The following is a 41,667-nucleotide window of genomic DNA, read 5'->3' as shown; positions in this document are numbered from 1 at the left end:
CTCCATTCGGTTGCTGAAGTGAAAATGGCTCCGTAAAAAATATATACAACTCACATCTTCGAACCCCGCCGGGCCGTTCGTCCGGCGGGGTTTTTTTGTAAGGGTGTCAGGGGGATGATACCGGGGAGGGAGGATGGGAGAGAAGGAATAATGCGGACGGTTCCATACCGTGACAGTGAAGCTTTTGGTTTCCGAGATGCAAGGGGAAGCACAGAGGCCAAAGAGAGGTGATCAAAATTTTTTACCAATGTATATATTATGTTTCGTGAATTGACAAGGTGTCTCCATTCACAGGGACATGATTAATAACGGTTCAATTATTCAGTTCATGCTAAATAATATAATAAAAGAAATTTCTCACAGAGCCCACGAAGCGCACAGAGTGGATGGTAAAGCCGGGGCGATTTAAAGCGAATTAAAAATTTTTCTCTGTGTGCCTATGTCAATATTAAGATTCTTTTGGGTTTTTATCTCTTTTATAAAAAAAAACAAAGCAGCACGTACTTTTTAAGCGTTATAAAATGTATGACCGAAATAGAAAAGGAGTGTTACATGAAAAAAGCAGCCCCGCATGAATTCCATTTTGTAATGACGGATATAATGAGAGAGAAGCTGACTAATCTGACCTTGTGCGGTTCGAGGGGTTCGTTATCCGGTGTCATTGTCGGGATTGTGTCCATTGTCGATCCTTTGATTATAATGGAACATCAATGGGGAAAACAGCGAATGAGCCGGTATCGGGCGATCTCGGATGATCCCGATGAATGCCGGGAACATGTGCACGTTTATTTTCCTGAAGATGTGTACCGGAAGATAAAGCTGCTGCATGCGGATTTGAATTGTTATAGTATCGCGCAGCTTTTGAGGGGGTTGCTGGAGTTGTTTTTGGCAATGGTGGAGAGATATGGTAATAGAGTCTTTGAAGAATTTGAGAAAATATTTAAGCGATGGAGTGTTGAGGAGAAGAAATTACAACAAACCCCTCGAATGAAATTACGACAATTGTTTATGATAATCCGGCATCTACCGGGTCGAAATCAATTAATCTCTCTCCATACTACCCATTATTCACCATTCTGGATACTTCGGCTTTAAAAACACATCGCCCCCCCTGCTTCCCCCATTTACATCCCCACACATCCGGCGTTCATCCGTAGTTTTTCTCTACAGCCCTCCATGTCGCGTTTACCCGCCGCCCCGTTATGTAGTTGTCGATGGCAGCATATTCGCTTTCATCACGGTTAAATAATAAAATTTTAATTAATCACAACCGGATTTGCATGTATTATAATCAAGGTGGTTTTAGAATTTTTTTGGATGTCTTTAAATTTTAATGGAGGATAAAATGAAAAAGAATGCGATTAAAACGATATTGACCGTCCTGGTTCCTGTGTGTATCCTTATCATGGTCACCATTTTCGCGTGCGTGACCCAATCAGGGAAGGGAAAGGAACCGGTTCAGGATACGAAACGCTCCGTCACGAATGAAAATATGAAAGGTATTGATCTGGATTACGACCCGAACAGGCTCGTTTTCCTGCTTATCGGTCAGTCGAATATGGAAGGGGTCCCGAAACCGGAAGCCGTGGATATGGAAGAAAATCCGCGGATCTTTGTCCTCGCCTATCAGAACTCACCGCGGCAGAAACGCCTGTACGATCAGTGGTATATCGCAACCCCGCCCCTGCACAGTTCTTCACTCGGTGTCGGAATCGGAGATTATTTTGCGAAAACACTTATCAAAGGGCTTTCGGAGAAATATTCGATCGCTCTTGTCCCCTGCGGAATCTCCGGGGTGGATATCGATTTTTTTCGAAAGGGCGTGGTTTCCAAACGACGGAAGGAATTCAGGATTCCGCCGGATAATCACTGGGACGGCGCCTATGAATGGGTGATCGAGCGCGCGCGGCTCGCGCAGAAGGCAGGGCGGATCGCCGGCATCGTCTTCCACCAGGGGGAATCGGACGCGGGACAATCGGTCTGGCTGGACAAGGTGGATGAAATGGTGACGAACCTGCGGAACGATCTCGAAACCGGCGACATTCCTTTCGTTGCGGGCGAACTCTATTACAAAGGTCCGTGCGCGGGCCATAACCGGATCATCCAGCGGGTGCCCGACCGGATAAGCAATTCGAGGGTTGTTTCGGCGGAAGGGCTCAACGGGGTGGACCAGTTTCATTTCGATCTCGAAGGCCAGCGTGAAATCGGAAAGCGCTACGGGGAGGCGATGCTGGAACTCCTCGACCTCGGCAAATAACGGCCATTCTGCGCGCGGAAAGGCCGCCCGATAAAAAAGCCGCCCGCTTGAGCGGGCGGCTTTACACTTCGGCTTTTACTTATACCGATCAGGTCAATCCAGTTCTCCGACAGACGGCAGAAGCGGGGGAATGAACCAGATGCGCCTGCAGTTTTCGATTTCGGATAACAACTCGATACCGGTATTCAATTGGCTTTCCAACAGGAAATTCTCGAGACAGACCGTATCGTCTTCATTCGTGAAGCCGTCGCCGTTTACGTCGGCAAGTACCTGTTCGACGGTTAAGGGTGGATACGAGACGGCGCCTGGGGTCTCAAGGAGTGTCTGCAGCGCGGCAAGATCGTCTTCGTTTATTATCATGTTATTGTCGAGATCGCCCACTATGTATTTTCCGGCTTTGTTCCCGTTCATGTCGCACGCGATCGAGTTTTCCAGAATCGCGATATCGTGGACGGAAAGATACCCGTCATTGTTGGCGTCGGCCCGCAGCAGTTGCATGGCGGTGAAATCCGAACCGGGCGCTTCATCGATATAATCCCGGATCGCTTCTATGTCAAAAGCGGTGAGGATACCGTCAGGATTGTCCGGCGGGTAGACGTCGCCGTCGCCGATATGCCCGCCGAGGGTGTCAAGTTCGGTCAATGATACGTATTTCAAAAGGAAATTGGCACATTGAGGTGATATAGAAGCATGGTCGTTGTTATCGGGTTCCCATCTGATGTCGTAGAAAGCGGTTTTGTTAAGGATGTTGGGGATTTCTGAGAGGTTACCGTTGACATTCCAGGGGGTTCCATCCATGTGCCTGATATCGAGTGCGCTTACCGTGGGCATGTAGGTGACGCCGGGGAAGGTGTATGCGGCATAAGCAAATATACCTGCACATCCGTCGACATCATTGATCGCGTCGGCAAACATTTTTATAAAGGGCGTGGTCGATCCGGGACAGCTGTCAATGGGAATCAGGTCATCGAGATGAGTTTTATCATAATGGACGGTCTTGTGTAAAAATAAGTCGGTAATCAAAAGAGGTGGAAACAGAATTTCAGGAACATTGGCAGCGTCGGTCACAATCAGCGGCAGTGATTCTCCCAGAGAATAACCCAAATAAACCAAATCGCCGATAACGGTTCCGAAAAGTAATGTATGCTCCCCCATGGTCAAGCCGTCGATATGCTGTGATCTTCCGTATCCGCTTCCATTGGCCATCGCGACGCTTCTGCAATCCCGCGGATATACGCTTGATCCGTCTTCCTCTGTGCGAAGGGCTTCGAGATCGTTCAAAAACCAATCGCGATATGCATGCGGATACGAGGGATACTCCGCTTTGTAGTTATCGTCGATCAATCCCTTGACATGGTTTATCAGCATCGATTTAGGGGCGTATGCGTGCATTGTTGCCCGGAAATCGGCAAGGTCTTCGTGTGGAATACAGTTGTTTATTTCTTCAATGGCAAGCTGAAGGCATAGCGGAAGATTGGCGCCCTGCTGCGGTGCATCGAAGGAGACGAAGAGTTCCGTATCATGGCCGACGATACCGCCGGTTCCGACTGTCTGCTGTTCATCGATGTACGCTTCTGATTCCATTACTTTCAGCGCGTAGCGGCAGACGAGTCCGCCCATACTTCCGCCGATGACAATGTTTTTATGGATTCCCCGGGAGTCCGGGACCTTTTCCGCATTGATTTTTTCAATGACATCGATGACGCATTCGGCACTGAATTGAAGGGACTTGAGAGAATCCGTGTAATTGAGAAAGATGATGTCGTATCCCTGTTCAAGGCAGGTCCGCCAGAGGCCGTAACGTCCCAGCAGCTTGTAGAGGTAAAACCTCCATGACAGGTTGTTCTCGAAATCGATTCCTTCGGAAAATAATATGGGTTTGGTTATGGCCGTTTTTTTTGTTCCCGTCTCACTCGATCCGAAAAAGACGAATGCGGAATAATCGCAGGGGCTGGATGTCAGGGGATCGTCCTCTGTCATTATATCGGCATACCATGTCTCGTCCGGAATATATGAGGCGAGTAAGCTTTCATCGCAGTTAAAACCAACATATTCCAGCCAGCTTTTCCATAAATACCACTGTTCCAGTTCGCTGTCCGCCGGATACTTTTTCAACTCCCCGTCGTCGTCGATCTGATAGCAGTTGTCGAGCTGCCGTTCGTTTCCTTCGTCGCCGATAATCCCGCCTGCAATCAAACCGGGGATGGTGTCCTCGACGATGATGTCATACCAGGTATATATCGGGGAGCCGGGCACATCGGTATAGACCACCTTCAAGGTGAAGACGGTCCCGCCTGTTTCGGTGGTTTGCGGTTCGAAATCCGGTTCGGACAGCGGAGATGCCCATTCCATATGGCTGATTGCGCCGCCGCTGTTGAACACCTGGACCGGATTTGCCGGATTCTGCAGCAGGGCGGATGCTTCGGTGATTTTTTTATAGGCGGCGCCCGGATATTTTCCGTATATCTTGACGGTTCCGGCATTGAGCGATACGCGAAGCCCTATGTTCCCGTAGAGGACGATACGGCCCGAGGAATCGACGGTTTTTTTCAGGACCTTGTCGAACCAGACATATCCTCCGACCGTGACATTATCGGGTGCTTTAAGGGGATCGGTGACGATCGAAAGCGTCGAGCCGTTAAAGGCGATCTTTTTTTGCTCGGCGGAAAGATAAGGAACGAGGACGAGCAACAGAAGAAACATAAGACAGACGCGTGTGATTTTTCTCCTCGGGCGTATTCGGTGACTGAAAAACCGGGGATTTTTTGAATCGGTTTTCATTATTGATACCTCCATTGTAAATAAATTTATGTAAAATACTGTTATTTATAATATGCATGAGGCGGACCTGTTTTTATATCCCCGATAATCGTCATTTATTATCGCCGATACAGGTGATGCCGGTCCGGCCCTGTTTCGGACCGGATACGTTATCGTTCGATGTTGCCGTTATGAATGATATCAAAACGGCGGGAAGTTTTTGATGGAAGGGTGCAACACCATTGTAAAAAGAAGGCGCTGTGGGAAGCGGTGGGCTGACGTATCAGTCTTGCTCACCCGTATGTGAGGGTATGGTAATCGGGATGGGTTTTACCTTCCAGATATCCTCCGTGTATTCCCTGATCGTCCTGTCCGTTGAAAATCTCCCCATGTTTCCCACATTGCGGACGGCCATTTGTATCCATCGTTTACGGTCCCTGTAGGCGGCGCTGACTTTTTTCTGGCATTCGACGTAATCCGGATAATCGGCAAGCAGCATGTATCGGTCGCCGTTGTCGAGCAGGGATTCGATAATGGGACGGAACAGGTAAACCTTTGTTTTTGAAAAATACCCGGAATTGATCATATCGATCGCCTTTTTCAATTCCGCGTTCGCGTGATAGCAATCCCAGGGATTATAACCTTCAGCCCGGCGTTTTTCCACTTCTTCCGATGTCATACCGAAAATGAACATATTTTCGCGCCCGACAGCCTCGCTGATTTCAACATTGGCGCCGTCGAGGGTACCGATGGTAAGCGCTCCGTTCAAGGCGAACTTCATGTTTCCTGTTCCCGACGCTTCGGTGCCCGCTGTCGAAATCTGTTCCGAAAGGTCGGCCGCGGGAATGATTTTTTGCGCGAGGGTCACCGAATAATTTTCAAGGAACACGATTTTGAGTTTGTCGCCGATACGGGGATCGTTGTTCACCGCTTCGGCTATCGCGTTTATGAGTTTGATAATGAGTTTCGCCATGTAATAGCCCGGGGCCGCCTTTCCCGCGAAGATCATCGTTCTGGGGACCACATCTGCGTCGCCGTGCTCGATCAGCCAGTTGGCGAAGGTGATGATGTGCAGGGCATTAAGCAGCTGGCGTTTATATTCGTGAATGCGCTTGATGTGGACGTCGAAAAGGGAATCGGGGTTGACCACGATCCCATTGTGACGTTCAATGTAAGCGGCAAGTTCTTCCTTGTTCCGTTTTTTGACCGCCTGAAAGACTTTCCTGAAGGCGGGATCGTCTGAGTACGGGAGGATTTTTTTAAGGTCATAGAGATCGGTTATCCAGCGGTCGCCGATTTTTTCAGTGATGAGCCCTGAAAGCCCCGGATTGCAGAGTCTGAGCCACCGGCGCTGAGTGATACCGTTGGTCTTGTTGTTGAACCGTTCGGGCCATTCTTCGTAAAAATCTCTGAAGATCTGCTTTTTGAGAATATCGGTGTGGAGTTCGGCGACGCCATTGACGGAATGGCTCCCCATGATCGAAAGATTCGCCATACGAACCCTTTTTTCCTGTCCTTCTTCGATTATGGACATCCGGCGCATCTTTTCGAGATTGTTCGGATTTTTTTTGCTGATCTGCTGCAACAAACGGTAGTTGATTTCATAGATGATCTGCAGGTGGCGGGGAAGCAGCTGTTCGAGGAGAAAGACAGGCCATTTTTCAAGGGCTTCGGGCAGAATCGTATGGTTGGTATAGGCAAAGGTGGCGACCGTGATTTCCCACGCACGACCCCACTCGATGTCCTCGATATCGATCAAGATGCGCATGAGTTCGGCGATTGCGAGGGCGGGGTGGGTGTCATTGAGTTGGATCGCGACCTTGTCCGGGAAATTGCCGAAATCCTTTGTGTTTGTTTTTTTATACCGTCTGATAATGTCCTGAAGCGTCGCCGAGACAAAGAAGTATTCCTGTTTGAGCCGGAGCATTTTCCCCAGATTGACATTGTCGTTGGGATAGAGGACTTTGGAGATGGTTTCGGACTGCACCTTTTCCGAAACCGCCTTTTCATAATCCCCGTGATTGAAATATTCGAAATGAAAGTCGCGGGTCGCCTTTGCGGACCAGAGCCGCATGTTGTTCACCGTGTTGTTGCGGTAACCGGGTACGGGAATGTCGTTCGCGATTGCCATGATTTGCTGTGTATCGATCCATTCGGTTTTCAGGTTGTTGTCCTTGTCGTAATATTGATTGATGCGGCCGTAAAAATGAACCGGATAGAGGTATTCGGGCCGCTCGATCTCCCAGATATTCCCGTAACGCAGCCAGTGGTCAGGTTTTTCAATCTGGTAACCGTCCTTTATCTGCTGGGAAAAGATCCCGAACTCATACCGGATGCCGTACCCGTAGGCGGGAAGCTCGAGGGTCGCCATGGAATCCATGAAGCAGGCGGCAAGCCTCCCGAGTCCTCCGTTTCCCAATCCCGCATCGGATTCCATGTGACGGAGTTCTTCAAGGTCGTACCCGAGTTCTTTCATGGCTTTTTGCACGACATCGTAAAGACCGAGGTTGATGAGGCTGTTTCCCAATGTCCTGCCGATGAGGTATTCCATGGACAGGTAGTAGATACGTTTTACGTCCTTGCGGTAGTAGGTCTGTTGAGTTTCGATCCAGCGTTCGATAAGCCTGTCCCTGACGGTCAGGGCGATCGCTTTGTAACAATCGAGTTGTGTCGCGGAATACTCGTCCTTGGCCAGTGAATACTCGAGGTGGTTGACAAACGAACGCTGTATCGAGGCAATGTCGGTCCCCTGAAACTCGTTAGTCGAAGGTGACAACTTTACCTTTGTTTTTCCTTTTTTTACGGGCATGTGCATATCCTTTCTGTGGTCATTCAATCGGGATATACTATAACATCATAAGAGGACAGCTTTCATAAGTCAAGCATGAAAATAAGGGGGAACGGAGAAGTGGAGGGCCTTCCGTATTAGATAATATCTTTCAGATCTTCGATCCGTTTGAAATGGCGAAGCTTGGCAATCGCTTTTTCCTGTATCTGGCGCACGCGTTCACGTGTTATTCCCAGCATTCTGCCGGTTTCTTCGAGGGTAAAGGGTCCTTCGCCTTCGAGCCCGAACCGAAGTTTTATGATCTTCATTTCACGTTCCGTAAGGTGTTTGAGTACCCTGTCCAGGGTGTCCTGAAGCGCCATATTGAAGACCTTTTCAAACGGCGCGTCGGAGGTGATATCTTCGATCAGGTCCGAAAGTTTCGTGATATGTTCTTCGTCGACCGATGTGTCGAGTGACGCGGTTTCCTGCGAAAGCTGCATGATTTCCTTTATTTTCGTGATGGGAAGATTCATGTATTCGGCGAGTTCTCCCGCACTCGGGTCCCTGCCTAGTTCCTGTGTCAAATGTTTTGCGACAAAATAGCATTTTTTGATCGTATTGAGCATATGGATGGGAATTCGTATGACGCGGCCTTTGTCGGCGAGCGATTTGATGATCGCCTGCCGAATCCACCACGTGCCGTACGTCGAAAAACGGCACCCCTTTTTATAGTCGAATCGTTCGACCGCTTCGATAAGGCCGATATTGCCTTCATCGATGAGGTCGAGAAACGATAGGCCCCTGTGCTGGTACTTCTTTGCTATTGAAACTACAAGCCTGAGATTGGAATTAATCATCCTGTTTTTCAGGTCGATCAGGCTTTTTTCCATAATTATGCGGTTTTTCGCGAGCTGTGATTCTTCCAGTTGATTGCTGCCTTTTCTGGCTTTTAATTCCTTCAACTTTTCCCGTGTTTTGTCGATCTGTTTACCGATCTGTTTTTCCTGCTGTTCGGTGAGAAGAGGGTATTGTGAGATTTGCTTGAGATAAAGAACAAGCGGATCGCTTTCCCTGTAACTGTTCTGTCCGTCTTCGACAAACTTAAGTGAATGGGATGGTTTATAATCATTGTTGAAGGAAGGTGAATGTCTAATATCCTTCATATTCAATAATATAGCCCCACTTCCATTTTAACATAGTACTTTTACTCAAAAAAGTCAAGGTAAATGACTTGGAAATGCCAAAAAAATCAATTCCTCGGCGCTTTTGACGGATCTATCGGCCACCGGTTTTTGTACACACAGAAAAAAACACGGGCCATTCCGTCATGGGAGTTTCTTCCCAGGATGCCGAGCGGGGTGGAAGGATGCACCGAATCACCGACTTCCACAAGTATTTTTTCGTTACCCGCATAGACATAAACATAATCCCTGCCCGTTTTTATAAAAACGATACTGCCGTATCCCCGGTAAAGGCCCGCCCAGACCACCGTCCCCGTCGATACCGAAACAATGGTGTCTCCGGGTTCGCCGTAAATCGCCACCCCGGTCAATTTTCCCTGCAACGCCTCCCTTTTCCCCGAATGGGGCCAGAGGAGACTGTCGTCGCGTTCGTCGTCATGCCCGTGTCCGTTTTCAATCGTTGAGGAGACAGGAATAATGATTTTACTTCCGATCGCAAGGGGTGTATCGATCGAAAGGTGGTTGTATTCGAGAATGAGATTGATGGAAACATCGTAATGCCGTGAAATACTATAGAGGGTATCGCCTTTCTTTATCGTATGAACGTGCGGAATTTTGATTTCCGTCCCTTCCTTTATTTTTGTCGGATCGCCTATATTGTTGTATTTCATGAGGAGATCGACAGGGACATCGTATTTTTTCGCGATTTTGTAAAGCGTTTCACCCTTTTGAATGGTGATACTCGCCGATGTTGATGCCGGGAGTATCACGGATGGAATCAGAATTAATACGAGGATGAATATATATCGATAATATCGCGCCGATTGAGTTTTTCCTTTATAATAAATACATGGAAATCTCATATGCCTATCTCAATAGTCGGTGTCCGGGAGTAAAAACTTGAAAATGAAGCCTTGATCCGGTTCGAAAATCGTTCAGCAATGCGGGATTAACCGGGAGAGAGACGCGCCGCTGTTCTATCGAACGGTTCGTTTTTCATCGCCCTTTCCCGCTGATCGGGATTCTCTCGATTCTGGTGATTTCCATATGAGGTTTTAACGTTTTTCAAGCGCAAAGGTCGATGTCGCGGGTGCTTTTAACGGTACCCTTCGCTTTACTGTTTTTTCCAGTTCTCGGGTCTGAGCGATCGTACCGCGGCCCCCGCCTGCCACATCTCGGATTCCCTCATCTGACGTAATTCTTCCCCCAGTTTTTCCTGATAATCCGGTGCGCTGTTGGCCTTGAGCACGACTTTCGTTTCTTCACCGTCGATGACCCGCTTGTAGAGTTTCTTGAAAACGGGCATGACCGCTTTACGGAACTCGTGTCGCCAGTCCAGCGCCCCCCGCTGCGCGGTCGCCGAGCAGTTCGCGTACATCCAGTCCATTCCGTTCCGACCCACAAGTCGGATGAGACTCTGCGTGAGTTCCTCGACGGTCTCGTTGAATGACTCGCTCGGCGAATGGCCGTGTTCGCGCAGGACCTTGTACTGGGCTTCCATGATCCCCGCGAGCGCTCCCATGAGGACGCCCCGTTCTCCGGTGAGGTCGCTGTAGACTTCGTGTTCGAAGGTCGTTTCAAAGAGGTAACCGGACCCGATCCCGATACCGACCGCGAGCGTCCGTTCCAATGCACGACCCGTATAATCCTGATGCACCGCGTAACTCGAGTTAATTCCGCTTCCGTCAAGGAAATTTTCCCGAACACTCCTGCCCGAACCCTTCGGGGCGACGAGAATCACATCGACGTTTTCAGGCGGGACCACATTGGTAAGCTTTCTGTAGACTATCGAAAATCCGTGTGAAAAATAAAGTGCATCACCTTCCTTGAGACAGGGTTTGATCCTGGGCCAGAGTGCCATCTGCCCTGCGTCGGAAATAAGATACTGGATAATCGTCCCCTTTTCCGCCGCCTCTTCGATCGAAAAGAGTGTTTTTCCCGGTTCCCAGCCGTCGTTTAATGCGCGTTCCCAATCCTTTTTAAACTCTTTTGCCTGGCCTACGATCACGTTGATATTGTTATCTTTCATATTCAGCGCCTGTGCAGGCCCCTGAACTCCATAACCGAGGATTGCTACTGTTTCCTTTTTCAATAACTCCTGTGCTTTTGCGAGAGGAAACTCGTCGCGGGTCACGACAGTTTCGGTAACTCCGCCGAAATTCATTTTTGCCATACGTTTTCTCCTTTTATATAACGATGTGTCAATACCGATTTTGTATCCCCCACTATAGATATGATACCGCCATGAGTCAAGGTCTTTGGCTAAAAAATAATGGTGTTGAAAATAACGACATACTGTGTTATCAAGATAATAAGGGTGCATGCATTTCGCGAAACCGGCAAAAAATATGGAATTGACTCCTTAAAAATGATGGACAATAATAGTATTGTATTGTTATGATAGCCCGTATGGATATCCTTATGGGAGGTAATATGATAAAAATAGCAAAAATATCCGTATGTTTGTCGCTGCTTGTTTTATGTTTCAGTTGTTCGATCAATAGACTGGCTGTTTCTGTGGTCGCCGATATGCTTTCCGGTGAGGAGAGTACTGTCTTTACCGGGGACAACGATCCGCAGCTTATCGGAGACGCCCTCCCGTTTGCCCTCAAACTTTACGAATCACTTCTGGAAGCGGATCCCGACAATACGGAGCTTCTCCTGTCAACGGGCAAGGCCTTCTGTCTCTATGCGTTTGCCTATGTCGTTTCCCCTGCGGAAATGCTCCCGGATGATGAGTATGAAAAAAAGGAAGCTGCACTTCTCCGTGCGAAGAAGCTCTATCTCCGTGGCAGACATCATCTTATGCATGCGCTTTCCATTCTGAACAAGGATTTTTATGCCGCTTTTTCAGAAGATAATCATGAAAAAGCCCTCTCTTGTATCAAGGGGAAACACCTCCCCTGGCTTTACTGGGCCGGGGCCGCGTGGCTTGGGGCCGTGACCACGGATCCGTTCGATGTCGAGTTGATGATCGACTACCCTGTTGCGGTCGGTTTTATCCTGAAAGTGGTTGAAATGGATGAATCATACGACAATGGGTCTCCCCACGAATTACTCATTTCCTATTACGGCGGCATTCCCGCCGAAATGGGCGGGAGTGAGGAAAAGGCACGGTTTCATTACGAGCAGGCCCTTCGATATTCGGAAGGTCTGAAAGCGGGGCCCCACCTCGCCCTTGCCACATCGGTCTGTGTGACGAGGCAGTATCCCCGGGAGTTTCGGGAATTGCTGAACAAGGTCCTGAGTATCGATGTAAGCGAAGAGACGGAAAACCGTCTGCTAAATATTCTGGCGCAGCAGAAGGCTGAATGGCTGCTTGAACATATTGAAGATTTTTTTATTCTTGACGATACCGGTGAAGAAGGGTTTTGATTATGAAAAGACATATATTGTTCCTTATGATACTTTTTTTTCTGATTACGGGAGAGGTGTTCGGCTTGACGATAAAAATCGGCAGCCTTGCACCTTCGGGTTCACCCTGGGATAAATGCCTGAAGCGGCTCGCGGCCGAGTGGAAAAGTATTTCCGGAGGTAAGGTCCAGGTAAAAATTTATCCGGGAGGAATCGTGGGAGATGAGACCGTCATGCTCAGGAAAATTCGGCTCAGACAGCTGCACGCGGCAGCCATTACATCGGTCGGTCTGAACACGATCGCCAAAGGCGTTTTGGCGCTTTCGGTTCCCATGCTCATTCGCAATGACGCGGAACTCGAATATGTCCTCGAAAGGATGATCCCCCATTTCGAGGAGGAACTCACAAAGAAGCAGTTCATTCCGATTATCTGGACGTTTGCCGGCTGGGGGCATTTTTTTTCCAAAAAACCGGTTGTCCGGCCCTCGGATCTCAAGGAACAAAAGATGTGGGTATGGGAGGATAATACGAACGAGATCCAGATATGGAAAGAGGCGGGATTCAAGCCCGTTCCGTTACCGATGCCCGACGTCATGACATCGCTTCAAAGCGGGATGATCGAGACGGTCATGGCGACACCGCTTTCGGCTGCCGCGTACCAGTGGTTCGGGATCGCCAATCACATGTGCGGGATGAACTGGGCGCCGATGATAGCGGGGATCGTGATCGCGAAAAGCACGTGGGACAAGATCCCCGAAACATTGCGGCCGCGCCTCCTCGATGCCGCCCGTGAAGCGGGAAAAACCCTCAACGAAGAGACCCGGAGAACTGACGAGGAGGTCATGGAAATCATGAAAGCGAACGGACTCGTCGTCAATCCGGTACCGGAACAAGCTGTCAGGGAATGGAAGGCGGTGGTCGATGCCAATTTTCAACGTCTTATCGACGAGGAGTTCGGTGCGGAAGCCTATGAGATGATAAAGGTGTTACTGGATGAATACAGAAAACAGCGATAATCCGGTGAAGAAGTCGATTTTCCGCCTCATCGAGAACTACGCGGCGATCGCCGTTCTCCTTGTCATCGTTCTCATTCTTTTTATCGAGATCATTCTGCGCAGGTTCAGCGCTGGGATTCCGGCGGCATCCGAATATATTCAGCATTTTGTCCTCTGGACTGCTTTTCTCGGGGCGATGATTACGACCAGGGAAGGAAAACATCTTTCACTGGGAATCGGTATAAAAATGGTCGCAGAACCTTTCCGTTCGTGGATCAAGATCGGAACGGGTATCGTATCGACGGCAATCTGTACGGTCCTCACGGTTGCTTCCATTCGATTCCTCCGCGCGGGGTTTGATATCGGCAAAACTGTCGGTATTTTTCCCGTTCATTTGTTTCTGGCAATTATGCCGTTAGGGTTTTTCATTATCACGATCCGGTTTATTCGCCAGGCGGGCAAAAACCTCAAGGAAACCCTCATTGTCGCGAGCGGTGTCCTTATCGGATTATTCCTCTCACTCCACATTATATTCTACGAAATACAGGAAATATCCCTGTTGATAAACCCGGAGGATTATACCATGTATGAAAACATGGAAGGGTTTATCGAGGGGTTCAACTCCTTTTTCGATCCTTTTATGTCGGTCTTTATCTGGCCGGCTTCGATCATTCTCATTGCAGCGGGAATTTTCGGTGCACCGATTTTTATCGTTCTGGGCGGGCTGGCCGTTCTTTTGTTTTCCGGCGCGGGACTGCCTTTGAGCGATATCCCCCATGAAGTCTACGAAGTTCTTTCCGGCTATGAGATCCCAGCGATTCCCCTCTTTACCCTTGCCGGTTTTCTCCTTGCCGAAAGCAAGGCAAGCGAACGGCTTGTCAGGCTGTTCCGGACACTGCTCGGGTGGCTTCCGGGCGGACTCGCGATCGTCACCGTGATCGTGTGCGCGTTTTTTACCACGTTTACCGGAGCGTCGGGGGTGACGATTCTGGCACTCGGGGCGCTTCTTTCCATCGCCCTTATCAAACGGAATTACCGGGAAGACTTCAGCTACGGACTGCTATCGGGCGCCGGGAGCGTAGGCCTCCTTTTTCCCCCGAGTCTTCCCGTGATCATGTATGGTGTGGCCGCGACGATCAGTATCAAGGATCTTTTTATCGGCGGCGTCGTTCCCGGCGCGCTGTTGGTGATCACCCTCTCCTGTATGGGGATCTGGCATGCGGTGAAAAAAAGAATCGAACGAATTCCCTTCAAGGCGAAAGACACCCTGATTCCCCTTCGGAACTCACTCCCGGAAATCGCGCTTCCCTTTATCGTTTCGATTAGTTTTTTCAGCGGCTTTACCACCCTGGTGGGAACCAGCGCGATTACCGTCCTTTATATCCTTCTGATTGAAGTTTTCCTTTATAAAGATATCAGAATCAGGGAGCTTCCGAATGTATTTCTGAAGGCGATTCCCATCATCGGGGGAATCATCATTATCATGGCGGTTGCCAAGGGGCTGTCCTATTATATCATCGACCAGGAGATTCCCCAGAAACTTGTCGAATGGTGCGGGACATATATTCAGTCACCTATCGTTTTCCTTCTGCTTCTCAACATCGGTCTTCTCATTACCGGCTGTTTTCTGGACATCTATGCCGCTATTTTTGTCGTCGTTCCCCTTATCGTTCCTTTGGGTGTCGCCTACAACATCCATCCGGTGCACCTCGGCATCATCTTTCTCGCAAACCTCCAGCTCGGTTATCTCACCCCGCCGGTCGGACTCAATCTCTTTTACGCCTCGTACTGTTTCGGACAACCCCTGACGAAAATTTACAAACAGGTATTGCCTTTTTTTGTCGCAATGCTGATTGCCGTTCTCTTTATTACCTATGTCCCACCGGTGACGACAATGTTTCTCAAACCCGTCAACAACCCGGGCGATGTCTGGCTGGTCGAAGTGGAGGGGGGGGCCGGTGGAGAGGAATCCGCGGATAGCGGAAACCTGATTACCGATCTGCGTATGGACACAGGAACGCAGAAGCTTACATCGTACGAACTCGAGATTGTCTATGATCCTGAGATGGTCGAACCGGATGGTGAAACGGGAAATAATGGGGTGATTCCGGGGATAAACGGATTCGTCACCTCAGCCGGCGTCCGGACCGGCGGCGTACTCGTTATAAAGGGGATCGATATGTTCGGGAAAAATCCCGGACGGGATAATCATGTCTGTACCATCACCTGGATTGTCAAAAAAAGCGGCAAAACCTCATTCGATATACGCCTCATATCCCTGATCGACGATGAGGACAATGTGATCGGAAAACCTCGGGGATTATCCTGGAAAACAAAGGTGGTGCGGAGCGGCGGTACGTAGGGTGAAGGTACGGCAACATGAATGCACCTGAAGAGAGGGCACATAAGTTGATGGTACGCGGGGTGACGGCATATGGAATACCGATGGCCGTACGTATGCTGTATTTGTTTTTTCTTGCAGTATGTTCAACCGGCGCGGCCGCTGTACCCTCATTCCCGGACAATCTACCCGCCGGGCAACTTGCGACGGGAATCATCGATCACATGTCGGATGAAGAATTGCTCGGTCAGGTCTTTTTCCTCGGTTATATCGGAAAACGCCCCTCGGACGACATCAAACAATGGATCACTCACCGTAATCTCGGCGGTCTCAAGATTTTCAGTCGGAATTTAGACGATCTGACCTCGCTTTCAAAAGATATTTACGATCTCCAGCTGCTCGCGACCGGTCGTCGGTTCGGAATTCCCCTCTTTGTTTCAACAGACCAGGAAGGAGGGTGGGTGCGTCATATTTTTGGCGAGGTGATTACCGTTCCGGGCAATCTCGCTCTGGGCGCAAGCCCCCTGCCGGCGGATTCATTTGAGACCGGTTATTATATCGGGATAGAGCTTGCGCTTTTGGGCATCAATATGAATTTCGCCCCGACAGTGGATGTGTATTCGAATCCGGACAATACCGCCATCGGTCCGCGTTCGTTTTCTTCGGATCCGGTAACAGCGGGTCTCGATGCACTCGCCTATTACCGCGGTATGAAAAAGGCGGGAATCATCTGTACGGCAAAACATTTTCCGGGACATGGCGCGGCTTTGGAGGATTCCCACGGGTGCCTTCCGGAGATAAATATCAGCGAGAAACAGCTGTGGGAACGTGAACTCGTCCCCTATCGGTTTCTGATTCGTGAAGGGATACCCGCAATTATGACCGGTCATATCGCTTATCCTGAAATTACCGGGAAACACATTCCGGCCACCACTTCACGTTTTTTGCTTAAGACTCTGCTGCGCGAACGCCTTGGGTTTACCGGTATTGTAGTGACCGACGACCTCGAAATGTACGGTGCACGAAGGGGGGGCGAGAATATTCCCGATGCGGCCAAAAACGCGTTCCTTGCCGGGTGTGATATGATCCTCATCTCTCATACCCCGAAGGTTCAGGAGCGTGTATGGAACTCCTTATTGCATTTTGTTAAAAATGACGGATCGTTCAAAGCGAGAATTAAGGAAGCCGTCCGGAGAGTATTGGCATGTAAAACGGCCGCGTTCAAGGGCGATCATCCTTTTCCCGTTTTTCCGGATTATGAACACGCGGTTGAGAAAATCATCAGGATTCAGGAAACCGAATCGAAAGAGGCTGTTTTTCAGCATGTGTGCAGGAGTGTTACCATCATAAGAGACGCGAAGGTTCCCTATAAACCCCGGAAAAACGAAAAGATAGTTCTTGTCAGCCAGTACAGCGATTTTATCAAAGCAGGACGCAGACGTTTTCCGGAAGCAGCGGCATACGAATACTCATATTATCCCTCAGTCACGCCGAAACGGAATGATTGTGTTTCCATCGGGAAACTTGTCCGAAGCAGCGATACCGTCATCTTTCATCTCGTCAACCCGAGTAGTCTGGAAATACTCAAATCATTACGACAATTCGGAAAATCCGTCATCGTCGTTTCGTCGCTTACCCCGGTGTATCTCCGGGAAGCGCCATGGGTCGAAACGGCGATCGCCGTCTATGGGACGGGAGAGGATTCATTCAAGGCCGGGTTCGCCGTCCTTGCCGGCGACTATACACCCGAAGGCAGACTGCCGGTCGAACTTAAGTGACAGGAGAAAAGTCCGGGGCAAACGTCTGCCGGGCATAACGGTATGGGGAGATGATTGTCTTGTTTGAGAACTTTTGAGAAACATTTCCACGATCAACTTGACATAAAACATGCTCACCTTATATAATGCACGGGAATCTTCGGGCTGTGGCGCAGCTGGTTAGCGTACGCGTCTGGGGGGCGTGTGGTCGGCGGTTCGAGTCCGCCCAGCCCGAGTACTTCGCTTGAAGCCCGGCATGACAATAAACCGGGCTTTTTTAATATCCTGTTATTTTTTGGTCATCGCGCAGAAATACTCATGTATCCGTATATCGTCTGTCAGTTCGGGATGAAATGTCGCGGCGAGCATATTCGCCTGCTTGAGAAGTACCGGAGTGTTTTCGAAAACGCCCAATACTTCAACTTTTTTTCCGGACCGTACAATAACCGGAGCCCGGATAAAAACCGCTCGAAGCGTGACACCCGGGGAAAAGGTGAGGGTGATATCCGTTTCGAAACTTTCGATCTGCGGCCCGTAGGCATTTCGGGAAACGGTGATATCCATGGTCCCGATGTGTGGCTGGTCGCATTTGTTCCCTTTACTGATAATTGTATCGGCAAGGAGAATCGTTCCCGCGCACGTGCCGAATACGGGGAGTCCTTCCGTTATTCTTTTACGCAACGGCTCGAGAAGCGAGAACCGAACCAGGAGTTTGCCGATTGTCGTGCTTTCACCGCCCGGAATAATGAGGCCCGAAATTCGATCGAGGTCACTGCTATTTCTGACCTCTGTGGTCCGTGCCCCGGCTTTTTCTATGCTTGTCGCATGTTTCGCCACATCCCCCTGAAGGGCAAGAATACCGATCGTTTTCAATTGATACCGTCTCGACCTGTGTTACCAGCCGCGTAAAGCAAGCCGTTGCTTTTCATCGAGTTGTTTCAGATCGATGCCGGGCATCGGCTCTCCAAGGCCTTCCGATATTTCGGCAAGCGCTTCCGGATTATTGTAGTGGGTGGCCGCGCTGACGATCGCCTTTGCACGTACGGCAGGGTCGGCCGATTTGAAGATACCCGAACCGACAAAGACCGCTTCGGCGCCAAGCTGCATCATCAATGCGGCATCGGCAGGTGTCGCGATACCGCCCGCGGAAAAATTGGGCACCGGGAGTTTGCCCATTTTCGCCACCTCGACGACAAGCTCGTAGGGGGCGCCGAGATTTTTCGCTTCCGTCATGAGTTCCTCAAATGCAAGGCTCTGAAGGCGTCGAATACCGTCCATGACCGCGCGCATGTGCCGTACCGCTTCGACGACATTACCGGATCCCGCTTCACCTTTTGTTCTTATCATTGCCGCACCTTCGCCGATCCTGCGAAGGGCCTCTCCCAGGTCGCGGCACCCGCAGACAAAAGGAACCTTAAAGTCGTGTTTGTTGACATGATACATCTCATCCGCAGGCGTCAATACTTCACTCTCGTCGATAAAATCAACGCCGAGCGCCTGGAGAATCTGGGCTTCCGCAAAATGACCGATTCTGCACTTGGCCATCACCGGAATGGAAACACATTCCTGTATTTCTTTTATTTTTAAAGGATCCGCCATCCTTGCAACGCCGCCCTGAACACGTATATCCGCTGGAACCCGTTCCAATGCCATCACTGCGACGGCACCCGCTTCTTCTGCTATCCTGGCCTGTTCGGCAGAGGTGACATCCATAATAACCCCGCCCTTGAGCATTTCGGCAAGCCCCACTTTGTTTCTGAATGTCGATTTTTGTCTTTCACTCCATGATGCTTCACTCATAGAGCATCACCGCCTTTCTTTAAAAATGAATGAAATATAATAAACTCTTTTTACGGTTCTACACTAAATCAGAAACGGCGAAAAGTCAATAGACGAAAGGATATCGGGCTTCAACACGATGAATAGACTTGACTATATAGAGAAAAGGTTTATAATCCTAGGAAAATTTATATCAGGATGACTATATGGGTGAACCGGTACTTGTCGCATTACTGTTTGCGGACAGAGTTATTGAAGAGATAAATCACAAAAAAGGGATCATCGGGACATTCAGCCGATTTTATTCGGAGCGGTTCCCTGTGGCGTTTCCTCCGTGGTTTGTCTATGCCGCGGTAACAAACCTCGATGGTGAGAATGATTTTTCTCTCAACCTTTTTTACGAAGAAAAGCAACAGGTCATATTTGCCCGGAACGGAAAATTCAAGGTTGAAAATTCAGGGAGTGTCGTGGAACTCATTTTCCCGATTATCGGCGCTGTTTTCCCGCAGGAAGGGGTCTATTCGCTTACCTTCAATGTCGACGGCACCCCCGTCGGTGCACGGATACTGGAAGTCTTCAAACCGCCGGAAAGACGGCCTCCGGAGTCACAACCGCCGGGGTAACGCCTGAAAGCGACTAAATACGTATCATGCATGTAATGACGAACGAACAGTTTAAGACCAACCTGGAACGGATTGAGGAAAGGATCGCCGCCGGCTGTCGGCGTACCGGAAGAAATCGGGATGACATCCGGCTTATGGCCGTCACCAAGTCTTTTCCGGTATCGGATGTGGAAATCGCGCTTTCATGCGGGGTCAAGCTGTTCGGTGAAAACAGGGTTCAGGAGGCGGCATTCAAATATCGGGGGCTTTTACAACGATGCGAACTTCATCTTGTCGGTCATCTCCAGAGGAACAAGGCCCAAAAAGCGGCAGAGTTTTTTTCCTGCATCCAGTCAATCGATAAACACGAGACGGCGGAAGTGCTAAACGGCCATCTGAAGAAACTCGGTACGAAGATCGATATCCTTATTGAAGTAAATACTTCAGAGGAAAAAACAAAATTCGGTGTCACAAAGACGGACGATTATTTCCGGCTTGTCGACCGTGTGCTCGCACTCGAATATCTCGATCTTCGCGGGCTTATGACCGTCGGTCCAATGACATCGGAGGAAAAGAAAATACGCACCGCTTTTTCATCGCTAAAAAGCCTGCAGGAAAAAACCCTTGGCAGGTATCCCGATCTCGACATGCGCGTTCTTTCGATGGGAATGTCTTCAGATTATGAGATCGCGGTGGAAGAAGGGGCGACACTCCTTAGAATCGGGACTGCACTTTTCGGAGAAAGGCGGTGAGGATCATGAAAAAGAAGCGGATCATATGTCTTGCTGTTTTGTTGTTATCTGTCGTCGTGTGTTATTCCCAGGAATCACAGGGGGCAGGGGAAAATAAGGCTGAAACCTACGCTCCATATCTTGACGAGGAGTTCCCGCAGTGGTTAAAGGATGTCCGCCGCGCGGAGATTATATTAATCGGTTCCATCCCCTTCACAATGTTTCTGGCGATCGAGGCCTATGATTTCTACCGGTTTTTTTCAAGCGATATGAATCCGGTCAATTACCCCTGGCCTCTTCGCTCTCCGCTGGAAGCGGATTATACAATAGAAGAAAAAGCGATTATTGTCGTTACCGCACTCTCGATATCTCTCTGTATCGCGGTGATCGATTATCTGATCGTTTGTTCGCAGCGGGAAAGCAAGCGGAAAAAAGCACATCCAAAATGAATCATATCCGCCATATAATAGAAGATCCGGCGGCATCGGGCATGAGAATCGACCGCTATATTTCCGTAAAATTGAACCTCTTTTCGCGGAGTCAGGGTAAATCAAGGATAACGAGTGTCCTCCTTAACGGCAAGGAGGCAAAACCGGGAAAAAAAGTAACGGCCGGTGACGTACTCGAACTCTACTATAGCGATCCGGAACCTCCGGAACTTGTCCCCGAAGCGATACCGCTTTCGATCGTCTATGAAGATGAAAACGTGATCGTCGTCGATAAACCTCAGGGCATGGTCGTGCATCCGGGTTGCGGCAATCCGAACCACACCCTGGTCAATGCCCTCCTTTTTCACTGCCGGGCGATGGCCGGGGCTTTTTACCTCGATAACCTGAGGCCGGGGATCGTTCACCGGCTTGACAAGGATACTTCGGGGCTTATCATCGTCGCAAAGAATCCCTCCTCCCACGAGTTTCTCGCGCGGCAGTTTCGCGAATCGAGGGTAAAAAAATACTACTATGCGATTTCATCCGGCCAACCGCCGGAACAACGCGGTGTGATCGAGACCCATATCGTAAGGGATAGCCTCAACAGGAAGTGTTTCAAGGTATCGGAATCATCCGGAAAGCGCGCCGTCACCAGGTACAGGCTTCATAAAACATCAGGTCATTACAGTGTCATCCTCCTGCATCCCCGGACGGGGAGAACACATCAGCTTCGTGTGCATTTGAAACATATCGCCTCTCCGATTCTCGGGGATCCGCTTTACGGCAGGCGCGACAGGCGTTTCCCGGATGCCACTCTCATGCTGCATGCCTATAAACTCGTTATCCGTTTGCCGGCCGGGAAAGGAAGCCGTGAGTTTATATCGCCGCTTCCGGAGCGTTTTAAGGACATCCTTGAAAAACTGGGATTATTAAAGGCGTGAGGTTAAGTTATCTTTAGATCGTTTCAGCGAAATCGGGATTGTATTTTTTCTCGATACTCAGTTTTGTCGGGGGTCCGTGTCCCGGAAAGATGAAGTAATCGTCTTCGAGGCAGAGGATTTTTTCTTTAATCGATGAAAGAATGAGTCCGCGCGCGAATCCGTCCGATACCGGGCCGATTGATCCGGCGAGAAGCGTGTCGCCGGTAAAGAGGAACTTGTCGAATTTATAGGTGACGGAATCCCCTGAGTGTCCCGGTGTTTCAAGTACTTCAAAGACGAATTTGCCGCATTTGATTTTCGTAAAATCTCTCACTTTGATCGTTTTATAATCGAGAATCGAATGCCGGTAGCTGAACAGTTTCGCGTTGTAAATTTTAAAGATCGTCTTGATCCCGTGGATGTGGGCTTCATGTGCGTGGGTGATGAGGATATATCTGATATAGAGTTTGTTGCCCTCGATGATCGAAAGCATATCGGTATCGAATAATCCGGGATCGATGATGACCGCCTCACCCCCGTCTTCAGGACCGATCACATACGAGTTTGAAAGGGTTGTCGCATAAAAGTGACTATGAAATATCATATGTTACCGTATTTTTCCTTTTCGTCACCGAATGGTTATGGAACCGCTTTCCGGGACAATCATTTTTGCTGTACCGCCCCGTCAAAATATGCTTCCTCTATGTTCGAATATTTGAAGTTCGTGTTTTTCAGCGTGGATTTCTTGAAGAAGGTTCGTTTGAGATTGCAGTCTTCGAGATCTACCTGATTGAGACATGCCATGGTAAACCGCGATGAATAGAGATCCGAATCATTGAAGCAGATATTTTTTCCGTTTATACCGATAAAATTACATCGCAGGACTTCACTGTTTCTGAAATTGCAATCCGTTATTTCCGATCCCGCGAAAACGCTGTCCATAATATCCGCTTCCCCGAAATCGCAATTGCTGAAAAAAGCGTAGTCAAAAAAAACGATGCGAATCATCGAACGGGTGAAATTGACATTGGTAAACCGCGCGCCGCTGAAATTACAGAAGAACAATTCCTTTGACGAAAGATCGATATCATTCAAGACGACACCTGAAAGTTCGAGGTTTTTTATAATCTTGTTCTCAAGAAGGTATTGTCTCAACCCCTCGTAATACGCTTCAGGGTTTTCGAGATGTTTTTGGCATGTGTCGGCGTTAAAAACAGTCTTCTCTGAACAGTTTTCCTTGCTACAGATCGCTGCCGGATACATGTGTCTATTGTAACTTTTTTTTCAATAATTAACAAGCAAGTTATTGAATGATTTACTTTTTATTTATATTATTTTCACATGTACCGGTGCTATTACTGTAAAAGTATCTTTGAAGAAGATATTGAAGTATTTCGCTCGACAACATGTTCCGGTTGCGGAAGGGATGTCAAGGTATGCATGAACTGCAGGTTTTACAGTCCGGGTGCATATTGGGATTGCAGGGAAACAATCGACGAGCAGGTTATTGAAAAAGATAAAGCGAATTTCTGTGCATATTTTGAATTAAAAGAGGTGGAGGGCACGGGGGAGGGAAAAACGCAACAGGATAAGGCAAAGGATCAGTTCAAGAAGCTGTTTGGAAATGGCGAATAAGCAAAAACCGATTCTGATATTTGATTCCGGAGTGGGCGGGCTTCCATATCTGGAACGTGCGCGCATGAAACTTCCGAATGAACGCTTTGCCTATCTGGCGGATACACGCCATTTCCCTTACGGGGAAAAATCCGAAGATCAAATAAAGAAAGCGGTTATCGATGCCGTTGCCGCAGCTATCGCACTGATCGACCCGAAGTGCGCGGTCGTCGCCTGCAATACCGCTTCGGTTGTCGCACTCGGGGAACTCCGTAAGCGCTTTTCCATACCGTTTATCGGTGTCGTTCCCGCCGTCAAGCCGGCAGCTTTTACTTCGCAAAAGAGGACGATCGGGGTATTGGCCACGCAGCAGACAGTCAATAACCCGTACCTGCATAATCTGATAAAAGAATTCGCTTCAGGGTGTGATGTGGCTATTGTTCCGGCCGGTCGCGTCACGGAACTTGTCGAATACGAGTTTTTCACTGCAGCGGAAGATGAAAAGCTGGATGTTTTGCAGGCCGTCGTGAAAGATATACTGAAGCGGGGGATCGATTCCGTTGTCCTCGCCTGTACGCATTTTCTTTTACTGGAAAAAGAGTTTAAAAGTGTTCTCGGCGACAGGGTGACCCTCATCGATTCCCGTGAAGGGGTGGCAAATCAGCTCGTCAGGGTTCTCGATGCTTCCGGCCTTCGGTCGGAAAAGAGGGACGGGGAAGACGCCTTTTATCATACGGGCGGGCCGGATAAAGACGAGGCGGGGGAGCAGTACTTCCTCTTTGCGAAAGCATACGAGCTTGTCTTTGCCGGTGCTTTACGAATGGATTATTGATTAATATGGAATACCTGAATGGGACGGTCCTTTACGGCATCAACAATATCTATACGGTCCTTGCCGGTAACAGGGAACTCCGGTGCAGAATAAAGGGAAAAATACTGGAGGAGGAAGGCCGGTATTACAATCCGATCGCATCCGGGGACAGGGTCGTTGTCATGGAAGACCCTATTTCCGACAGTATGGGCTGGATTGTCGAACGCGGGGAGAGGGACAACGGATTCTACCGCTTTAACAGGAAGAAAAAACTACCCCAGGTGATCGCATCCAATATCGATTGTATTATGGCGGTATGCTGCGATCACAGACCGCCGTTCAGACCGCGGTTTATCGACCGCATAATCATCGCCGCACAGATCGAAGGAATCGATGTCGTCATCCTGGCGAACAAATGCGATCTCGGTTTTTCGGAAATGACAAAAGAACGGCTTGACGAATACGGCAGAATCGGGTACCGGGTCATTCACTGTTCCGCTATAACCGGAAAAGGAGTCAATGACATTACCGGAATCATGGAAGGAAAATTAACCGTCTTTATCGGCCAGTCGGGGGTGGGAAAATCATCGCTTTTAAACCGGATCGAACCGGATCTGGGACTCAAAATCGGGGCGGTCTCCTCGAAATACGACAGGGGTGTTCATACGACACGTTTTTCACTTATGATGAGGCTTTCCTCGGGTGCCCGGGTAATCGATACACCCGGAATACGGGAGTTTTTTCTTTATAACCTCAAGCCGGAGGAATTGAAATATTATTTTCCCGAGTTTAATGTACCGCAGCAACAGTGCGGCTATTCAACCTGCCTTCATATTGCCGAACCGGATTGCATGGTTAAAAAGCATGTCGAAGAAGGGAAAATTCTTGGTGACAGGTATGAAAGCTATGTGAGGATATTCGAAAGCCTGAAAGAAATGGAAGGGAATATTCATGGATAGTCATACGCTGGCCCTGCTTCAATTCGACCGTATTATTGCCGAGTTAAAAGAATACGCTGTAAGCGATGGAGGAAGAAGACTTTTAGACGGTCAGGTTATCAGTAAAGACAAACCGGTAATTGCAGAGGCCCTTAACGCACAGACGGCTTTCCGAAAAGCCCTGCAATCCGGTGAAGTATTGGGGGGAATCGATTTTCCGGATATCACCCCGCTGTTCAGACGGCTCTCAAAGGAGGGGGCTTTTTTAGAACCCGAAGAACTCGGATCGATTGGTGTTTATATTGAATCGGCCTCGAAGCTGAGGGGGGTTATCGGCAGGCTGTGTGACGATCCCCTTCTGAAGACGCTTTCGGACAATATTCCCGATCTATCCGGGGCGGCTGCATGTATCTTTGCCGTTATCGAAAGGAATGGTGAAATAAATGAGGAGAAGATCCCGGAGTTGAAGGCGATAAAACGAAAACTCTCAGGGCTTTCCTCGGAGATCGACCGGCTCATTAAAGGCTATATTGACAATCCTTCATACGCCGCGTACTGGCAGTCGGATATGCCGACGTTACGAGACGGGCGGGCGGTGCTTCCCATGAAAGCCAATTTCAAGGGAAGGATAAAAGGGGTCGTGCATGAAGTCTCGACAAGCGGGGCAACGGTCTTTCTCGAGCCGTTTGATGTTGTCGAGAAAAACAACCAGGTAAAACAGGGGGAAAACGAATTCAGAAGACATCTGATCGCGGTGTTGAAGGATCTGACGCGGCGTGTTTCCGGGGAACTGGATTCACTCCTCTCGATGGAAAAAACCGTTTCCCGCATCGATACGATCTACGCCAGATCACGCTACGCGATAATCCACCAATGCAATCCCGCCGAATTGTCGGATACAACACTCGATCTCCGTAATGCCAGGCATCCCCTCCTTGGTCCGGAAGTCGTGCCCACCACCATAACGATAAACGATACCTCCCGGGTTCTCATCATCACCGGCCCGAATACCGGGGGAAAGACCGTCACGCTCAAGACCGTCGGTCTTCTTTCCGCGATGACCCAGTTCGGTATGGAAATCCCTGCTGACGAAGGAAGCGTTCTTCCCGTTTTCGATTCGATCTATGCCGATATCGGCGACGAACAGTCGCTGGAACAATCCCTCTCGACATTTTCCGGCCACATCGTCAACCTCTCGAGGATTATCGGAGGAAGCAGCGGGGAATCGCTTGTTCTTCTCGACGAACTCGGGGCCGGAACCGATCCGGAAGAGGGGGTCGCGATCGCGATGGCGATTCTGGATCATTTTATCGAGAAGGGAAGTATGGTGATTTCGACGACCCATCACGGAATTCTCAAAAATTACGGTTATACGAGGGATTCGGTTGAAAATGCCGCCATGGAGTTCGATACCGAGACACTCACCCCGCGCTACCGCCTTATCATGGGAGTGCCGGGTGAAAGCTACGCGCTGACGATTGCCGGAAGACACGGCATCCCGTCGGAAATCATCGACCATGCCAAGCGCTACCTTTCTGATGAACGGACGGATATATCCCGCCTGATCCGAAAGCTTTCGGAAAAGCAGCGGGAATTGCTGCAGGAAGAAATGAACCAGCGGGTCAGGGAGAAAGCGCTGCTCGAAGAGAAACGCCGGGCCGATCTGAAGGAACTCAGACTCAGACAGAAGGAATATGAACTCAGAAAACACGGTATCAGGGAACTGAGGGATTTTTTCCTTAAAAGCAGAAAGGAACTCGAGAAATTCGTACTGGAATTACGGGAAGGAGAGGTGACAAAGGACAAGGTCTCGCAACTGAAAGACCGGCTACGCGGTATCGAGAAAAAGGTACGTGCGGAGGAACGATTGCTGCAAGAGCAGTTCGAGGGAATTGTCGAAAGATCGGCGATACCGGTACAGACGGGGATGACCGTTCGTATCAAAAATACCGGAAAAATCGGGAAGGTGATCCGCAAGGTAAAAGGCGGCAGATGGATTGTCGAAACTCCGACCATGAAGGTGACCCTTTCCGCCCATGAAATAGAAGCGGCCGGCGAAGAGACGGACAAAAATGAGGGGGTGGTGACGACGATGACTCACGGGTTGTCCGGCGATCCCGTTCTCCAGATGGATCTCAGGGGATATCGGCTCGAGGACGCCCTCAGGCAGATCGAAAAGCAGATCGACGGTGCGATCATCCGGGGCCTCCGGGAATTCAGCATCATACACGGGAAGGGGGACGGGATCCTCCAGCAGGGAGTACACCGGTATCTGAAAAAGTGCCCGGTGGTTTCCGATTATCATTTTTCCCGGCCGGAAGAGGGGGGATTCGGAAAGACCATCGTGATTCTCGAGGTGTGATGACGTTAAGGAATAGCCACATGCGGCGCCGAACGAACGTGAAAGCACCGAGTATTTTCCGTTAAATTCATCCGGCACTCGCGTATCAAAATAATCCTTGCGGAGTGATGCTGATATGGGTTACAATAGAGAAGGATAATACCGATGAAAACGGACAAAACACTTGAAGGATTCACGATTCTCATCGTCGATCATTCGATTGCCGCACGCGGACTGTTTTCCAGATATATCGTCAGGGCGGGCGGCAAGGCGATAGCGGTACTCGACGGGAATGAAGGCCTCAAGCTGCTCGGGGAAGAGCATATCGATCTTCTTGTTACCGATATCGATGTACCCGGAATCAATGGATTCGAGTTGATCGCACGGCTGAAAGAGTCGAATATCAACATTCCGCATATCATCATGACGACTGCGGATATCGACAGTTATATCAACCTCGCGATCGAAAAGGACATCGGAAACATCATCACCAAAGAGATTAACGAGGTCGAGTTCATAAGAACATGCAGAAACCTGATTACGGGAGAGAACATATTCGGTCTGAAGCATTATATCCCGGAGGCAAAAAAACTCGTCACCGAACATATCAACAATACCGTACAAATAAAGTCGATTATTCAAAAGATAGTCGATTATGCCCTGAAGCACGGCATGCCCGGGGAAAATAAAACCTACCTCGCGATAATCCTCGACGAGATCATATCGAACTCCGTTTATCACGCCCACGGCCACACACAGGCGAAACTCGAACACAGGGCCGTCGAACTGCAGGCCAACGAGATCGTCGAGGTATGTTACGGCTATAACAACTATCATCTGGGGATATCAGTTACCGATTTTCGCGGAACCCTGACAAAAAAAAAGATACTCATGTCGTTTAAAAACGTGATCGATCAGAAAAAGCTTATCGAAAGTTCAAAGGATCTTCTCGAGATCGATATTGTCGATACCATCCCGACATCGGGGCGCGGCCTTCAGATGATACGGCTCATGTCGAACGATTATTATTTCAACATCAAGCCCGATGTCATGACCCAGGTCATCGTCATGGTCAATATTTCAAAAAAAGCGATCACCTACCACAACAGCTCGATCAAGATCAACGAGTTGTGGTAGGTCCTTCGAGACCTTCGCACTCCGTGTTTCCCGAAGTCCTTCGTGTTAACAAATTCTTTCATATTCACGGCACATACAGCCCGGCCGCTTCGAGTTGTTCCAGAACGATGGCGGTGCGTTTCGGAAAAAACTCTTCGAGTATCTGCTTTACCGCCCACACCCAGTTTTCTTTTGTCATGGGCTTGTTCCGTTTCCCGTCGCCCCATCGGGCGGATTCGGCGATGATCGCAAGATCGATCCGGTTCATTCTTTTTTTGAAACGGGCGAGGTTGTTTTCATACGTAAGCGCCCCATCGCCTGAAAAATGTTTTTTGACCCGTTCGTCGAAGCGTTTTCTGTAACGGGGGCTTTTTACCAGGGCGTTGTGAAGGTCCTGTGGGGTGAATTTTTCGAACCGCGGGAAACTTCTTATAAGATCGACCCGGTTTTCATACAGCCCTGTTCCGACGGCAACCGGATCGACAAAAAGACAGTGTTCCGCATCGTGAACCAGAAAGAAAAACCCCCTGTCGTTGTCTGTTCTGTTATATATAGCATAGAAATTGTTCGGGTCGCGGTCGCCGCGGAATTTACAGAGGGGGCAGTCGAAGTTTCCCGTATAAAAAACGATGATCATGAAATCGATCAGATTATCGATGTCGACAAGCACCGCCTTATCGGACTCACGTTTTCCCTCGCCGTTTCTGCCTTCAAGACGAAAGTATGCTTCATCGGAGGCAAATCCGGCCCGAGCGAGATCGTATACGCTTCGCCAGGCTTCCGTGGTACCGTCGGTCGCCTCTGTTTTATACATATTCCATCGTTCACCGACATCGACCTTGATGACGTCATAATCGTCTACCGAACCACCGAAATACGCGGCCGCGTACCTGGCATCGGGCCTTTCCTGTGTCTGGTACAATCCCCAGTAACAACCGTTGAGAAAAAGGTGATAATATTCGCTTCGCGTATACGGCTGTCCCATATCACCCTGCAGATCTCGTGAAAATATATCACGCAGCATGGTATTGTAAAACGCGGTATCGTATTTGTTGGCCCAGGAATAGTTCTGTGATGTCCTGAGATCGATTTTGTCAAAGCTTTCCACCCCTTCGTCGCCAAAGAGGGGATAATCGAGTTTACCCTTGCCGTATTCTTTTCTGAAAAACAGCCGGAACGAGTGTTTCAGAAAGTCCTTGTGCCTGCTCCATCCCCCGCGAATCCGTATACCGGCGTTGATCTGAAACCCCACTTCCTCATCGATAAGCTCGAGCGAGCCGGCCCGTTCCCATTCCCTTCCATGATATTCGGGGTTTGTATAAATCCCTGTTTTTCTGTCGAAAAAATTTTCATGCCCGGAAACAAGGGAGAGAATCGGTATCTGCCTGAAGGCGGGAAAGAGGTCTTCTTTGTATTCCTGTTGAGTGTAAATTTCCGGATCGAGTCCGTAATCGAATTGCTGATATACTTTCGAGTATTTGTTCTGTTCCGGCCACAATTTTCCGGGCTGTTTTTCGTTGGGAGACAACGAGGCGATGTCGTTCAGGAAGAGGTATGAATGTGTCACCGATTCGCTGGGATTATACCCTTCCGCGCAGGCTGATGCGCGGAGAATCACGGCGGGAAGGGTTCCGTTCGGATTGCGATACGGGTCGATACGGATGACGGCCGGTGAGGGGAGGGTGATTGCACCGGTTGCTTCAAGCGGGTCCGAGCAGTCGAGGGTATAGGAAATGAAAGCTCCCGGCGTATCCGAAGACACACTGACCGAAAAAGCGGACTCGTAAATGCCGTGTGTAACACTGAAGACCGGTTTCCGTGTATCTTCCTCATAGACAGGAACTGGCCGGTTTTCTCTGATAACCGCCGCACCGGGATTCACGCAGGAGAAGGAAAGCACATTGAGGAAGACCCCCGATATAAGCGCGGTGACCGGTAATGATATTTCGGGTTTTTTCATAGGATCCCTTTTTTGATCGTGGTAATACGCCACGGTGAAGATCACCGTAACGGGCTTTTCTGTTATTGAATATATCGCAAAGAAAAAAAGGCGGCAATGTGCTCGATATCCCCCGGCTTCATTTTTCTCCTCCGGGAGATGCCGCGATGGCTTTTTTCAACCGATTGCGTTGATACGTTCCGCGCATCGCGTTAAGCAGGAACACTCACTCATTTTCTTTCTATTCCGATAATCGTCACATCGTCCAAGATGATATTGTTACTGAACCCGGCAGCCTCTTTGTACAACCCTTCACAGAGAACGTTTACCGGAAGTTGCCGGTTCTTTACGAGAAGCTTTTCTATTTTTTCAACACCGAGACGCCGGTTATCCTGATTCTGTACTTCCACGAGTCCGTCGGTAAAGGCGATTATTTTCTCTCCTTTTTGTAATTCAATCCTCGACTCCTCGATATTGACCATATCATTGTCCACAAGGCCCATAAACACGATATTACCATTGATCAGACGGTCGACTTTCCCCGTTGTCCGGTAATGAAGCAGTGGTGTTTCAAAAGCGCCTGAAAAGGTTATCGATGCGGTCTTTTCGTTTAATACAAGATAGCTGCCTGCCGCGAAGCTGCCTCCCGGGAACTGTCTGACAAGCATCGAATTGAGTGTCTTCACCGTTTTCTGGGCCGATATCCGCTCTTTCAGGTTCATCGCGGTCTTGAATGCATTGGCGAGGGTAAACGAGAGAAGTGCCGCCTGTATCCCGTGTCCGCAGATATCCCCGATAAAAATACCGATAAAATCCGGATCGAGACGAATAACGGAAAAAAAATCACCGCCGATAATTTCGCTTTGCCGCGATAAGACATATATGGAAAATGTATCCGATTTCTCGATTTTATCTGGGAAAATCTCTTTCTGGAGTTTTCTTGCCATCTTGATTTCTTCTTCGAGTTTTTTATTGCGCTGGCTTAATTTATTCATCAGGTCCTTGTTTTTGGTTTTCAAATCATGGTAGGCAAAGCAGCGATTGAACACATGTAACATCTCGTCCTTTACCTTGTCGACTTCCGCCTTGACGATATAATCATCCGCATTCCGCATAAGAGAAATAACGATATTTCTGTCCGTTTGATCACTCAGCATAATGACAATAACATCCGGAAAAAGCCTTTTTAAATGATGCAGGACTTCTTCGCCGTTCATTTCAGGCATATTGTAATCAAGCAGCACCAGATCGATATGTTTTTCCGTGAATAAATCGATGGCGGCTTTTCCGTTATTGACTTGATATATATTTTTAAATCCCGCCTGCGAGAGTACCGTAGAGATAAGCTGGCGTACTATGGAAGAATCATCGACGATCAGGATATGCTTTTCAAAATATATTTCTTTCTCCATACTATTAAATCTTAGTGAAAAATAGTTTCATTGCAATAAAAAATGCCTGTTTTGACGTATAAACCACTCGGAATAGTATCGTTTTTCGTGTTGTATAAAGATACCGATTATCAAAATCGGCGCATATCGGCCGTCCGGAAAATCAGCGCAGTGATTGAAAGAAATCGGCCGTGGAATTTATTTTAAAAAGGCATTATATTGATGTAATGAAAGGGAAATTATAATAAGGCGGGAACAGGTATGACCGATACTGTATGGAAACGGACAATGTATGTCTGTGTGATGCTGATGCTTTTTTGTGTCAACCTCGCGGCTTTAGAAAAGAAAGAATTTCTCGATGCAATTCAAGTATATGAAACCAGGGCGTTCGAGGATTGTGTTTCTATCGAATTTTACGAGCACGGCAGTGTCTTTATAAAAACCGGAGGAAAGCTCGTCACTCATTATACGATTAAAAAACGCTATATATATGATTTTACAGAGAAAAAGATATACTCGAAGGTGATTGAGTTCGACCTTATAGCGGGAAAAAACAGGGACGGGATATCGGCAGGTGATGAAAAGAAGGAAACGTTAAAACGGCTTTATGAACTCAATCGTTTCTTTTCCATGAACTGGAAAACCTCATCGATCGACGAAAAAGAGGGAACGATCGATTTTACCGCGACCGAATGGTTTGTCGATTTCGAGTGCCATATGAACTATGATCCTGCCACGCATTTCCCCACCGGCATCACTATTCTGACAAACAAAGGCTTGATGGAAATGAGTATGGCTTTCTCGGAGCACGAAAGCTTTTATCTTCTCGATTCCTTTATTTCAAGAGGAACCTATAATTTCCTTTTTCAAGATCACATGGTCGATATCGACATGAAACGGGATGGATACAGGATAATCACCAGGGAAGATGTTTCGGGGCAGTAATCCCATTGAGGTGTCGTCCCGTATCAGCGTTTTCGGGATGCCGTGGCATCTTCAGAAAGCCAGAATTTCCACCAGAGGGATTTATAGTGTTTGCAATTTCCGTTCGCATTCTTGTCTGTTTTTTTTCTGCAATAATTCCCCGTATTCGTGAACCTGTCCTCATAGGTACAGAAAAGGGAGCCGTAGAAGCCCCTGTAAGCGCAGTTTTTACAATATACATTCATGGCCGGGATCTGCCTCGATGACATTTCATGGCGGGATATGCCCTTTCTGTTTTTCGATCGTTTGAGTTTCATTTATTATTTCGGCAGGAGGAGGCCATAAATTTTAACGGCATCGACCTTTATGTGAAAATACGGGGTAAATTATGCCAAAAAGCCTGTTTATTATAGTCCGGAATCGTGTTATACTCATCCAGGTAAGGTAGAATAGAGAATATCGATACAGCATTATCGTATTCAAGAGGAGAACATGAAGGCCTTCGGATTTATCTGTTTGATTCTCATTATATCGGTTTTTTACTCCTGTTATTTCGAGTCGGGAACCGCCGCCGAAGCCCTCCTTCTTGTCGGCCACACCGAATGTGACCTTTCGACAATCGCTGATGCCGAGATCGCGAAAGCCAGGCGAGTCCTCCATATCGCCTATCAGCATACCTCGCACGGAAGCCAGCTCGTCACCGGCATGAGGTGCCTTGCAGCATACCCCGATTTCAAAGACAGGTACCGCTTCAGTGAATTTCATGATTCGTCATCACTTCACCTATATGATTACGGTATACCCGGATGCGCGGATTTAAGCCAGGGGGACAGCGAGGATGAAAACGGTGACACACCATGGGTCGCAGCAACCCGCGGTCTTCTCGATGATCCGTCAAATTCGCACATCAATGTCATCGTATGGTCGTGGTGCAGTATTTCAGGCCACAACGCCGAACGGTATGTCGTCAACATGGAAAAACTCATTGCCGGATACCCGGGGGTCGTTTTCGTGTTCATGACCGGCCACGCGCAGGGACAATCGGAAAACATGACACCAGACAGTGTTCATTACAATAATGAATACATCAGAAACCACTGCCTCGCCAATAACAGGGTTCTCTACGATTTTGCCGATATCGAAGCCTACGACCCCGACGGCGACTATTTCTGGGACAGGGCCATGTACGATAATCTATACTACAACGGGGGAAACTGGGCCGTGGAATGGATAGCGGAAAATCCGGATTCCGAACTCGCCCGCCTTGCTGTGGGAAACGGCGTTGAGGGATACGGCGGATGCAGCGGGTGCGCCCATTCCGATACCCCCCCAGAGGCAAACCTCAACTGCATTCTCAAGGCTCAGGCCGCATGGCTCCTCTGGGTATCAATCGCGAAACGGTATTTTTAATAGCTGCCTTTGAGGAAAATCTTGAAAAATAAATACAAAAAGAAGAGGAAGTACAAAACAGCGTAATCACAATGGAACCATCGATTTTAACGGGAATTTTGGAGATAATTTATAAACTGGTGATAATCTCTTATATCTGCCGGGTTACTGATATTAGTTCATGTTCAAAGTGTTAAAACGCTTATAAAAAGGAAATAATTATCACGAGACCTTGACCTCCCGGAATCGATCTATGGAATTCTCCATTGCTATTATCTTTTCCCGGCATCCTGATTTCCTTATTATCATGTTCCTGTTGAATAAATTATTTTATAATATTTCTCTCGTATTGCTGGCAGAGAAATGGTTTTTATTAATTTCTTTGCGTGCTTTGCGTACTCTATGAAAACATTTTTGTTCCTCCTTGAATTATAAAAACTTTTTACATAGAAAGATTCTATCAGATTTTTCCTCTCTTTCAGAAAAAATCAATGCGGTAGGTACTTTTTAAGCGTTATATAATGTATGAGAATAATTATTCAAGGAGTGTCTCGTGATAGAATCCGATCCGCATGAATTCCATTTTATCATTACTGATATTATGCGAGAAAAGCTGCGTAACCTGAAATCATTCGGTTCAAGGCGTACGTTATCAGGAGTCATTGTCGGGATTATGTCTCTTGTTGATCCATTGATTATAAGGGAACATCAATGGGGAAGGCAGCGAATGAGCCGATATCAACCGGTATCGAACCATCCCGATGAACGCCGGGAACATGTGCATGTGTATTTCCCGGAGGATGTTTACCGAAAGATCAAGTTACTGCATGCCGATTTAAATTGCTATAGTATCGCGCAGCTTTTGAGGTGGTTGTTGGAGTTGTTTTTAGTGATGGTGGAGAAATATGGGAAAAAAGTCATTGAAGAATTCGAGAAAAGATTTAAGCAATGGAGTAACGAGAAGAAGAGATTACAACAGTCCCTCAGGAAAAATTTACGACAATTGTTAAGGATAATTCAGCATCTACATGGACAAAATAGACTAATTTCTCTCTATACGAATCATTATTCGCCATTTTATATACTCCGACTATAAAAACATAATGTCAAACCATACCCCGCTTTCCACAAATACATCCCCCGCCAAACAAAACAGAATAATTATGCCTGACAGGTCCAATACATTCATACATTATAATACCGGGAACGACAGACTCCTGACTCAAAGACGTAATTAATTAACAAGAATTATTTCTCGTATCCTATCCGACGCCTGTATAAATATCTTCTATTTTTTCCGCAGTAACTCTTTCAGCAGATTGATAAAAAGCCTGTTCTGTTCTTCCGTACCGACCGTCACCCTGATCCCGTCCGGCATCCCGAGTACCGGTATAGGACGGATCGTTACTCCACGTTCCATAAGGGTCTGGAATGCTTCCCTGCAATCCATCCCGATACGGAGAAAGATAAAGTTGGCGGCGCTTTTCAGATACCATAATCCCATGGCATCGAATTCGCCATAGAGATATTTCTTGCCTTCATTGTTGACCGTGAGGGATTTTTTGACAAACTCGTGATCGTCCAGTGCCGCGGTCGCGGCGACCTGTGCGATCGAATTGATATTAAAGGGTTCTTTTGTTTTATGCAGATCGGCGATCACTTTTTTTCCGCCTATTCCGTACCCGATGCGAAGACCGGCAAGTCCGTACAATTTAGAAAAGGTTCTGAGGATGAGAATATTATCGCGTTCCTTAAGACGCGACAGCGTGTCGGGGAAATCCTTTTCCGTGACATATTCGACATACGCTTCATCCACGACAATGAGCACTGTCTCCGGTACGTCTTTGATGAAATCATCAAACTCCTTCCCCGTGAAGTAGGTACCGGTGGGATTATTCGGATTCGCGCAAAAGACGACCCGTGTCTTTTCGTCGATAAGTGAGGCCAAAGCCGGCAGGTGGTAGGTGAAATCTTTCATCGGTGCATAACGCATAACGCCCGCGAAAAGGGTCGTTGCAAATGTATATTCGGAAAAGGTCGCTTCCGATGTAACCGCGTTCAATCCTTCCTCGATATAAGCTCCCGCGATAAAAAGAAGTATTTCGTCCGAACCGTTTCCGATGATAAGCATGTCTTCCGTAACGCCGTAAGCGCGGGCGAGTTTTGCCTTGATCGCTTCACAATTGGAATCCGGATAAAGCCAGATTTTATCGAGGAAACGGCGGACCGATTCGATCGCCTTTGGAGAGGAACCAAGGGGATTCTCGTTCGAAGCGAGTTTGACCGCACCCTCTTTCAGTTTTCCTGCAATATAGGGAGTGATACCGGTGAGATTTTTTCTGAGTTTCATTCCGAAAGTATAGAAAAGTCGGGTTATATTGTCAATGGGGGGATGTATTCTTGTCATATCCGGCTATTTTTGCTATCATGATTTTATCAAAGGAGGAAAAGGAATGTTTAGTCTTGAAACGGCGCGTATTCTCTGGGTTCTTTCCCTGTTTATTCCCGGTCTCCACAGGTTTTACCTCGGGAAATGGGGATCGGGTTTGCTTTACCTGCTTACCGGAGGCTTTTTCCTTTTTGGAACGGTGATCGATTTTTTCAGGCTGCCGCAGATGGTCGGCGAGGCAAACCTTGCCTTTAAATACAAACAGGTATTGTATCAGAGTTCGTTCCCGGAACCGGTCAAACAGAAAAAAAAGGAATCCCTCGAACGGATAATCCTGAAGGTCGCGAAGAAAAACTCCGGATTTGTCACCCCTGCCGAAGTGGTCATCGAAAGCGATCTTACCATGGATCAGGCAAAGGAATATCTGGAGAAGCTTGCCAAAAAAGGATATGCGGAAATGCGGGTGAAAACAAACGGGGTGATCGTTTATTGTTTCCCCGAGTTTATGACAGAGACAAAATCAAGCGGATACGAGGACTTCTAAAAGACCGCCTGTACCATCCCGCTTTTTGGTAGCCTAAGGCAATTGGATCCCCGACGGCAGGAGTCTGATCGATCCGAAATGAATCGAAACGATCTTTTCCGCGGGAAAGGGGGGGGATAACACAGTCAGCTTTTTTTTCCCCGGATTAAATGATTGTAAAATACCCAGACTGATGACAAACTGATTTCTGTTGCAGAGGGCCACCAGCAGCTGATCCCATGAATCTTTTACGCTTCCATCCGGAATCATTCCATGAAAACCGATTCGACCGGTGTCAAGACTCGATAATTCGGTGTTCGTGAAATAATGACGGAATCGTTCTTCACGGTTGTGCCGGCGTTCTTCCTTCGATCGCGATCTGACAGCTTGAGAGGCGGCTATGGAGACAATACGAAAACGTCGACTGAAATTAACAAGAAGGGACTCGAGTGGAAAATCCGAAGCGAGTTCGATGATATAATCCGGGCGAATCAAATCGATCACGGTAAACTGAAACTCCCTTGCCGCGCTTCCTCTGACAAATCCCGATGAATCGATGATTAACTTCTCGACGCCGAGTTTTTCCGCTTTTTCCGCACACCGCTTTATTCCGGAAACAGTCTGAAGAAGGTGACGGGTGGGGGTGATATTCCCGATAAATCTCAGATAAAACGCATCCGGTTTGTTTAGTCCGGATACAATTTCGGCTTTCCCATAGATGCCCAGCCCGATTGTGGCCGGCGGGCCGATCGTCGATTGCCCCGGATCGCAGTCGATATATCCGATCGAAAAATGCTTTCTCAGGGACGAATAGAGGAAAGAGGCGAGGGTGGTTTTACCGGTATCGACACCGCCTATAATGTATACGCTTCCGATCGTGTGGTCGTTTTTGATTTCAGCGAGGATGTTGTCCCATGCTTTTTCCGTGATCATATTCGATTGACACCGATTATGACAGAATGACGTAAAGCATGCAAGGAATCTTCATATTCTCTTTTCATTGACATTTTCATCCCGAAAGACTATAAACGAAAGATATGTCGGTCATCGATTTCGGAATAGTGAGGTGGAACAGATGAGTATAGGCAAGGGCGGACTTCATTATGGATGGATCATTCTCATTCTGGGGATCATTGTCGTCACCGGCGCCCTTGGATTTGCGAGATTCGGGTATACGACGATACTTCCGGATATGAAATCGGGATTGGGCCTAACCAATGTCGAGGCAGGCGATATCGCATCGGGAAACATGATCGGTTATCTCGTTCTGGCGCTGACGTGCGGCATCCTCGCTTCACGATTCGGGCCGAGGGTGATGATCGGTGTCTCGTTGCTCGTTGTCGCCGCTTCCATGGCGCTGACCGGTCTCGCGGGCTCCTTCGTCATGGCGCTGGTTGCCCGTACGATCACTGGTATGGGAAGCGGGGGCGCGAATGTACCCGTTATGGGTCTCGTCTCTTCCTGGTTTCATCCGAAAAAGAGGGGACTTGCTGCCGGGATCGTGGTCAGCGGTTCGAGTTTCGGTCTTCTTGTCACGGGGAGTATCCTGCCGGGTATTCTCGATTCGGGGGTCGATGGATGGCGATATGCGTGGTATGTTCTCGCGGCCCTGACGCTGTGTATCGCCTTCATCGGTTTTATATTTCTGAGAAACTCGCCCGCGGAGAAAGGGATTACCCCCGTGGGGGCGCAGATAGTTCCGGAAGAAAAAAGACGGAAAACCTCACGGCTCGAATGGGGCCGTATCTATAAAAATCCTTCCGTCTGGCACCTGGGAATCATCTATATTCTTTTTGGTTTTTCATACATCATTTACGCCACGTTTTTTGTGCACTACCTTACCGGGGAGGCGGGTTACACAAAAGAAGCGGCAAACTGGCTTCTCGCCCTCATTCTCGGCGGCCTTAGTATCGGAAGCGGACTTATCTGGGGCATTGTCTCGGACAAGGTGGGAAGAAAATACGGGCTTGCGATCGTCTTCTTTCTCCAGTTTTTATGCTTTACGATATTCGGGATCTGGAATGAACCGGTAGGCCATATTATTTCTGCGATACTCTTTGCCCTTACGGCATGGAGTATTCCGGCAATTATGGCGGCGACAACCGGTGATGTCGTCGGATCCCAACTCGCACCTGCCGCCCTGGGCTTTATCACGCTCCTTTTCGGTATCGGTCAGTTCCTGGGGCCCGCAATGGCCGGACGGATCGCCGATGCGACCGGTTCATATTCAAAAGCATTCGTCATTGCCGGTGCGGCGGCGTTACTTGGATCGGTGTTGTCCCTTTTTATCAAGCGTCATACAGCCCGCGAAGACTGATCCTGCCGTTTTTTGATGTTGGTTTTTCTTTCCGGGATATCCAAAAAATCGAATACCCGGGAGATATATCCATTATCGAGTGACCTTCGGCAGTGGTATCGGCTAAAGCGACCTTGGTTTTCCCTCATGCAACGTATTTTCTTCCCCATGTCAAAGACGGTCTATATGAGGAAGAGTCAGTTCAATTGGCAAATTGATCTTTTTTATAGTATACTATATGGAAGAAAGTTATGTCTTCAGATCCGTTATCGAATATCGCGAGTGGGGAGAGTTGTTTTTAGATAAATACAATAACAGTCGATAATAGAAAAGGAAAGCACCATGCTTATACTATTTGAAACGATGATTCGTTCGGAATCATGAGGTGAACCCATCATACGGATTTTCGACAAAGCGTGGGTCAGCAATACTGATGGTATATGAAATCGGATGAGCGATTATGGATCGTTTTTTAACGGAAAGCACTTCCGGATGAATATATAGTGACGAGGAAACGAAGCCAGATGAGGCAAAGCCTGAAGATAGCATTAAGTTTTTTAATCTCGATCATTATTGCCGCTCTCCTGCTCTTTCTGCCATCGTCCGGTCTGTTCTTCAGGTTTGTCACGACAAATTTTTATGCTCCCAACCTCAAGGCCCAATTTGAGAAAAAGATCGAAGAGATCGCACGATTCGTTGACTCCTATCATCAGGAGAATATCGACCGTTTTTCCGATACTCTGGACAATCCGTTTATTTCAAGCGCATTTCTTCCCGAACAGAGTCAAAGTCTTTCGGACACACAGCGGAGGGAGGAGGTCTATGCAAGTCTGCAGCAACGTCTTCCGAATCTTCTCTTTGTACGGTTTTTGGAATCGAACGGCAGAAAGATACATTTCAGTACCCTTCCTTCGGATTATACGGACAGAAAGGCTTTGGGGCAGCGAATTTACTTTAACTATAATCAGGTAGAACAATCGATTGATGCCGACGGACTATTATGCACAAAAGAGGACAAATACAAGCTTGTTGTCGACGGTGACAATTCACGGTTTATTTATACGTTTCCGGTTATCGATTCCTATGATATTCTGAAAGGGACCGCTCTCTATTATGTATCAAAGGAAGGCCTTGCAGTCCGCCTGGCCTCACTAAGTGAACCCGCTTTAGGCCGGGAATTATCGCTTATCGGAGATAAGGGAATCTTGATCAACCTTCCGGAAAGCGAGCGTGAAAAAAGCAAAGAAAATATCCTCCGTATTTGGGAGAATAGATCCGGTGAGGCACCCTCCTACGGGAATCTGTTTGTTGTGACAAACGGAAAAAATATGGAATACAGGATTTTTTCTTCACCATCAAAACTCGATGGTATTGTGTCGATGATCATCCCGGAAGAACAGTTTGAAATAGGCGGATTCTATGAAGTCGTCATTGTCGTTCTTATTTGTCTCACGATTTTTCTGATCGTCTATATTCTTTTCAATATCAAACAGGATCCTCTTGTGGTGATCACGAGGAGGATAAAATACCTTCAGATTCAATTCATCAAGCAGTTTATCGATGCCCAGGAAGAAGTCGACTGGGCGAAGTGGCGGCGGGATTTGATGATGAGTGGTTCGCAATTGAAAAAGTATATTAAAAAGGGAATAGGGAAGATTAAAAAGGAGCGTCAGGAAGAAGTCGACGATCTGATTAATAAAAGCTGGGATAATATTCTTTCAATTATCGGGAAAAAGGCGGAACAAAAACCCCGGACTTCTATCGATATCGGGCGAATAGAGCAGCTCATCGAGCGGGCGCTAAAAAGCGGAAATATAGCCATTCCGGCGGAACGTGCCGTGGAACCGCCTGAAAAAATGAATGAAGATACCGAAGAAGAAGGCATCGGGGATGTTGAGGACATCTCCCCAGCCGAAGATACCCTGTCAATCGGGAAAGAAGTTGAGGCCGTCGTCGAAGATATTATCTCTTCAGGTGAAGGTAAAAAAAGCGGAGCGGGTACCGGGATTGGAGAAGTCGAAGAGATTGATGAAACCGAAGGAATCGGGGAAGCCGATGAAATCGGGGAAGCCGAAGGAATCGGGGAAGCCGATGAAATCGGGGAAGCCGATGAAATCGGGG

35 protein-coding genes and 1 tRNA gene are annotated in these 41,667 nt (G+C 48.2%); 22 read left to right on the top strand and 14 right to left on the bottom strand.

The features are described 5' to 3' along the window. Positions 1-552: 552 nt before the first annotated feature. Together JW881_07935 and JW881_07930 are read left to right on the top strand one after the other, a co-directional pair. A complete protein-coding gene (locus JW881_07935; protein MBN1697428.1) occupies positions 553-1,095 on the top strand; it encodes a hypothetical protein in 543 nt (180 codons plus the stop codon). 250 nt (positions 1,096-1,345) lie between these two features. Beyond that, positions 1,346-2,257, top strand: a complete 912-nt coding sequence (locus JW881_07930) for a hypothetical protein (GenBank protein MBN1697427.1) — start codon at positions 1,346-1,348, stop codon at positions 2,255-2,257. A 93-nt stretch (positions 2,258-2,350) separates the two neighbouring features. Here JW881_07930 and JW881_07925 read toward each other — a convergent pair whose 3' ends face one another. From JW881_07925 to ilvC, 5 genes are all read right to left on the bottom strand, one after another. Beyond that, complete coding sequence (locus JW881_07925; GenBank protein ID MBN1697426.1) at positions 2,351-5,038, bottom strand: hypothetical protein; 2,688 nt, start codon at positions 5,036-5,038, stop codon at positions 2,351-2,353. 262 nt (positions 5,039-5,300) lie between these two features. Next, positions 5,301-7,826: a glycogen/starch/alpha-glucan phosphorylase gene (locus JW881_07920; protein MBN1697425.1), complete on the bottom strand. Its 2,526-nt coding sequence runs from the start codon at positions 7,824-7,826 to the stop codon at positions 5,301-5,303. A gap of 116 nt (positions 7,827-7,942) precedes the next feature. Continuing rightward, positions 7,943-8,950, bottom strand: a complete 1,008-nt coding sequence (locus JW881_07915; protein ID MBN1697424.1) for a sigma-70 family RNA polymerase sigma factor — start codon at positions 8,948-8,950, stop codon at positions 7,943-7,945. Positions 8,951-9,036: 86 nt separating this feature from the next. Continuing rightward, on the bottom strand, positions 9,037-9,831 hold the full coding sequence (locus JW881_07910) for a LysM peptidoglycan-binding domain-containing protein (GenBank protein MBN1697423.1): 795 nt from the start codon (positions 9,829-9,831) through the stop codon (positions 9,037-9,039). A 251-nt stretch (positions 9,832-10,082) separates the two neighbouring features. Continuing rightward, a complete protein-coding gene (gene ilvC, locus JW881_07905; protein ID MBN1697422.1) occupies positions 10,083-11,141 on the bottom strand; it encodes a ketol-acid reductoisomerase in 1,059 nt (352 codons plus the stop codon). A 248-nt stretch (positions 11,142-11,389) separates the two neighbouring features. Here ilvC and JW881_07900 point away from each other — a divergent pair, with 248 nt between their 5' ends. The 5 genes from JW881_07900 (at position 11,390) to JW881_07880 (ending at position 17,650) form a co-directional block, all read left to right on the top strand. Next, positions 11,390-12,343, top strand: a complete 954-nt coding sequence (locus JW881_07900) for a TRAP transporter TatT component family protein (protein MBN1697421.1) — start codon at positions 11,390-11,392, stop codon at positions 12,341-12,343. Positions 12,344-12,345: 2 nt separating this feature from the next. Continuing rightward, entirely contained in the window at positions 12,346-13,338 is a 993-nt protein-coding gene (dctP, locus tag JW881_07895) for a TRAP transporter substrate-binding protein DctP (protein ID MBN1697420.1), read from the top strand. Then, entirely contained in the window at positions 13,316-15,679 is a 2,364-nt protein-coding gene (locus JW881_07890) for a TRAP transporter large permease subunit (GenBank protein ID MBN1697419.1), read from the top strand. The genes dctP and JW881_07890 overlap by 23 nt, the downstream gene beginning before the upstream one ends. Before the next feature lie 17 nt (positions 15,680-15,696). Then, on the top strand, positions 15,697-17,436 hold the full coding sequence (locus tag JW881_07885) for a glycoside hydrolase family 3 protein (GenBank protein ID MBN1697418.1): 1,740 nt from the start codon (positions 15,697-15,699) through the stop codon (positions 17,434-17,436). A gap of 140 nt (positions 17,437-17,576) precedes the next feature. Further along, positions 17,577-17,650: transfer RNA gene (locus JW881_07880), tRNA-Pro, on the top strand. Positions 17,651-17,703: 53 nt separating this feature from the next. Here the strand turns inward: JW881_07880 and pdxT are convergent. Both pdxT and pdxS read right to left on the bottom strand, forming a co-directional pair. Further along, complete coding sequence (gene pdxT / locus JW881_07875) at positions 17,704-18,279, bottom strand: pyridoxal 5'-phosphate synthase glutaminase subunit PdxT (protein ID MBN1697417.1); 576 nt, start codon at positions 18,277-18,279, stop codon at positions 17,704-17,706. Positions 18,280-18,309: 30 nt separating this feature from the next. Further along, positions 18,310-19,215: a pyridoxal 5'-phosphate synthase lyase subunit PdxS gene (gene pdxS, locus JW881_07870; protein MBN1697416.1), complete on the bottom strand. Its 906-nt coding sequence runs from the start codon at positions 19,213-19,215 to the stop codon at positions 18,310-18,312. A 185-nt stretch (positions 19,216-19,400) separates the two neighbouring features. Here pdxS and JW881_07865 point away from each other — a divergent pair, with 185 nt between their 5' ends. Genes JW881_07865 through JW881_07850 form a run of 4 tightly spaced genes read left to right on the top strand, consistent with a single transcriptional unit; the run spans position 19,401 to position 21,896 of the window. After that, the gene (locus JW881_07865) at positions 19,401-19,817 is read left to right on the top strand and encodes a hypothetical protein (protein MBN1697415.1); all 417 of its coding nucleotides are present in this window, start codon (positions 19,401-19,403) and stop codon (positions 19,815-19,817) included. 35 nt (positions 19,818-19,852) lie between these two features. Beyond that, positions 19,853-20,548, top strand: a complete 696-nt coding sequence (locus JW881_07860; GenBank protein ID MBN1697414.1) for a YggS family pyridoxal phosphate-dependent enzyme — start codon at positions 19,853-19,855, stop codon at positions 20,546-20,548. A 5-nt stretch (positions 20,549-20,553) separates the two neighbouring features. Further along, positions 20,554-20,976, top strand: a complete 423-nt coding sequence (locus JW881_07855) for a hypothetical protein (GenBank protein MBN1697413.1) — start codon at positions 20,554-20,556, stop codon at positions 20,974-20,976. Then, positions 20,973-21,896: an RluA family pseudouridine synthase gene (locus tag JW881_07850; GenBank protein MBN1697412.1), complete on the top strand. Its 924-nt coding sequence runs from the start codon at positions 20,973-20,975 to the stop codon at positions 21,894-21,896. Before JW881_07855 ends, JW881_07850 begins: the two co-directional genes overlap by 4 nt. Before the next feature lie 13 nt (positions 21,897-21,909). Here JW881_07850 and JW881_07845 read toward each other — a convergent pair whose 3' ends face one another. Then, entirely contained in the window at positions 21,910-22,479 is a 570-nt protein-coding gene (locus tag JW881_07845) for an MBL fold metallo-hydrolase (GenBank protein MBN1697411.1), read from the bottom strand. Between the two features lie 59 nt (positions 22,480-22,538). Then, the gene (locus tag JW881_07840) at positions 22,539-23,138 is read right to left on the bottom strand and encodes a pentapeptide repeat-containing protein (GenBank protein MBN1697410.1); all 600 of its coding nucleotides are present in this window, start codon (positions 23,136-23,138) and stop codon (positions 22,539-22,541) included. 78 nt (positions 23,139-23,216) lie between these two features. Here JW881_07840 and JW881_07835 point away from each other — a divergent pair, with 78 nt between their 5' ends. From JW881_07835 to JW881_07815, 5 genes are all read left to right on the top strand, one after another. Then, positions 23,217-23,510, top strand: a complete 294-nt coding sequence (locus tag JW881_07835; GenBank protein ID MBN1697409.1) for a hypothetical protein — start codon at positions 23,217-23,219, stop codon at positions 23,508-23,510. Then, positions 23,500-24,321, top strand: a complete 822-nt coding sequence (gene murI / locus JW881_07830) for a glutamate racemase (GenBank protein ID MBN1697408.1) — start codon at positions 23,500-23,502, stop codon at positions 24,319-24,321. The genes JW881_07835 and murI overlap by 11 nt, the downstream gene beginning before the upstream one ends. 5 nt (positions 24,322-24,326) lie before the next feature. Continuing rightward, positions 24,327-25,259 carry a ribosome small subunit-dependent GTPase A gene (gene rsgA / locus JW881_07825; protein MBN1697407.1) on the top strand — a complete coding sequence of 311 codons (933 nt, stop codon included), beginning with the start codon at positions 24,327-24,329 and terminating at the stop codon, positions 25,257-25,259. Then, the gene (locus tag JW881_07820; GenBank protein ID MBN1697406.1) at positions 25,252-27,600 is read left to right on the top strand and encodes an endonuclease MutS2; all 2,349 of its coding nucleotides are present in this window, start codon (positions 25,252-25,254) and stop codon (positions 27,598-27,600) included. Before rsgA ends, JW881_07820 begins: the two co-directional genes overlap by 8 nt. Positions 27,601-27,744: 144 nt before the next feature. Continuing rightward, on the top strand, positions 27,745-28,716 hold the full coding sequence (locus JW881_07815) for a response regulator (protein MBN1697405.1): 972 nt from the start codon (positions 27,745-27,747) through the stop codon (positions 28,714-28,716). A gap of 64 nt (positions 28,717-28,780) precedes the next feature. Here the strand turns inward: JW881_07815 and JW881_07810 are convergent, their stop codons facing one another. Together JW881_07810 and JW881_07805 are read right to left on the bottom strand one after the other, a co-directional pair. Next, entirely contained in the window at positions 28,781-30,655 is a 1,875-nt protein-coding gene (locus tag JW881_07810) for a CotH kinase family protein (GenBank protein MBN1697404.1), read from the bottom strand. A gap of 209 nt (positions 30,656-30,864) precedes the next feature. Continuing rightward, positions 30,865-32,046: a fused response regulator/phosphatase gene (locus JW881_07805; GenBank protein ID MBN1697403.1), complete on the bottom strand. Its 1,182-nt coding sequence runs from the start codon at positions 32,044-32,046 to the stop codon at positions 30,865-30,867. Positions 32,047-32,286: 240 nt separating this feature from the next. Here JW881_07805 and JW881_07800 point away from each other — a divergent pair, with 240 nt between their 5' ends. After that, positions 32,287-32,970 carry a hypothetical protein gene (locus JW881_07800; protein MBN1697402.1) on the top strand — a complete coding sequence of 228 codons (684 nt, stop codon included), beginning with the start codon at positions 32,287-32,289 and terminating at the stop codon, positions 32,968-32,970. A gap of 23 nt (positions 32,971-32,993) precedes the next feature. Here JW881_07800 and JW881_07795 read toward each other — a convergent pair whose 3' ends face one another. After that, entirely contained in the window at positions 32,994-33,266 is a 273-nt protein-coding gene (locus JW881_07795) for a hypothetical protein (GenBank protein ID MBN1697401.1), read from the bottom strand. A 175-nt stretch (positions 33,267-33,441) separates the two neighbouring features. On the opposite strand from JW881_07795, the gene JW881_07790 reads away from it, so the two are divergent. Further along, positions 33,442-34,359: a hypothetical protein gene (locus JW881_07790; GenBank protein ID MBN1697400.1), complete on the top strand. Its 918-nt coding sequence runs from the start codon at positions 33,442-33,444 to the stop codon at positions 34,357-34,359. A 532-nt stretch (positions 34,360-34,891) separates the two neighbouring features. Beyond that, positions 34,892-35,434, top strand: coding sequence for a hypothetical protein (locus JW881_07785; GenBank protein MBN1697399.1), 543 nt, complete (start codon positions 34,892-34,894; stop codon positions 35,432-35,434). Between the two features lie 192 nt (positions 35,435-35,626). Here JW881_07785 and JW881_07780 read toward each other — a convergent pair whose 3' ends face one another. Continuing rightward, a complete protein-coding gene (locus tag JW881_07780) occupies positions 35,627-36,688 on the bottom strand; it encodes a histidinol-phosphate transaminase (GenBank protein MBN1697398.1) in 1,062 nt (353 codons plus the stop codon). Positions 36,689-36,791: 103 nt separating this feature from the next. Here JW881_07780 and JW881_07775 point away from each other — a divergent pair, with 103 nt between their 5' ends. After that, positions 36,792-37,271, top strand: coding sequence for a TM2 domain-containing protein (locus tag JW881_07775; protein ID MBN1697397.1), 480 nt, complete (start codon positions 36,792-36,794; stop codon positions 37,269-37,271). Positions 37,272-37,304: 33 nt separating this feature from the next. Here JW881_07775 and JW881_07770 read toward each other — a convergent pair whose 3' ends face one another. After that, the gene (locus JW881_07770) at positions 37,305-38,183 is read right to left on the bottom strand and encodes a hypothetical protein (GenBank protein ID MBN1697396.1); all 879 of its coding nucleotides are present in this window, start codon (positions 38,181-38,183) and stop codon (positions 37,305-37,307) included. Between the two features lie 142 nt (positions 38,184-38,325). Between JW881_07770 and JW881_07765 the strand changes: the two genes are divergently transcribed. Both JW881_07765 and JW881_07760 read left to right on the top strand, forming a co-directional pair. Beyond that, a complete protein-coding gene (locus tag JW881_07765; GenBank protein ID MBN1697395.1) occupies positions 38,326-39,567 on the top strand; it encodes a YbfB/YjiJ family MFS transporter in 1,242 nt (413 codons plus the stop codon). Between the two features lie 482 nt (positions 39,568-40,049). After that, the coding region (locus tag JW881_07760) for a hypothetical protein (protein ID MBN1697394.1) at positions 40,050-41,667 on the top strand (1,618 nt) is incomplete at its 3' end.

This window comes from Spirochaetales bacterium (genome assembly GCA_016930085.1).
GTDB lineage: Bacteria > Spirochaetota > Spirochaetia > SZUA-6 > JAFGRV01 > JAFGHO01.
Note: the sequence above shows the minus strand (reverse complement) of the source record. Positions and strands in the feature narration are given on the sequence as shown.

What these genes read in the sequence shown, in the direction of transcription:
- JW881_07935 (MBN1697428.1), top strand. Translation starts at nt 553, where the DNA reads ATGAAAAAAGCAGCCCCGCATGAATTCCATTTTGTAATGACGGATATA.
- JW881_07930 (MBN1697427.1), top strand. Translation starts at nt 1,346, where the DNA reads ATGAAAAAGAATGCGATTAAAACGATATTGACCGTCCTGGTTCCTGTG.
- JW881_07925 (MBN1697426.1), bottom strand. Translation starts at nt 5,038, where the DNA reads ATGAAAACCGATTCAAAAAATCCCCGGTTTTTCAGTCACCGAATACGC.
- JW881_07920 (MBN1697425.1), bottom strand. Translation starts at nt 7,826, where the DNA reads ATGCCCGTAAAAAAAGGAAAAACAAAGGTAAAGTTGTCACCTTCGACT.
- JW881_07915 (MBN1697424.1), bottom strand. Translation starts at nt 8,950, where the DNA reads ATGAAGGATATTAGACATTCACCTTCCTTCAACAATGATTATAAACCA.
- JW881_07910 (MBN1697423.1), bottom strand. Translation starts at nt 9,831, where the DNA reads ATGAGATTTCCATGTATTTATTATAAAGGAAAAACTCAATCGGCGCGA.
- ilvC (MBN1697422.1), bottom strand. Translation starts at nt 11,141, where the DNA reads ATGGCAAAAATGAATTTCGGCGGAGTTACCGAAACTGTCGTGACCCGC.
- JW881_07900 (MBN1697421.1), top strand. Translation starts at nt 11,390, where the DNA reads ATGGGAGGTAATATGATAAAAATAGCAAAAATATCCGTATGTTTGTCG.
- dctP (MBN1697420.1), top strand. Translation starts at nt 12,346, where the DNA reads ATGAAAAGACATATATTGTTCCTTATGATACTTTTTTTTCTGATTACG.
- JW881_07890 (MBN1697419.1), top strand. Translation starts at nt 13,316, where the DNA reads ATGAATACAGAAAACAGCGATAATCCGGTGAAGAAGTCGATTTTCCGC.
- JW881_07885 (MBN1697418.1), top strand. Translation starts at nt 15,697, where the DNA reads ATGAATGCACCTGAAGAGAGGGCACATAAGTTGATGGTACGCGGGGTG.
- pdxS (MBN1697416.1), bottom strand. Translation starts at nt 19,215, where the DNA reads ATGAGTGAAGCATCATGGAGTGAAAGACAAAAATCGACATTCAGAAAC.
- JW881_07865 (MBN1697415.1), top strand. Translation starts at nt 19,401, where the DNA reads ATGGGTGAACCGGTACTTGTCGCATTACTGTTTGCGGACAGAGTTATT.
- JW881_07860 (MBN1697414.1), top strand. Translation starts at nt 19,853, where the DNA reads ATGACGAACGAACAGTTTAAGACCAACCTGGAACGGATTGAGGAAAGG.
- JW881_07855 (MBN1697413.1), top strand. Translation starts at nt 20,554, where the DNA reads ATGAAAAAGAAGCGGATCATATGTCTTGCTGTTTTGTTGTTATCTGTC.
- JW881_07850 (MBN1697412.1), top strand. Translation starts at nt 20,973, where the DNA reads ATGAATCATATCCGCCATATAATAGAAGATCCGGCGGCATCGGGCATG.
- JW881_07845 (MBN1697411.1), bottom strand. Translation starts at nt 22,479, where the DNA reads ATGATATTTCATAGTCACTTTTATGCGACAACCCTTTCAAACTCGTAT.
- JW881_07840 (MBN1697410.1), bottom strand. Translation starts at nt 23,138, where the DNA reads ATGTATCCGGCAGCGATCTGTAGCAAGGAAAACTGTTCAGAGAAGACT.
- JW881_07835 (MBN1697409.1), top strand. Translation starts at nt 23,217, where the DNA reads ATGTACCGGTGCTATTACTGTAAAAGTATCTTTGAAGAAGATATTGAA.
- murI (MBN1697408.1), top strand. Translation starts at nt 23,500, where the DNA reads ATGGCGAATAAGCAAAAACCGATTCTGATATTTGATTCCGGAGTGGGC.
- rsgA (MBN1697407.1), top strand. Translation starts at nt 24,327, where the DNA reads ATGGAATACCTGAATGGGACGGTCCTTTACGGCATCAACAATATCTAT.
- JW881_07820 (MBN1697406.1), top strand. Translation starts at nt 25,252, where the DNA reads ATGGATAGTCATACGCTGGCCCTGCTTCAATTCGACCGTATTATTGCC.
- JW881_07815 (MBN1697405.1), top strand. Translation starts at nt 27,745, where the DNA reads ATGAAAACGGACAAAACACTTGAAGGATTCACGATTCTCATCGTCGAT.
- JW881_07810 (MBN1697404.1), bottom strand. Translation starts at nt 30,655, where the DNA reads ATGAAAAAACCCGAAATATCATTACCGGTCACCGCGCTTATATCGGGG.
- JW881_07805 (MBN1697403.1), bottom strand. Translation starts at nt 32,046, where the DNA reads ATGGAGAAAGAAATATATTTTGAAAAGCATATCCTGATCGTCGATGAT.
- JW881_07800 (MBN1697402.1), top strand. Translation starts at nt 32,287, where the DNA reads ATGACCGATACTGTATGGAAACGGACAATGTATGTCTGTGTGATGCTG.
- JW881_07795 (MBN1697401.1), bottom strand. Translation starts at nt 33,266, where the DNA reads ATGAAACTCAAACGATCGAAAAACAGAAAGGGCATATCCCGCCATGAA.
- JW881_07790 (MBN1697400.1), top strand. Translation starts at nt 33,442, where the DNA reads ATGAAGGCCTTCGGATTTATCTGTTTGATTCTCATTATATCGGTTTTT.
- JW881_07780 (MBN1697398.1), bottom strand. Translation starts at nt 36,688, where the DNA reads ATGAAACTCAGAAAAAATCTCACCGGTATCACTCCCTATATTGCAGGA.
- JW881_07775 (MBN1697397.1), top strand. Translation starts at nt 36,792, where the DNA reads ATGTTTAGTCTTGAAACGGCGCGTATTCTCTGGGTTCTTTCCCTGTTT.
- JW881_07770 (MBN1697396.1), bottom strand. Translation starts at nt 38,183, where the DNA reads ATGATCACGGAAAAAGCATGGGACAACATCCTCGCTGAAATCAAAAAC.
- JW881_07765 (MBN1697395.1), top strand. Translation starts at nt 38,326, where the DNA reads ATGAGTATAGGCAAGGGCGGACTTCATTATGGATGGATCATTCTCATT.